This is a genomic window from Corynebacterium sp. HMSC05D03 (assembly GCF_001807205.1).
In the GTDB taxonomy this organism is placed as follows: domain Bacteria; phylum Actinomycetota; class Actinomycetes; order Mycobacteriales; family Mycobacteriaceae; genus Corynebacterium; species Corynebacterium aurimucosum.
The window spans coordinates 1-57,671 of sequence record NZ_KV788196.1 but is presented as its reverse complement, the minus strand read 5'-3'; the positions used below and the strand labels follow the sequence as shown (position 1 = coordinate 57,671).

General features: G+C 62.0%; 46 protein-coding genes (1 of these 46 running past the window's edge). 28 read left to right on the top strand and 18 right to left on the bottom strand.

Going from position 1 to position 57,671, the window contains the following annotated elements:
* Nucleotides 1-1,104 carry the 5' portion of a YibE/F family protein gene (locus HMPREF3147_RS12295; RefSeq protein WP_070448147.1) on the bottom strand. 123 nt of this gene lie to the left of the window's left edge, so 1,104 of the gene's 1,227 nt are visible here — the first part of the coding sequence; it begins with the start codon at nucleotides 1,102-1,104; its stop codon lies beyond the left edge, outside the window.
* Nucleotides 1,105-1,225: 121 nt separating this feature from the next.
* Between HMPREF3147_RS12295 and HMPREF3147_RS12290 the strand changes: the two genes are divergently transcribed.
* On the top strand, nucleotides 1,226-2,605 hold the full coding sequence (locus HMPREF3147_RS12290; RefSeq protein WP_070448125.1) for an HNH endonuclease signature motif containing protein: 1,380 nt from the start codon (nucleotides 1,226-1,228) through the stop codon (nucleotides 2,603-2,605).
* Between the two features lie 78 nt (nucleotides 2,606-2,683).
* On the opposite strand, the gene HMPREF3147_RS12285 is transcribed toward HMPREF3147_RS12290, so the two are convergent.
* The 4 genes from HMPREF3147_RS12285 to HMPREF3147_RS12270 form a co-directional block, all read right to left on the bottom strand.
* On the bottom strand, nucleotides 2,684-3,907 hold the full coding sequence (locus HMPREF3147_RS12285) for a pyridoxal phosphate-dependent aminotransferase (RefSeq protein ID WP_070448124.1): 1,224 nt from the start codon (nucleotides 3,905-3,907) through the stop codon (nucleotides 2,684-2,686).
* A gap of 10 nt (nucleotides 3,908-3,917) precedes the next feature.
* Nucleotides 3,918-4,529: a DUF1707 SHOCT-like domain-containing protein gene (locus tag HMPREF3147_RS12280; protein WP_236659372.1), complete on the bottom strand. Its 612-nt coding sequence runs from the start codon at nucleotides 4,527-4,529 to the stop codon at nucleotides 3,918-3,920.
* A 19-nt stretch (nucleotides 4,530-4,548) separates the two neighbouring features.
* The gene (locus tag HMPREF3147_RS12275; protein ID WP_070448120.1) at nucleotides 4,549-5,778 is read right to left on the bottom strand and encodes a cation:proton antiporter; all 1,230 of its coding nucleotides are present in this window, start codon (nucleotides 5,776-5,778) and stop codon (nucleotides 4,549-4,551) included.
* Between the two features lie 69 nt (nucleotides 5,779-5,847).
* Complete coding sequence (locus HMPREF3147_RS12270) at nucleotides 5,848-8,691, bottom strand: (Fe-S)-binding protein (RefSeq protein WP_070448118.1); 2,844 nt, start codon at nucleotides 8,689-8,691, stop codon at nucleotides 5,848-5,850.
* A gap of 112 nt (nucleotides 8,692-8,803) precedes the next feature.
* Here HMPREF3147_RS12270 and HMPREF3147_RS12265 point away from each other — a divergent pair, with 112 nt between their 5' ends.
* From HMPREF3147_RS12265 to HMPREF3147_RS12255, 3 genes are read left to right on the top strand one after another with little or no spacing between them, the layout of a single operon-like run.
* A complete protein-coding gene (locus tag HMPREF3147_RS12265) occupies nucleotides 8,804-9,376 on the top strand; it encodes a DUF6230 family protein (protein ID WP_070448116.1) in 573 nt (190 codons plus the stop codon).
* The gene (locus HMPREF3147_RS12260; protein ID WP_246815786.1) at nucleotides 9,366-9,830 is read left to right on the top strand and encodes a DUF6114 domain-containing protein; all 465 of its coding nucleotides are present in this window, start codon (nucleotides 9,366-9,368) and stop codon (nucleotides 9,828-9,830) included. Before HMPREF3147_RS12265 ends, HMPREF3147_RS12260 begins: the two co-directional genes overlap by 11 nt.
* A complete protein-coding gene (locus HMPREF3147_RS12255) occupies nucleotides 9,823-10,434 on the top strand; it encodes a hypothetical protein (RefSeq protein ID WP_070448114.1) in 612 nt (203 codons plus the stop codon). The genes HMPREF3147_RS12260 and HMPREF3147_RS12255 overlap by 8 nt, the downstream gene beginning before the upstream one ends.
* Before the next feature lie 57 nt (nucleotides 10,435-10,491).
* Here HMPREF3147_RS12255 and HMPREF3147_RS12250 read toward each other — a convergent pair whose 3' ends face one another.
* The 3 genes from HMPREF3147_RS12250 to HMPREF3147_RS12240 form a co-directional block, all read right to left on the bottom strand.
* The gene (locus HMPREF3147_RS12250) at nucleotides 10,492-12,429 is read right to left on the bottom strand and encodes an ABC transporter ATP-binding protein (RefSeq protein ID WP_070448112.1); all 1,938 of its coding nucleotides are present in this window, start codon (nucleotides 12,427-12,429) and stop codon (nucleotides 10,492-10,494) included.
* On the bottom strand, nucleotides 12,430-14,148 hold the full coding sequence (locus HMPREF3147_RS12245) for an ABC transporter ATP-binding protein (RefSeq protein ID WP_070448110.1): 1,719 nt from the start codon (nucleotides 14,146-14,148) through the stop codon (nucleotides 12,430-12,432).
* A 203-nt stretch (nucleotides 14,149-14,351) separates the two neighbouring features.
* The gene (locus tag HMPREF3147_RS12240; protein ID WP_070448108.1) at nucleotides 14,352-14,768 is read right to left on the bottom strand and encodes a methylenetetrahydrofolate--tRNA-(uracil-5-)-methyltransferase; all 417 of its coding nucleotides are present in this window, start codon (nucleotides 14,766-14,768) and stop codon (nucleotides 14,352-14,354) included.
* Between the two features lie 162 nt (nucleotides 14,769-14,930).
* Here HMPREF3147_RS12240 and HMPREF3147_RS12235 point away from each other — a divergent pair, with 162 nt between their 5' ends.
* The 3 genes from HMPREF3147_RS12235 to HMPREF3147_RS12225 are packed head-to-tail and all read left to right on the top strand — an operon-like array spanning nucleotide 14,931 to nucleotide 17,901.
* Nucleotides 14,931-15,713 (top strand): phosphoadenylyl-sulfate reductase, encoded by a 783-nt coding sequence (locus tag HMPREF3147_RS12235; protein WP_070448105.1) that lies wholly within the window; start codon nucleotides 14,931-14,933, stop codon nucleotides 15,711-15,713.
* Entirely contained in the window at nucleotides 15,713-16,609 is an 897-nt protein-coding gene (gene cysD, locus HMPREF3147_RS12230; RefSeq protein ID WP_070448102.1) for a sulfate adenylyltransferase subunit CysD, read from the top strand. Before HMPREF3147_RS12235 ends, cysD begins: the two co-directional genes overlap by 1 nt.
* On the top strand, nucleotides 16,609-17,901 hold the full coding sequence (locus tag HMPREF3147_RS12225; RefSeq protein WP_070448100.1) for a sulfate adenylyltransferase subunit 1: 1,293 nt from the start codon (nucleotides 16,609-16,611) through the stop codon (nucleotides 17,899-17,901). The genes cysD and HMPREF3147_RS12225 overlap by 1 nt, the downstream gene beginning before the upstream one ends.
* Before the next feature lie 43 nt (nucleotides 17,902-17,944).
* On the opposite strand, the gene HMPREF3147_RS12220 is transcribed toward HMPREF3147_RS12225, so the two are convergent.
* Both HMPREF3147_RS12220 and HMPREF3147_RS12215 read right to left on the bottom strand, forming a co-directional pair.
* Complete coding sequence (locus HMPREF3147_RS12220) at nucleotides 17,945-18,568, bottom strand: hypothetical protein (RefSeq protein ID WP_070448097.1); 624 nt, start codon at nucleotides 18,566-18,568, stop codon at nucleotides 17,945-17,947.
* Between the two features lie 35 nt (nucleotides 18,569-18,603).
* Nucleotides 18,604-19,488: a hypothetical protein gene (locus tag HMPREF3147_RS12215; protein ID WP_070448094.1), complete on the bottom strand. Its 885-nt coding sequence runs from the start codon at nucleotides 19,486-19,488 to the stop codon at nucleotides 18,604-18,606.
* Nucleotides 19,489-19,841: 353 nt separating this feature from the next.
* On the opposite strand from HMPREF3147_RS12215, the gene HMPREF3147_RS12210 reads away from it, so the two are divergent.
* Nucleotides 19,842-20,822: a hypothetical protein gene (locus HMPREF3147_RS12210; protein ID WP_246815785.1), complete on the top strand. Its 981-nt coding sequence runs from the start codon at nucleotides 19,842-19,844 to the stop codon at nucleotides 20,820-20,822.
* On the opposite strand, the gene HMPREF3147_RS12205 is transcribed toward HMPREF3147_RS12210, so the two are convergent.
* Nucleotides 20,819-21,436 (bottom strand): LppP/LprE family lipoprotein, encoded by a 618-nt coding sequence (locus tag HMPREF3147_RS12205; RefSeq protein ID WP_070448090.1) that lies wholly within the window; start codon nucleotides 21,434-21,436, stop codon nucleotides 20,819-20,821. The two genes, HMPREF3147_RS12210 and HMPREF3147_RS12205, sit on opposite strands and share 4 nt — an antisense overlap.
* A 51-nt stretch (nucleotides 21,437-21,487) precedes the next feature.
* Nucleotides 21,488-21,976, bottom strand: coding sequence for an LppP/LprE family lipoprotein (locus tag HMPREF3147_RS12200; RefSeq protein ID WP_070448088.1), 489 nt, complete (start codon nucleotides 21,974-21,976; stop codon nucleotides 21,488-21,490).
* A gap of 111 nt (nucleotides 21,977-22,087) precedes the next feature.
* On the opposite strand from HMPREF3147_RS12200, the gene HMPREF3147_RS12195 reads away from it, so the two are divergent.
* Nucleotides 22,088-22,666, top strand: coding sequence for a nucleosidase (locus HMPREF3147_RS12195; protein WP_070448086.1), 579 nt, complete (start codon nucleotides 22,088-22,090; stop codon nucleotides 22,664-22,666).
* A gap of 123 nt (nucleotides 22,667-22,789) precedes the next feature.
* Here the strand turns inward: HMPREF3147_RS12195 and HMPREF3147_RS12190 are convergent, their stop codons facing one another.
* Together HMPREF3147_RS12190 and HMPREF3147_RS12185 are read right to left on the bottom strand one after the other, a co-directional pair.
* Nucleotides 22,790-24,064, bottom strand: coding sequence for an AI-2E family transporter (locus tag HMPREF3147_RS12190; protein ID WP_210384605.1), 1,275 nt, complete (start codon nucleotides 24,062-24,064; stop codon nucleotides 22,790-22,792).
* 35 nt (nucleotides 24,065-24,099) lie between these two features.
* Entirely contained in the window at nucleotides 24,100-27,543 is a 3,444-nt protein-coding gene (locus tag HMPREF3147_RS12185) for a bifunctional proline dehydrogenase/L-glutamate gamma-semialdehyde dehydrogenase (protein ID WP_070448084.1), read from the bottom strand.
* Between the two features lie 509 nt (nucleotides 27,544-28,052).
* Here HMPREF3147_RS12185 and dnaK point away from each other — a divergent pair.
* The 5 genes from dnaK (at nucleotide 28,053) to HMPREF3147_RS12160 (ending at nucleotide 34,222) form a co-directional block, all read left to right on the top strand.
* Entirely contained in the window at nucleotides 28,053-29,897 is a 1,845-nt protein-coding gene (dnaK, locus tag HMPREF3147_RS12180) for a molecular chaperone DnaK (RefSeq protein ID WP_070448082.1), read from the top strand.
* 3 nt (nucleotides 29,898-29,900) lie between these two features.
* On the top strand, nucleotides 29,901-30,590 hold the full coding sequence (grpE, locus tag HMPREF3147_RS12175) for a nucleotide exchange factor GrpE (protein WP_070448080.1): 690 nt from the start codon (nucleotides 29,901-29,903) through the stop codon (nucleotides 30,588-30,590).
* 134 nt (nucleotides 30,591-30,724) lie between these two features.
* A complete protein-coding gene (gene dnaJ, locus HMPREF3147_RS12170; protein ID WP_070448078.1) occupies nucleotides 30,725-31,930 on the top strand; it encodes a molecular chaperone DnaJ in 1,206 nt (401 codons plus the stop codon).
* Nucleotides 31,931-31,942: 12 nt separating this feature from the next.
* Entirely contained in the window at nucleotides 31,943-32,365 is a 423-nt protein-coding gene (locus HMPREF3147_RS12165) for a heat shock protein transcriptional repressor HspR (RefSeq protein WP_070448076.1), read from the top strand.
* Nucleotides 32,366-32,701: 336 nt separating this feature from the next.
* The gene (locus tag HMPREF3147_RS12160) at nucleotides 32,702-34,222 is read left to right on the top strand and encodes an acetaldehyde dehydrogenase ExaC (protein ID WP_070448141.1); all 1,521 of its coding nucleotides are present in this window, start codon (nucleotides 32,702-32,704) and stop codon (nucleotides 34,220-34,222) included.
* Here the strand turns inward: HMPREF3147_RS12160 and HMPREF3147_RS12155 are convergent.
* Nucleotides 34,219-35,370, bottom strand: coding sequence for an alpha/beta hydrolase (locus tag HMPREF3147_RS12155; protein WP_070448074.1), 1,152 nt, complete (start codon nucleotides 35,368-35,370; stop codon nucleotides 34,219-34,221). The two genes, HMPREF3147_RS12160 and HMPREF3147_RS12155, sit on opposite strands and share 4 nt — an antisense overlap.
* Nucleotides 35,367-35,627 (bottom strand): hypothetical protein, encoded by a 261-nt coding sequence (locus tag HMPREF3147_RS12150; RefSeq protein WP_070448072.1) that lies wholly within the window; start codon nucleotides 35,625-35,627, stop codon nucleotides 35,367-35,369. Before HMPREF3147_RS12150 ends, HMPREF3147_RS12155 begins: the two co-directional genes overlap by 4 nt.
* Nucleotides 35,628-35,729: 102 nt before the next feature.
* Between HMPREF3147_RS12150 and HMPREF3147_RS12145 the strand changes: the two genes are divergently transcribed.
* Nucleotides 35,730-36,539 (top strand): carbon-nitrogen hydrolase family protein, encoded by an 810-nt coding sequence (locus HMPREF3147_RS12145; protein WP_070448070.1) that lies wholly within the window; start codon nucleotides 35,730-35,732, stop codon nucleotides 36,537-36,539.
* 51 nt (nucleotides 36,540-36,590) lie between these two features.
* Here HMPREF3147_RS12145 and HMPREF3147_RS12140 read toward each other — a convergent pair whose 3' ends face one another.
* Nucleotides 36,591-37,790, bottom strand: a complete 1,200-nt coding sequence (locus HMPREF3147_RS12140; protein WP_070448068.1) for an FAD-binding oxidoreductase — start codon at nucleotides 37,788-37,790, stop codon at nucleotides 36,591-36,593.
* 168 nt (nucleotides 37,791-37,958) lie between these two features.
* Here HMPREF3147_RS12140 and HMPREF3147_RS12135 point away from each other — a divergent pair, with 168 nt between their 5' ends.
* From HMPREF3147_RS12135 to HMPREF3147_RS12090, 10 genes are all read left to right on the top strand, one after another.
* Nucleotides 37,959-39,329 (top strand): sodium/glutamate symporter, encoded by a 1,371-nt coding sequence (locus HMPREF3147_RS12135; protein WP_070448066.1) that lies wholly within the window; start codon nucleotides 37,959-37,961, stop codon nucleotides 39,327-39,329.
* Nucleotides 39,330-39,534: 205 nt separating this feature from the next.
* Nucleotides 39,535-40,938, top strand: a complete 1,404-nt coding sequence (locus HMPREF3147_RS12130; protein ID WP_070448064.1) for a TetR/AcrR family transcriptional regulator — start codon at nucleotides 39,535-39,537, stop codon at nucleotides 40,936-40,938.
* Between the two features lie 260 nt (nucleotides 40,939-41,198).
* Nucleotides 41,199-43,760 carry an ATP-dependent chaperone ClpB gene (gene clpB, locus HMPREF3147_RS12125; protein WP_070448062.1) on the top strand — a complete coding sequence of 854 codons (2,562 nt, stop codon included), beginning with the start codon at nucleotides 41,199-41,201 and terminating at the stop codon, nucleotides 43,758-43,760.
* Nucleotides 43,761-43,845: 85 nt separating this feature from the next.
* Nucleotides 43,846-44,697 carry a sulfurtransferase gene (locus tag HMPREF3147_RS12120; RefSeq protein ID WP_070448060.1) on the top strand — a complete coding sequence of 284 codons (852 nt, stop codon included), beginning with the start codon at nucleotides 43,846-43,848 and terminating at the stop codon, nucleotides 44,695-44,697.
* A gap of 64 nt (nucleotides 44,698-44,761) precedes the next feature.
* Nucleotides 44,762-46,009, top strand: coding sequence for a type III secretion system chaperone family protein (locus HMPREF3147_RS12115; RefSeq protein ID WP_070448057.1), 1,248 nt, complete (start codon nucleotides 44,762-44,764; stop codon nucleotides 46,007-46,009).
* A gap of 148 nt (nucleotides 46,010-46,157) precedes the next feature.
* Entirely contained in the window at nucleotides 46,158-46,703 is a 546-nt protein-coding gene (gene pyrE / locus HMPREF3147_RS12110) for an orotate phosphoribosyltransferase (RefSeq protein ID WP_010188690.1), read from the top strand.
* Entirely contained in the window at nucleotides 46,690-47,370 is a 681-nt protein-coding gene (locus HMPREF3147_RS12105; RefSeq protein ID WP_371325751.1) for a TrmH family RNA methyltransferase, read from the top strand. The genes pyrE and HMPREF3147_RS12105 overlap by 14 nt, the downstream gene beginning before the upstream one ends.
* 63 nt (nucleotides 47,371-47,433) lie before the next feature.
* Complete coding sequence (locus HMPREF3147_RS12100; protein WP_010188694.1) at nucleotides 47,434-48,633, top strand: glycoside hydrolase family 76 protein; 1,200 nt, start codon at nucleotides 47,434-47,436, stop codon at nucleotides 48,631-48,633.
* Nucleotides 48,634-48,815: 182 nt separating this feature from the next.
* Nucleotides 48,816-49,850 carry a class II fructose-bisphosphate aldolase gene (gene fbaA / locus HMPREF3147_RS12095; RefSeq protein WP_010188696.1) on the top strand — a complete coding sequence of 345 codons (1,035 nt, stop codon included), beginning with the start codon at nucleotides 48,816-48,818 and terminating at the stop codon, nucleotides 49,848-49,850.
* A 140-nt stretch (nucleotides 49,851-49,990) separates the two neighbouring features.
* Nucleotides 49,991-51,211, top strand: a complete 1,221-nt coding sequence (locus HMPREF3147_RS12090) for an FUSC family protein (protein WP_070448053.1) — start codon at nucleotides 49,991-49,993, stop codon at nucleotides 51,209-51,211.
* Nucleotides 51,212-51,239: 28 nt separating this feature from the next.
* On the opposite strand, the gene HMPREF3147_RS12085 is transcribed toward HMPREF3147_RS12090, so the two are convergent.
* The gene (locus HMPREF3147_RS12085; RefSeq protein WP_070448051.1) at nucleotides 51,240-52,160 is read right to left on the bottom strand and encodes a hypothetical protein; all 921 of its coding nucleotides are present in this window, start codon (nucleotides 52,158-52,160) and stop codon (nucleotides 51,240-51,242) included.
* A 189-nt stretch (nucleotides 52,161-52,349) separates the two neighbouring features.
* Between HMPREF3147_RS12085 and HMPREF3147_RS12080 the strand changes: the two genes are divergently transcribed.
* The 3 genes from HMPREF3147_RS12080 to HMPREF3147_RS12070 form a co-directional block, all read left to right on the top strand.
* A complete protein-coding gene (locus HMPREF3147_RS12080; protein WP_070448049.1) occupies nucleotides 52,350-53,441 on the top strand; it encodes a hypothetical protein in 1,092 nt (363 codons plus the stop codon).
* A 149-nt stretch (nucleotides 53,442-53,590) separates the two neighbouring features.
* The gene (locus tag HMPREF3147_RS12075; protein WP_070448047.1) at nucleotides 53,591-54,883 is read left to right on the top strand and encodes an adenylosuccinate synthase; all 1,293 of its coding nucleotides are present in this window, start codon (nucleotides 53,591-53,593) and stop codon (nucleotides 54,881-54,883) included.
* A gap of 607 nt (nucleotides 54,884-55,490) precedes the next feature.
* Nucleotides 55,491-57,671, top strand: a 2,181-nt coding sequence (locus HMPREF3147_RS12070; RefSeq protein WP_210384604.1) for a Rib/alpha-like domain-containing protein, incomplete at its 3' end; no start/stop codon positions are given.

Sequence of the window (57,671 nt, the reverse complement as noted above, 5' to 3'; positions counted from 1 at the left end):
CAGCAGGGAGCGCAGAACCTCCGTGGCGACGAGGTCACTGGAGAGGATCTGCAGGGCTGGGCGCTGCGCCGCCGTGATGAGCATGAGCAGCGGCAGGGCCGCGCCGGTATAGGTCAGCACGATGGTATACACCATGGAAGCGATATGGTCGCGGCCCACCTTCATGGCTGACAGGAAAAGCGCGCCGGGTCCGGCTGTGGGGTCGGCGGCGTGGAGCTCGCGCACGGTGGAGGCCTGCGCCACCGCGATGTCGTTGAGGCTGCCGAGCGCACCGATGATGAACCCGCACAGCAGCACGCCCACGACGGAAACGCCTGGCATGTAGAGCAGTAACTTGAGGTTATCTTCCGAGCTCGAGCCTGTTAGCGCCGTGCTGCTTATCGACGCCCACCCCAATGCCCCCGACAACGCTAGCGCCACCAATGCGCCTCCCAGGGCGGAGGCTGATTTCCAGTTCACGCCGTGCACGAGAGGAACGGCGAGGAAAAGGATGGCCGCGCAGGTCACGAGGGCTAGTGGCAGCGCCGAATGGCCCTCAATGAGAGAGGGGATGAGGTAGAAGAAGACGATTGCCAAGCTGATTACAAGGCCCACCAGCGCGCGCAGTCCGTGCCAGGCAGCGAAGCCAATGATGACAAGGGCCGCGATAATAGCCCACAACGCAAGGTTTCCACTGCGCTGAAAATCAGCGAAGGCATAGGTGCCGTCGCTGGAAACTGTCAGTATTACCTCGTCACCGGGGTGGAGGGTCGGGTCGCTGGCCAGGCCGTGGAAGATGAGTTGGGTTTTGCGCCCTGTATCGTCGCCGGAGGTCAAATCTATCAGTGCACGGGTGCAGCCGGTGTCCTCGCTCGCAGCGGGAATCAGCGGGGCTTCGTCGAAGGCCTGGCCGGCGTGGGGGTCGCTGCAAAGATGGTGATCTACGCGGTCGACGGTTCCGGTGACCTGTGGCTGATTGAGCGCATAGGTAGCGGAGAAATCGGCGCTGGTGTGCTCGGATGTTGGGGTGGTGGGGCGCAGTAGAAACAAACCCGCAAGCGTTATCAGGGCGGTGAGCGCAAGAAAGCTGATGAGCCCCATACGCCACGGATTTAGGTTAGTCATGCCCATCATTGTGAATGAGTTTCATTAAAAAGAAAACTATTGATGACGCGATCAACAAGTTATCCACAGGCTGGCGGCGGTGCCGTTGTGTGAGGCGGGTGGGGCGTTTAGCGTTGCTGGCATGAACCTCGTGGAAGCGCATCTTCGCAGCCAGGCGGCGGGCATCGAGCTCGTCGCCGGCGTTGCGGGGCTCAGCTTCGAGCAGCTGCGGGCGTGGGGTCCCGAGTCTGTGGCACGCGCCTTGCTGGCGCTTTTCGACGTCTACTTTGCCCCCACCTCCTTTAAGCGCAAACAAGCGCGCGCTATTGCAGCGGCTCGCGATAATGGCCACGCCCTGCCCACGCTGCTGCTCATTGAGCGCTTCGCAGGAAGGCTGAAGAAGCAGCGTGAGGCGTGGGATTTGCGCATTGAGTTGTGCGGCATAGCTGGTGATGAAAAGGCCGTGGCCCACTATGCACGCAAGCGCATCCGTGAGCTCAACCCGCCGCCCGCGCCAAAGCCTGGCGTGACAATTCGCCGTGGAAAGGAGCTATCCAAACTTACGCTCACGGCCCCGGCCGCGCTCATCGAGGACCTGCGTCCCAACATCGACGAAGACGATCCCGTCGGCTCGTTTACGGCTGCGTTTCGAGAAGGCCGCCTCGCCCGCCCCGTACCCCAGACCCTCGCCGTCATGGAGCTTCCCGAGTACGCCACAATCTTGGGCCGCTTGGGCGACCCGTCCACCCCGCGCCCCGACTCCGCAGAATCGAATGCGCCTTCCTCGGCACCTCTTTCCTGCACAACAGCGTCCTCTGCAGCCGCAACTCCTGCTTCCAGCCAGCCAGATACACCCACTGCTGATGCCGGCCACGATGCACGTGCTGGCAGCAGCGATGTGACGCCCGGCCACGACACCACAGCATCTGCCTCCAGTGCAGCGCCTGACCTCGGGGATATCGTGGTCCAGCTATCCAACGGCGCCAAGATTACGGGCAAAGAACTTATCGAGCGGGAGTTCGCCGAAGAAGGACTCGTCATGCTCGTCGACCGTGTCAAAGGCCCCGTGGAACTTCACCGCACCCAGCGGGTTGCCTCGGAGAAGCAGCGCATCATGGCAAGTGGGGAACAACCAACCTGTGCTTGGGGCCGTTGCTTGTGTGGGGCTGACTATTGCCAGATACACCACATCCAAGAATGGAGACACGGCGGCGAAACGAATCCTGAAAACCTCACCCCGCTGTGCAAATACCACAACGCTATTAACGGACTGCCGGGTCGTGGCCGCATCGTGCGGGAAAACGGCAAGGTTAAGTGGGTGCCGGCTGGTCCCCGCGATCCGCGGGAACCGGTACATCCGCACCGCGCACCACGCGCCCAGCGGATTCACGAAAACCGTCAAGACACAGTAAGCACCGTTGCGGTGCCTAGCACAAGCCGTCGCGCCCAGACCGCAAAGCCGGCCGAATCACCGACATCCACACGTTCTGAGCCGGGAAGTCCCGCCCCACCCGACTGCTAGCGTTTGAGCCAAGAGGCGCCTGAATGCTTCTGGCAGCGAGGGCGCCTCTTTACGCCTGCCCGATCGTGGGAAGCAGGGCTACTGGCGGTAGCTCACCAGGAAGTTGCCGAGCCGCTCAATCGCGTTCTCCAGCTGCGATGCCCACGGCAGCGTAACCACGCGGAAGTGATCCGGCGTAGGCCAATTGAAGCCGGTGCCTTGCACCATGAGGATCTTCTCGGCGCGCAGAATGTCGAGCATGAGCTTCGAGTCATCGTGGATCTCATAGACCTCTGGATCCAAGCGCGGGAAGCAGTACAGCGCGCCCATCGGCTTTACCACGGACACGCCGGGAATCTCATTGAGCTTCTCGTAGGCAATATTCCGCTGCTTGAGCAAGCGCCCGCCCTCACCGGTGAGCTCATAAATGGACTGCCGCCCACCCAGCGCGACCTGGATCGCGTGCTGTGCCGGCACATTTGGGCATAGGCGCGTGCCCGCCAGCAAGTCCAAGCCCTCGATGAAGCCACGCGCATGGGACTTCGGGCCCGTCAGCACCATCCAGCCAGCGCGGTAGCCGGCCACGCGGTAGGCCTTGGACAAGCCATTAAACGTGATCGTCAGCAAATCCGGGGCCAGGGAGGCGATCGAAATGTGCTTCGCACCGTCGTACAGAATCCGGTCATAAATCTCATCCGCCAGAATCAGCAGGTTATATTCGCGCGCTACGTCCACGATTTTCTGCAGCGTTTCACGCGAGTACACGGCACCCGTCGGGTTATTCGGATTAATGACCACAATGGCCTTGGTCTTCTCCGTTACTTTTGCGCGAATATCTTCAATGGAGGGATTCCAATCGTCCTCCTCATCGCACAAATAGTGCACAGGCGTGCCACCCGCCAGCGACGTCGCCGCCGTCCACAGGGGGTAGTCAGGGGCGGGTATGAGAACCTCATCGCCGTCGTCAAGCAGCGCCTGCGTCACCATCGAAATCAGCTCGGACACGCCGTTGCCCAAGTACACGTCATTGACGTCGAAGCTGGGGAAATCCTCCAGCTCATAGCGGGTTACAATCGCGCGCCGTGCCGGGATAATACCCTTCGACGTGGAGTAGCCCTGCGAGGTCGGCAGCGCCGCAATCATGTCGCGCATAATGACATCCGGCGCATCGAAACCAAACACCGCCGGGTTGCCGGTGTTGAGCTTCAGAATGCTGTGCCCGTCGAGCTCCATGCGCTCGGCCTCCGTAGAAACCTCGCCGCGAATATCGTAGGCAACGCCCTGTAGTTTGGTGGATTGATCAAAAATCCGGTTCTGAGTCATGCCGGATATGTTACTTCTGGTTCCACTGTTCCAGCTTGCGTTTGGCCAGATTCATCGCATCCCCAGTAATTTCACTTGCTTGGCGACGCCTCTCCGCCCACTGCGCCTGCTCCAACGCCCGCATCTGCGCGCGTTCTTCAGCGCCGGCGGCTTTCAGCTCGCGCATGCGCTGGCGCTCGATCTGTCGCGGCGACGGACGGTGCCAGGACTCCGGCCCCACCTTGGCCACGTAGAGCATGATCCACAACGCGGGGATGAGGAAGAGCAATCCGGTGCCGGTGAGTGCGGCGGTGACGCCGGACAGAGCAGCGAAGGATGCAATCGAGCCGAAAAAGAGCCCTAGCGAGCCAACCAACGCGGTGGCCAAGCGGGGTTTCCGGGTTGATTGGTAGGCGCGGGCGACCTCACCTTGGGAGTAGATCTTGAGCTCGCTGCTGGCCTTGGTGGGGATATCCATGAAGACATCTGCCAGTTCGCGGCGGGTCGTTGCCTGCATCACCGCGTCGGTGCGCTCCTCAAACTCATCCATGGTGAGGCGACCTTCACCCAACGCCTGGGCGAGGTCATTGACGGCGTCGGTCCGTTCGGCGTCGGAAAGCCGCATGCTGAAAGGATTAGTCACATTGGCTATTTTAACAGCCTTAATCCTCTGCCTTTGCGGGTTCCTTTTCGCGCACAAGGCCGGAGAGGAACGGGAAGATTGCAACGGTGAGCGCGCCGCCGGCGATGAAGATCGAGGCGATCTCAGAATCGACGATGCCCGAATCCACCGCTAGCGTCATCACCGCCACGATAATGGGCAGGCCGGTCGCCGCGTAGAGGGCAACCTGGATGCGTTCGCGGGTGGTTTCGACGTTGGAGCCGGTTTGGTGAAGGTTTTCGCGTAGGAACACCGGCAGGCCGCGGGTCACCAGGATGAGCAGCGGGATGCCGAGGACCTTGATGGGTTCGTCCAGGATGACGTTCCAGTCGATTGCCATGCCGGAAACCACGAAGAAGACGGGGATGAGCATGGAATAAAAAACCACGTCGAGGCGGTTTTCCAAGCCTTTATGGAACTCATCGGGAATGATGCGGTTGAGGATGATGCCCGTTGCAAAGGCGCCCAGGACGATGTCGAGTTCGAATACCGCCGTCACTGCCATGAGGATGGCCAACATCAGGATGATGAGACGCATGATGGTTTGGTTGGTGGAGCCCGCCCCGGAGATGAAGGCGTCCTTGAACCACGGCATGAGGGTGGTAATGGCGAAGGGCATGACGGCCACGGTGACCGCGATTGCGATGAAGGCGAGAAGAATCAGCATCGTTGTCCACGTGGAGCGCGTTCCCAAGAGGAGCGCCATTGCAGTAATTGGCGCGACCTCACCGATCGCGCCGTGGATGACCACGGAATCGCCCACTCGAGTGCCCAGGAGTTTGTCCTGTTTGAGCATCGGTGTGATGGTGCCCAGAGCAGTCGAGGTCAAAGCGATGGCCATGACGATGGCGCTGGGGATGTCATCCATGAGGAAGTAGGCGCCGACGCCACACGCCACCACGCAGATGAGCCACGTGGATAGCCCTGTGGCGGCTTCCCTCGATTTCAGGGCGGCGAGGTCAATTTCGAAACCCGCAAGGAGGAACAGCGCGCCCACGCCGAGCTCCTTGAGCATGCCAATGCCGGGGTCTTCGTGCGCCAAGCCCAACATCGAAGGGCCGATGAGCATGCCGAAGAAAATAAGCAGCGCCACGGCCGGCATCTTCTTGCCTAGGGCATGGGATACCAACGGTGCTAGCAGCGCTACCACCATGATCCATGCGAAGGACACCAGCGAGTCGGTGTAATTGCTTTCGCCCGAGGCGAGGACGTAGGTCACGTCAGTGTGCATGGAGTAGAGCGTACCTGTGGGGTATCAGGCACGCCTACCTTGCGCGGCGTTGATGTGGCCGACGTCGCACTAGTCCTTGCTTTCCGACGCCCCTTCCTCCGGAGCCTGCGGCGCAGCCGGAGCCTTCGGCGGGGGAATCGGCGCGGACGGAGCGGCGGGTGCTGCTGGCGCAGTCGGAGCTTTCGGCACCGAAGGAGTATCCGCGGGTGCTTGCGGTGCCGCGGGCGCCGCCGGAGCTGCGGGTGCTTGCGGTGTGTTTGGCGTTGTTGCAGCCTTGGGCGCCGCCGGGGGAATTGCTGGCGCTGCCGGAGCGCCGGGAACGTTTGGTGTTGTCGTAGCTTTGGGCGCCGCCGGGGCAGTCGGTACAGCGGCCGCGTTTGGCGTCGATGGTGCACCGGGTGCCTGGGGTGCGGCAGGTGCTGCGGGGGCGTTCGCTGGTGCCTGGGGCGCGGCGGGTGTGTTCACTGGTGCCTGCGGTACAGCGGTTGCGTTCGGTGCCGGAGTGTTTGCAGATGGAGCCCCGGGCGCGTTCGGTGCGGGCGGTGCTGCAGGTGCTTTGGTAGCACTTGGTGCCGTAGGAGCAGTTGGAGCTCCTGCCACCTGAGGCGTAGTTGGGGCCTGCGGGGCACTGGGAGCCGTTGGCGAAGCCGCGCTGGGTGCAGTCGGCGTTGATGGCGCCTGCGGTGCGCTCGGCGCGGCGGGTGCTTGCGGTGCGCTCGGCGTGCTGGGGGCAGATGGCGCTGCGGGCGTGCTCGGCGCGTTGGGCGCGGATGATGACGCGGGCGTGCTTGGCGCGGCGGGTGCTTGCGGCGCGGTGGACGGGATGCTGGAAGCCTCCTCCGAGGCGGGCTTTTCTGGGACGGGTTCGCGGCGGGGAGTATCGAGGAAGGCCTTCTCGCGCGCGGCGGGAAGTTCGCCAGTGGGGGCAATGGCGTCGCGCAGCATGAGCGCCACATCGCTGACCTGTGTCTGCGGCGCGATGGACTTCACGCCACCGGTGAGCATGACATTGCAGAACGGGCAGCCCGTCGCAATCTGCTCCGCGCCCGTCGCCACGGCCTGCTCCGAGCGGAACTCATTAACCCGATTTCCCAAGTTTTCTTCCATGAACATGCGCGCGCCACCGGCACCGCAGCAGAAGGCCGCATCGCGGTTGTGGTCCATCTCCGCAAGCGATGCACCGGTCGCCTCCACGAGCTCACGCGGCGGGTCGAAGACCTTGTTGTGGCGGCCCAGGAAGCACGGGTCGTGATACGTGACGGGTCGGCGGTTCTCCGGCGACCGCGGCACGGGCACGAGCAGCTTCTCCCGCACCAAACGGTTGAGCAGCTGCGTGTGGTGCAGCACATCGAAATGGCCGTCGAAGTCCGGGTACTCGTTGCGAATCGTGTTGAAGCAGTGCGGGCACGTCGTGATGATTTTGCGCTGGCCCTTCGGGACGCCGGCGAAGGCGTCGTTAAGCGTGGCAACGTTCTGCTCCGCCATCACCTGGAACAGGAACTCATTGCCGGCACGGCGCGCCGGGTCACCGGTACAGGCCTCGCCCGTGGCCAGCACACCGAACTTCACGCCGGCGGTGTGCAGCATGTCCACCACCGCGCGCGTCGTGGCGCGGCCCTTGTCGTCGTAAGCACCCGCGCAACCGACCCAGAACAGGTACTCCAGGTCCGAAAAGTCGGCGGCGTCCTCGCCGATGATCGGCACCTCGATGCCGTCGGCACGCGCCTCATCAATCCACGCGCGGCGCTCCGAAGCGTTGCGGCCCCACGGGTTGCCCTTCGTCTCCATGTTCTTAAACAGCCCGGTCAGCTCCGACGGGAAGTCGGATTCCGCCAGCACCTTGAAGCGACGCAGGTCCGCCACGTGGTCGATGTGCTCGATATCCACCGGGCACTGGTCCACGCACGCACCGCAGTTGGTACAGGACCACAGGACGTCATCATCAATCGTGCCCGCCATCGCCAGCACGTTGAGCCCCTCGTGTGGGTTGTAATTATCCAGCGCGCTCTGGCGCAGGTCCATCATGAGCTTCTTCGGGCTCAGCGGTTTGTTGGTGTTCCATGCGGGGCACAGGTCCTGGCAGCGGCCGCATTCGGTGCAGGAGGAGGCGTCGAGAAGCATCTTCCAGCTCCCTGGCTCGAGGTCCTCCAAGTCCGGCGTGGGGAGAGCACCCAGCGCCTTCTCGCCGTCGGCGTTGCGTTGGAAGAAGATGTTGAAGAACGCCATGAAGCGGTGCCACATCACGCCCCATTGGAAGTAGTGGGCGATGCACGCGATGAACACCAGGCCCGTCAGCAGCTTCACCAGGGCAAAGAATTGCACCATGCTTGGCGACGCCTGCATAACCCCCGCCACACGCATCGTCAAGAAATCAGCCCACGGGGAGCCACCGCCGTACGTGGCGATGGCGGCGGCCTTGACGGCGAGCATGCCGAGGCCTTCGAGGAAGACGATGGCCTCCACCAGGCGTGCGGGGAAGACCTGCGAATTGTAGAAGCGGCTGCCGCGATCGGTGTGGCCGAGCTTCAGGCGCACGCCGATGAGGAAACAGATACCGAGCACGGTGCCGATGGCGAGGACCTCTTCGATGAAGTGGTACACCGGCCAGTCGCTGAGCCACGGCCAGCCCTTATCGGGCGCGAAGGTTTGGATATAGGCCTCGAACCACACGATGGCGCCGAAGAGGAATCCCACCATCACGAGCCAGTGCGCGGCGTTGACCAGCGGCCGGCCTTTGAAGTGGGTATGGCCGAAGACTTCGATGAGCACGCGGCCGAGGCGCGCCATGGGGCGGTCGGTACGGTTCAGCTGTGTGGGCCCGCCGGAGCGGATGAACCGAAACAGCACCGTGAGGCGGTAGAAAAAGTACAGCCACACCGGGACCGATGCGGCGATGACAATCCAGCCGAACATGAGCGCTCCTTTGATTGCTGCTGTGCGTGCCTCCTACCTTAAATCCTCGCCGTCTAAATCAGTGAGTCAGGATTCAGCTATCATCTTGAGGGCTAAGAATTCAGGAGGCGTTGTGGGCAGAATCAATGTTCCGAAGGCCGCAGTGGGCCTCGTTGCGGGCTTCGCAGCATTCGGAGTGGCCGGAGTTGCGGTTGCGCAGGGCGGTCTGACGGCGAATCTGGCGCTCTCGGGTACGTTCTTCAACGTCAACATTCGTCACTTGGAAGGCGATGGCTTTTCCTTGTTTGTGGATAGCGACAAGAAGGGCGAGGAGGATGTTCCCACCGCGCGGCTGAAGATGGAACACGCCGTGGCCTCGGATTTGTGTCTTTATGTCACCACTGACCTGCCTGTGGTTGGGGAGTCCACGCTCGCGCTCAAGGCGAAGGGCGATAACAGTGTGGAGGCCACTGGTCTCCTCGTTGGTGCGTCGAATATCGAGGGCTCGCTGGTCATGCAGGACGCGAACGTGGGCATCGACGCCAGCCAGCTGTCCCAGTCCGCCGACCCGGGGACGTGGGGCCTCTATGCCAAGCAGGTTTCGCTGACTGCCGACGACGTCCGTGCCACCTCCCTCGGCGCGAAGACCTTGTCAGCGAAGAACGTGGGCGTCTCTGTGGAGCGGGGCCGCGGCAATGTCTGCTGATCACGCTGGGGATTCCGACGCAGCACTGCATGGAGCGGAAGCGCCGGATTCTCTCGATGTCGACCAGGCTGTAGCTCCCGCGGCAGCCACAGGCGGGGTGTGGGCGCGGTTTAAGGCGTGGCGTGACCGGCGGCCGTTCTTTCCGGGGTTGCTGCTCATACTTTCGGGAATCGTCATCGCTATGCCCGCCTATTTCACGGTGCAGATTTCGGATTTACTCGTGATGATTTCCACGGTATCGGGTGTGTCCACGCTGCTCATCGGGGCGCTGCTCGTCATGTTTGGTCTCGGTGCGTGGTTCCGTCCCACCACTGCGACGTACCTGGGCGTGCTGGGCATCATCGTGGCCGTAATCGCGCTTCCCACCTCCAACCTGGGTGGCTTCCTCATCGGCTCAGTGCTCGGCATCGTTGGTGGCGCGCTGACCTTGGCCTGGGAGCCTAGCGATGGTTAATCGCCGTCGTTTGCGTTGGCATCAGAGCGTGGTTCGCCCTGCGCGCGTGAAGGCCGGGGCAGCCGTGCTCAGCGCGCTAATCCTGGGGAGTAGTGCGGGACTAGTTGGGGCGCAAGTTGCGCCCGCACAACCTTATTTCTCCACCGTGACGGCTGATGAGGTGACGCTGACGGGGAACGTGAAAGCCTCGCTGGGCACGATGCCCACCCGCGACGGGGAGGTGCGCGTCCTCGAGCTCACCGGGGACCGCCTCGTCGTGCGCGATTTGGCTATCACGCTGCCGGGCAACGCCGGCGATGGCCTGCTCACCACGGACGACGCCTTGACCGAAGTGGAGGGGTCAGTGCGTATCGTGGCGACGTCCCTGACCTCCACGCCCACCGTCGAAGGCGTGCGCACCGTGCCCGTCACGGCGGATCTCACCAGCGACGATATCAATGCCGTCCTCGATCAGCTCGGTATACCCCAGCCGAATCCTGTCCCTGATACTGAGCTTCCCGACGCCCTCATGGAGCACCTTTCCTTAAGCGACGTCACCCTTGAGTTGGCGAACCTCACGGGTGACACGTTCTCGGCCCCGACAGTGTCCATTACCGTCGAGTAACGGCGATGCGCCGGGGGCGTGGCGTCCTAGCTCTGCGTTATGCGCAACTGCGGCGCGTTAGTCTTCGCGGAACTGGTTCAGGCGCCAGTAGGCGCCGTGGGCGTCGAGAAGCTCGGCGTGGGTGCCCTGTTCGACGATGCGTCCTTCTTCCATGACGATGATGAGGTCGGCGTCGCGAATCGTGGACAGGCGGTGCGCGATGATGAAGGAGGTGCGGTCCGCGCGCAGCGCGTTCATGGCTTGCTGAACGAGCACCTCGGTCCGGGTATCCACTGACGAGGTGGCCTCGTCGAGGATGAGCAGCGCCGGCTGCGCCAGGAAAGCGCGCGCGATGGTGATGAGCTGGCGCTCACCGGCAGAAATCGCGCCGCCATCCTGGTCAATCTTGGTGTCATAACCGTCGGGGAGAGAATGGACGAAGCGGTCCACGTAGGTGGCCTTCGCGGCGGCGATGACCTCCTCGTCGGTGGCGTCGAGGCGGCCGTAGCGGATGTTGTCCATGATGGTGCCCTCGAAAACCACGGCGTCCTGCAGCACCATGCCCACCTGGGAGCGCAGCTCGTGGCGGGACATCTGCGCGGTGTCGACGCCATCGAGGCGGATGGTGCCCGAATCGATGTCGTAGAAACGCATGATGAGGTTGACCAGCGTGGTCTTGCCAGCCCCCGTGGGGCCGACGATCGCCGCGGTCTGCCCCGGCTCCACGCGCAGGCTGAGGTCCTGGATCAGCGGCTTGTCGGGGGTGTAGGAGAAGTCGACGTCCGTGAATTCCACGAGCCCTTTCGCGCGCCCACCCAGGCGGGAGGTGGGCTCTTCGGCCGGCTCTTCCTCGGCGTCGAGGAACTCGAAGACGCGCTCGGCCGACGCCACGCCCGACTGCACCTGCTGCATCATTCCGCCGAGCTGGCCCAGCGGCTGGTTGAATTCGCGGGAGTACTGGATGAAGGCCTGCGCGCCGCCCAGCGTGAGGTTGCCGGAGGCCACCTTGAGCGCGCCGAGCACTGCGATGACAACGTAGGACAGGTAGGAGATGAACTGCATGATCGGCATCATCATTCCGGCCAGGAACTGCGCCAGCGACGCGGAGCGGAAGAGCTCATCGTTGCGCTTATCAAAGTCCTCCGTCATGGAATCGATGCGCCCGAAGACGGTTGCTAGGTCGTGCCCGGAGAAGGCTTCCTCGACCTGCCCGTTGAGGTCACCGGTGGCCTTCCACTGCGCCTTGAACTGCTTTTGCGCGCGCGAGCCAATCACCGCGATGACCACCGCGGTTAGCGGCAGCGCCAGCAGCGCCACAAGGGCCAGCTGCCAGGACACAGTGAACATCATGACCGTGATCCCGATGACCATGAGCAGGTTATAAAACAGCTGCGAAATGGCCTGCTGCAGGGCGGACTGGATGTTGTCGGCATCGTTGGTGGTGCGCGACAGAAGGTCGCCGCGCGACTGCGTATCGAAGTAGTTCAGCGGCAGCGCGTTGAGCTTGGCCTCGATGTTCTCGCGTAGGTCGAAGACCACCTTCATCACCAGAGAGTTGAGCAAAAAGCCCTGCCACCACTGGAAGAGAGAGGACACCACGTACATCGCAATCACGATGCCAATAATCGTGCCCAGCTTGGAAAAATCAATGCCGAAGCCGGGGTGCAAGTCCATTGCTGAGGCCATGTCGGCGAACTTTTCCTGCCCACCCGCGCGCAGCGCCGCGATCGCCTGGTCCTTGGTTACACCAGCGGGCAGCTGGCGGGAGATGACGCCGGAAAAAATAACGTCGGTGGCCATGCCCATGACCTTCGGCGCGGCCACGGCGAGGAACACGCAGATGATATTCATCGCCGCAATTGCCCAAAGCTGCGCCTTGAACGGCGCGAGGAGACCAAAGAGGCGCTTGGCGGAGGGCCAGAAGTTCTTGGCTTTGCGCGGGGCGTTCTCGCCGGTCTTCTCCTCGATCTCGGCAGTGGTGTCTTCACTCAACGTAGCGTTGTCCTGCTCAGTCATTTATGCCACCTCCGAGGTCTTCTGGGATTCCACAATTTCGCGGTACGTCTCGGAGGACTCGAGCAACTCCCCGTGCGTGCCGCGGGCGACGACGCGTCCGGCGTCCATGACCAGAATCTGGTCGGCATCCACAATCGAGCTCACGCGCTGCGCCACGATGATGGTTGTGGCTTCGGCGGTGTACTCGCGCATTCCGGAGCGCACGGCGGCATCCGTGAGCACGTCCAGCGCGGAGAAGGAATCATCAAAGAGATACACCAACGGGCGGGCGACGAGCATGCGGGCGATGGACAGGCGTTGGCGCTGGCCGCCGGAGACGTTGGTGCCGCCCTGGGAGATGTGCATGTCGAGGTCCTCAACAAAGTCCGCCTGGGCCACGCGCAGCGCGTTCCACAGCTCCTCATCGGTGGCCTCCGGCGCACCCAGGCGCAGGTTGGAGGCCACGGTGCCGCTGAACAGGTAAGGCTTCTGCGGCACGAGGCCCACACGCTTGACGACGTCTTTACGAGCCATCTCGGCGATATCGGTGCCGTCGAGAAGCACGCGGCCCTTCGTCGGGAGATAGAGGCGCGGGATGAGGGAGAGCGCGGTGGTCTTGCCGGAACCGGTCGCGCCGATAAGCGCGGTGGTGGTGCCGGGGAAGGCGGTGAAGGAGACGTCGTGAAGCACGGGCGCTTCGGCGCCGGCGTATTGGAAGGAGACGTTGTCGAATTCGACGACGCCCTCGGAGTGCTCCGGGGTACGGGGCTGAGCCGGCTCGGTGATGGAGGGTTCGTGTTCGAGGACATCGGTGATGCGGCGCGCGCAAATGATGGCGCGGGGGAGGATCATCGCCATGAAGGTGCCCATCATGACCGCGGCGAGGATCTGCAGCAGGTACTGCAGGAAAGCGGTCAGCGAGCCGACCTCCACGAGCCCCTCGTCCACACGGTGGCCACCGAACCAGAGGACTGCGCCGGTGGCCACGTTGAGAATGACGGTGATGATGGGGAACATGAGAATGAACAGCTGGCCGACCTTGAGGGAGAGGTTGGTCAGGTCGCGGTTGGCGGTGCGGAAGCGCTCGGCTTCGTGCTCCTCGCGAGTGAAGGCGCGGACGACGCGGATGCCGGCGATTTGCTCGCGCAGGGTGCCGTTCATGACGTCGAGCTTGCCTTGCCAGGCGCGAAAGAGCGGCATGAGTCGGACGATGATGAGGGAGATGGCGGCCAGCAGCACGATGACGGACACCGCGACGAGCCAGGACATGCCGGCGTCTTCGCGGATGGCCATGATGATGCCGCCGATGGACATGATGGGGGCAGTGACCATGAAGTTGAGGATCATCATGTAGACCATCTGGATCTGCTGGACGTCGTTGGTGCCGCGGGTGATGAGGGTGGCGGTGCCGAAGTTGCTCATGTCTTCGGCGGAGTAGCGGGTGACGCGGCGGAAGATATCGGAGCGCAGGTCGCGGCCGAGGCCCATGGCGGTGCGGGAGCCGAACCAGATGGCGGCGATGGCGGCGATGACTTGGGCGAAGGCCACGATGAGCATGATGCCGCCGGTGTGCCAGATATAATCGATGTCTACTTGGGCCACGCCCCTGTCGATGATCTTCGCGTTGAGCGAAGGCAGGTAGAGCGTTGCCGCGGTGGATAGTGCCTGGAGGAGCAGTACCGCGATGACGTAGCCGGTATAGGGCTTGGAGCGGGATAAAAGGATGCGAGCGAGTTCCATGTGCCAGCGTTTCGTGCATGTTGGCGGCCGCGCGGTTGCTGCGCTGGGCCGCTGAAGGGCATTGACCGCAAAAGTCTATCCGTTATGGTTGCGCGGGTGCTAGCCCGCGCGTCTAGCGAGTGCGGTGGTGCGAGGACTGGCAGCAGGCTTCCGTATGTCTGCGCGAGCGTTAAGCTTGCGCGTTTAGCTCGCGCGCTCGCGCGCTAGAAGCACACCGGTGCGCGCTGGGCCTGTTCCGTGACGGTGGCCCAATCTTCTACGTCGGCGGTGGGGTGGCAGAGGCCTTCCCATGTCGTGATAGCTACGCCGCGGGCCAGGAGCTCCAGCAAGACCAAGTGGCGGTCGCCGGAGGCGGAGAGCTGGTTGAGATCTGAGTGGTTGATGTCAGCGTCTGGGTCATTGCCCACGCGCACGTTGCCGATAAGCCGCAGGCGCGGCGTGGTCCCCTTCGGGCATGGCGCGGCGATAGATTCTGCGCCGGAGAGCCCAGCGAAGCGTCGCAGCAAACCGAAGGGCGCAGGGCGCTGGCAGTACAGGTCCACGCACAGCCCGGCCCCGATGAGTCGCTCGGCGGTGGAGAGCGCTGCGGGGCCGTCCCCGACGATGGCTACACGCTGCATAAGAACCCCTTCAGTTCGGTAAAAATAGACTGTCTAGTCTGTAAATCTAGTCCGCTCGGTTCAGTCTGGCTAATTTTTATTCTCCCTACTACCCAAGCTCACAGCCCTCGCACCCCTTAGTGGGGCTGCACACAAGCACAGCTGCCTTTAATGTGAGGAGTCATGACCGAACCGATTAACCTGCTGGACCGCGGCGACTACCGCGACCCCAGCATTAGCCCCGAAGGCACCCGCGACACCGCGCGGCTCGAGCCTGCCGTGGCCCAGCGCAACCAGGAACTCGTCGAGGAGTGGGCCGACAAGCTTTATGACGCCTCTGCCGAGACCATCACCGAATGGGCCGCCGAGCACGCGCCCGGCCGGCTTGCCGTCACGATGTCCATGGAAAACACCGTGCTGGCCGAGCTCGCGCACCGCGCCCACTTAGACGCCGACCTGCTCTTCATCGACACCGGCTGGCACTTTCCGGAGACGCTCAAGGTAGCGGGGGACGTCGCCAAGCGCTATGCGGATCTGCCCCTGGTGACGGTGCGCCCGCTGCTCAGCCCCGAGGAGCAGGACAAGATTTATGGCCCACGCCTGTATGCGCGCGACGTTGCGGCCTATAACCGCATGCGCAAGGTGGAGCCGCTCAACATGGCTATGGACCCTTACGTCGGGTGGGTCACCGGCCTGCGCCGTGCCGATTCCGAGCACCGCGCTACCACCCCGGCGCTGAGCCTGGACCGCACGGGACGGCTGAAGATTTCCCCGATTATTACCTGGGACCTCGACGACACCGACGCCTACATCAAGGAACACGACCTCATCATCCACCCTCTCACCCTGCAGGGCTATCGCTCCATCGGCTGCGCGCCGTTGACCTTCCCGGTAGGCGAGGGCGAGGATGCGCGCTCCGGGCGCGTTTTCGCTGACGGCAAGACAGAATGCGGGTTACACGAATAATGACTCTTTCACCACACCTTAAAGATTTAGAGAACGAATCCCTCCACATCCTGCGCGAAGTCGCCGGGCAATTCGACAAGGTAGGCCTGCTCTTTTCCGGCGGCAAGGACTCCGTCGTCGTCTTCGAGCTCGCCCGCCGCGCCTTTGCGCCGGCCACAGTGCCCTTCGAGCTCATCCACGTGGATACCGGCCACAACTTCCCGGAGGTCATTGACTTCCGCGATCAGCTCGTCGCCGAGACCGGCGCCCGCCTGCACGTGGCGCTGGTCCAAGACTGGATCGACCGCGGCGACATCCAGGAGCGCCCCGACGGTACCCGCAACCCGCTGCAGTCCGTGCCGCTGGTGGAGACCATCGCTGAGCGCGGCTATGACGCCGTCCTGGGTGGTGCGCGCCGCGACGAAGAACGCGCCCGCGCCAAAGAGCGCATCTTCTCCATCCGCGATTCCTTCGGTGGCTGGGACCCGCGCCGCCAGCGCCCTGAGTTGTGGGACCTGTACAACGGCGGCAAGATGGCCGGCGAAAACGTTCGCGTCTTCCCCATTTCTAACTGGACTGAGTCCGATATTTGGGAATACATCGGCGCGCGCAACCTGCAGCTTCCCTCCATCTACTACTCCCACCAGCGCGAGGTGTTTAACCGCAACGGCATGTGGCTGACACCAGGTGAATGGGGCGGACCGCGCGAGGATGAGCCGTTGGAGACCCGCACCGTGCGCTACCGCACCGTGGGGGATATGTCCTGTACCGGTGCCGTGGAATCCACCGCCGCCTCGCCGGATGAAGTGCTCGCGGAAATCTCCATTTCCACCCTGTCCGAGCGCGGAGCCACCCGCGCCGATGACAAATTGTCCGAGTCCGCCATGGAGGACCGCAAGAAGGAAGGCTACTTCTGATGACGACTACCCTCGCGCCGAATGTCGGCGCCCTCAAACAGCGCGATACTCTGCGTCTGTGCACCGCCGGCTCCGTCGATGACGGCAAGTCCACCTTCGTGGGCCGTCTGCTTTATGACACCAAGTCCGTGCTCGCGGACCAGGTGGAGTCCATGGAGCGTTCCTCCGCCGACCGCGGTTTTGACGGCATGGATCTCTCTTTGCTGGTGGACGGCCTGCGTGCCGAGCGCGAGCAGGGCATCACCATCGACGTGGCCTACCGTTACTTCGCCACCGAGAAGCGCACCTTCATTCTCGCCGATACCCCGGGCCACGTGCAGTACACGCGCAATACGGTGACCGGCATGTCCACGTCCCAGGTGGTGGTGCTGCTTGTCGACGCCCGCAATGGCGTCGTCGAACAAACCCGCCGCCACCTCAACGTCGCAGCACTCTTGGGCGTGCGCCACGTCATCCTGGGCGTGAACAAGATCGATCTGGTGGACTATGACGAAGCAACCTTCCGCGCGATTGAGACTGAGTTCTCCGAACTCGCCGCGCGCTTGGGTATCACCGATTCGGTGGCCATCCCGATTTCTGCGCTCAAGGGCGATAACGTGGTGGAGCGCTCCACCACCATGGATTGGTACGAGGGGCCGACCGTCCTCGACACCCTGGAGACGGTCCCCGTGGCCACCGGCCGCGCCGATGACTTGGACTTCCGTTTCCCCATCCAATACGTCATTCGCGAACACGCCTCTGACTACCGCGGATATGCCGGCCGCGTGAAGGCCGGGCACGTGGCGGTGGGGGATGAGGTAACGCTCCCGGGCGGGCGCACCTCGACCGTCACCGCGATTGACACCACCGATGGTCCGCTTGACTCAGGTGAGGCCGCGCGCGCCGGCGACTCCGTGGTTCTGCGGCTGGCCGATGACATCGATTTGGCTCGCGGCGATCTCATCGCCGGCACGCAGCGCCCGGAGGAGGTGCGCGAATTCGCCGCCACCGCGGTGGTCCTCACGGACAAGGAGCTGCGCGCGGGACAGATGGTGAAGCTGCGCTATGGTGCGGCGCTGGTCAAGGCCCGCGTGGCGTCGGTGGAGCGCATCCTCGACCTTGATGGCGTGGCCGATGTTGAGGCGCCGGAATCAGCAGCCCTCAATGACATTGCGTTCATCACCGTCCAAACGCAAGCGGAGCTTCCCGTGGAGGATTATGCCGCTCGCGGCGCGGTGGGCAATTTCTTGCTCATTGATCAGTCCAGCGGCAACACCCTTGCCGTCGGCTTTGTAGGCCAGCGCCTGCGCTAGTCCCCCCTTAACCCGCGGCTTTATGGCCGCGGGTTTCGGCGTTTTAGGCGGTCTTTTCGGCCTGCTTGCGGCCCAAGGTCTTGCGCAGGGACCAGATGAATTCCGCAATCATCAGGTAGACCGGGGTACCGCCGGCGACCATAAAGAAGAAGGCGCCGGCGGAGCTAGCCTCGTCGACGTAGTCATCAGCGCCGTACAGAAGCTCGATACTGCTGGCGTTGCCGACCTCCGCGAGGGCGCCGAGGCCGCGAATGGTGGAAATGATCCACATGAAGGCCAGCAGACCCCACACGATGCACCACTGAATCGACTGGGCACGCTGACGGGAGGGCTCCACGGGGAAGGAGAAATCAACGTTGAAGCTGGAGGAGCCGGAAGCCTGGGCGCTCGAAGGCTGCGGCATGAGCTGCACGCCCGATCCGGAGTTGGCGATCTCGCGGATGCGGGCGACGTCCACCTCGGGGCCGAAGGGATCCGCGAGTGCTCGGTCATACTGCTCGCGGCGGTCCTGACGGGAGAAGATGCTGTGGGCGGTGGAGAGTTCGTCGTAAAGCGCGGCGTTGGACGGGTCCGTCGCGGAAAGGCGGCGTTCGATCTCCGAGGCCAAAGTCGCAGAATCAGCGGAAGGGTCTAGGTTGAGGGAGCTATAGAGGTTGTAGTGTGCCACGAGGCGAAAAATCCTTTCCAAACTAAGTTGTTGCCCTAGCAGGGGTCGCTGAAGTCTGCATCGTTATTGAGCGAACGGGCGTTGCCACCGTACCGCGCCTTGAGTTTACAGACCTCATCCACGCTGTGGCCGGCGTCGTAGTAAATGGCAAAGACCTCCTTACCATCGACTTCAGAGCGCAAGGAATTGCAGGCCAGTCCCGGCATCGACTTAGCACCAGGATGTTGGGCGAGTGCCTGGTCGACGTACGGTGTTCTGAGTTCGCCGTAGGGCACAAGCACACTGTCAACAATGAGGATGTAGCTTCCGTCACAGAGGTCGCCCAAGTAGCCTGGTTTTAGCTCTTTCTCTTGGTCAGCTGCGGCCAACTCTTCAGAGGAGCAGAGGGGAACATCATCGACATATTGCTCTGGAAGGCCATCCTCAATCAATTCCTTTCGGTCATAGCAGTCCATGTGTGAGTCTGAAAATTCGCCGTCGGCCTCGTGCGGGATCCATGAGTTGCCTGCCCAGGAATGGAGGTAATACAGCGAGCTGTTTTCTTGGGCGAGGAGCAGCCAGTCATCGTCGCAGAAGACGGTCATTGGGTTATCAATCTTGTCCCGGAAAGCGTCAGCCATTTCGCCACATTTTTGTTCTCGGGTGTATTCGGGGTCGTCGACGAACGTGTAATTCTTTTTGGTGGTTTCAGTAGTTTCCTCCGAACTCGGTATCTGTTCGCTTGGGGCAGCTTCGGGTGAAGACGCCGCGGCCGAGTCGGAGGAAGGGGTCGAGTTGGTGTTTGCGGCTATAGCCCACGTGATGCCCGCAGTCAGCGCAATGATGCCGACAATTGCGGCGATGATGACAGCGATGCGCTTCGGGGCGGTCGCCGGTGAGGGCGAGGAAGGGGGAGCGCCCCAGCTGTTGTTGTCAGTCATGTGATGGACTCCTTTGCATCTGGAAGAGAGAAAGCCTTGAGAGGAAACTGCAAGGTTACAATGAGAAACTGTGTCATACTATATCCGTACGGCTGTCAGAAATAGCTGCAGAAAGCAGGTAAGACAGGGTAGGGGTAGAGATCAATTGTCATGCTTAATCCAAACGCGGTATATAAGTTGCTACTATTTGAAGTAATTCACTGTGGATGGACCTCACGTGAGGGGTCGTGGAGGTATCGATTAGTCTTTCGGCGCCCCGCAGGCAACCAATGCAGAACCGGCTGTGCCTGGCTTAGTCCCACGCGTGACTCAGTGCGATTCCCCTGAACGGGGGAGAAGGGATAGAAGACTTGGTGCTTGATCGCCCCCTCAATGCAGCGGAACTGTATGCCACGCACAACCGAGTGAGCGTCTCACCAGATCTGGTGAGAAGGTTAGGCACTGCGTTGGGTTATGAGGCCATCGAGGCGTTTGGTGAGAACACCACCAAACGGCTCGCCACTGTCTTCGACCTCGGGGACATCATTGATCTGCTGCTATTGGGTCAGCTTCCCGATCTAGAGGTAGCCCCGGCTATGGAACAGCAAGTGGAGGCGGACGTAGCCCGGAAGTTGGTGCGCCGCATCAGCGCGGGTGACTACCTCACCCGGCAACAGGTGCATGACCTTCTCCCGCGCGAGACTGTGACGCTTTTTCGCATGGGGCATCCCCGGCTATGGGCTTTTGCAGTGCGCCAGCGCCTGCCGAGAAACGCCGAGAAAGCCATTCCAGAGTCCTTCCACCGCGACATCACAGGCCCCTACACCACTCCGGAGGAGGCCTGGTTGGGCATGTACGTGGCCGATGCCACGCACTTAGGAGAGCTGGACGCGCGAGTGGAGGGGGCAGGGCTTGACGAAGACAGGCAGCAGCGCCTCCGCCTAGGCATGAGCCTGGCTGATACCTACCGTCAAGTGTGGAGCTCCGCCCGCGGGCATTGGCGGGTCAGCCCCAACACCACCTACATCGTGCCCTCCCGCCTGGGCTATTGCCCCTTCGTCTTCCGCGTGGCTGAGGGCGGGTGGCGCTGCGATTCTTTCGACGGCGGGCAGGATAGGTACATGGCCACCGAGGGCTATTGGATCGATGTGGAGCGCGAGCGCCTCATTCACCTCGGTGCGCCGGACCCGGAGGATAGTTGGCTACCCACGGTGAGCGTTGCCGCAGAGCCGCCCAGTGAGACCGACCTGCAAGTAGCCCGGGCGTTGTCCGGGAAGCTGATCGCCCTCGGGGCGGCGCAAAAGAACATTACGATCCGGCTGCGGCAGAAGAACCGGACGCTGAGTTTTGACTAGTAAGTGCTGGGAGGGACATCACCGCTCATGATCACCTTCTGCTGGCCTTCATCCCAGCGGAAGCCTGCGTGCGTCTCGCCGGTGCGCCCGGCGGTGGTTTCGCCCTCGCGCGCCCAGTGGTAGGTTACGGCGATCTCGGCGTCATTTACGCGTTCGATGGTGGGGAAGAAACCATAAGGCTCGGCGGTCGCGGTGCCGAGATATTCGCCCTTGTGGAACAGCATGATGTGGTGCGGTGAGGAGGCCGTAGCCCCCTCGATGGCAATGATTAGCCAGCTCAAATCCGCGCAAGGGTCGAACTCTGAGGAGAAAGGCCGCCCCCAACCGAAGCCATTCCACGGTGCGATGGTGCCAATGCCTGATTGATAGGCCTCTTCAGCGTCAATATCCTCGCAGGACTCTGGTTCTTCGGTCTTCGGGGCAGGTGCCTGGTTGCTCGTTGGCTCCGGGCTTGCGGCCTCTTCCGTGGGGCTTGCGGCAGCAACGCTCGTTGGGTTGTTGCGGACCGCGCTAAACATTGGGGTTTCCACCTCGCCCTGCTGGCCCTGGGAACAGGCGGCGAGGGGGAGGCACATGAGTGCAGCGCCCACGAAGGCAGAAGCAGACCGGAGCATGGGTGTTCCTTCCATAGAATGTGCGCCTCATCTTGAGACGCACGGTTTATCTTAGCTAGGCGGAACGTCGCCGCTCATGATGACTTTGTTCTGGGCTTCATCCCAGCGGAAGTTGGCCTTTGACGTACCCGTCGGTGCGGCATTGGCGTCGCCATCTTGTGGCCAGTGGTAGGTCACGGAAATCTCGTTGTGATTGACCTGCTCGACGTCGGGGAAGAAACCATAAGGCTCAGCAGTGGCGGTGCCGAGGTACTCGCCATAGCGGAAGAGCATGATGTGGTGCGGCGAGGAGGCCGTGGCTCCCTTGATAGAGATGGTCTGCCAGCTTAAGGCCGCGCAAGGATCGAAGTGGGAAGAATCAACCAGCGCCCACTCGTGGCCATGCCATTGAGGAACGTGGGCAACGTTGTCATCGAAAGCCGCCTGGGGGTTGCCGGCCTCGCAGACTACGGGGCTGGCCTGGGCTTCTTCAGGGATGGCGCAGGCGATGAGCGGCATGCACAGGAGTGCCGCTCCGGCGAAAACTCGTGGTGTGAACATGGTGTTCTCCTTTCTGAGGTCTCGGTGTGGTTCCGAACCCTACAAGCGGCCGCTCCGCTCAGAACAGAGTTGTGGAGAGCATTCCTCGAGACAGCGGGTAGTCTCGCAGGCATGGAGAATCTGTCTGGTCGTACACTGTTCGTCGCCGCCGTGGATGCTGAAGCCACACACGTTCCCGAAGGAGCGCCGCTGCTCATCACCGGTATTGGTACGGTTCCCGCCGCCATCGAGCTGACCACGGTGCTGGCCTCGGCACAGCAACTGCCGGAGCGGGTTATCAACATCGGTACTGCGGGCGCGCTTCGCGACGATCTTTCAGGCGTCTTCGAGGTCTCCCACGTGCGCAAGCATGACTTCCACCTCGAGGTGCTCAGCGATGTTTCCCGCTATCTCCTTCCCGAGGTGATCGAGCTTGAAACCTCCGGAAAGCTTCCCACCGCGGCCCTTGCGACGGGCGACTCTTTTATTTCAGATACCCCCACCCGCACGCGTCTGGCCCAGGATTCCGAGCTGTGTGACATGGAGGGCTACGCCATCGCCGCGGTCTGTCGAAAGTTCGGCGTGCCGTGCACGCTGCTCAAGCAGGTTTCGGACACCGCTAATGAGGAATCCTATGGCTCGTGGGCCTCGGTGCTCGACCGCGCGGCGGAGGAACTGGCCGCCGCCTTCGGCACGGTGTCCGCGGACTAGGCCCTCCATACGGAAAGTGCCCTAGTTGCCAAAACCATCGCTCCCGCCGTGGGTGGTGGGGGAGAAGTTTGGCAACTAGGGCAGTTGCACGGCCAGGGCTAGAGCCATGCACCGGTTGTGTGGCTAGCGGGCGCCGCTGGCCTCTAGGTTCTCGTAGAGCTCCATGACGTCCTCATGGCCCTCCGCCGTGGAAATCTTAATGTTTTTAGCTTCGATTTCGCCGGCACGCAGGCTGGCCATCTCCTGGTGGTAGCGGAAGACCACGGCAATGGTGGCAGCCACCGGCACAGCCAGGAAGGCGCCGATGATGCCGGCCAAGGCGGAGCCGACCGTGACGGAGAGCAGCACCATCGCCGCGTGCAGGCCCATGGCCTTGGATTGCAGCATCGGCTGGAGGACGTTGCCCTCCACCTGCTGGACGATGATGATGAGAGCCAAGGCGAGCAAGGCCTTCGTCAGCCCATCGGAGACCAGCGCGATGATGACGGCCAAAGCGCCCGCAGTGACAGCGCCAATGACCGGGATGAAGCTGGCGAAGAACGTAACTACGCCGATGACAAGGGCCAGCGGTACCTGGAGAACCCAGAGGCCGAGGCCGATGAGGATGCCGTCGACGGCCGCGACGGCTGCTTGCGCCTGAATGAAGCCAGATAACGTGTTCCACACGCGAGTCAGCAGCTCGGTGGCGTGCCAGCCGGCGGAGTAGCCGGTGTAGGTGCGCAGCCACGGCAGGAATTTATCGCCGTCCTTGAGGATGAAGAAGGCTACGAAGAGCATGATGGCGAGCGCCATGGCGATGGAGCTGGCCATCGATACACCGGAAATCACCCCGGTGGCGATGTTGGAAGCTTGGCCCTTGATGAAGGTCATGGCGTCATCAAGTACTTCCTGGACTTTCGCGGCATCAATATCGAAAGGTAGGTCCTTGGCCATATCGACGAGCTTGTTCAAGCCGCCTTCAGCCTGATTGACCAAGGACGCGCCCTGAGAGGAGACGACCGGGGCCATCCCCGCGAAGACGCCGCCGATGATGGCCAAAAAGCCCAGCAGCGTGGTGATGGAGGCCAGCGCGCGGGGGAATTTGTGCGCGCGCAACCAGTTGGTCACGGGGAAGAGCACCGTGCACACCAAAATGGCCAGGATGACCGGCAGCAGGCCCACCCAGATGAACTTCAGCAGGTAGCCGGCCAGGCCGACGCCCGCCACCACGATGATGAAGATCAAGCACACCTTGGCCAAGGAGATGGCATCGCGCCCGAGGACGCGAGACTTGTCATCGGTCTTCGACACCGGGAGGGTAGCTTCTTCATTAATGGGCTCCGCGGCGGCAGAAGCCGCCGCATCAGAGGCCGTGGAGGACGTGCCCGAGCGGGCACCGTCATCATTGTTGTTTGTCATGCGCTCCATCTTCTCATATGAGCGCAGAAAACGAACTATGCGCGGATGCTGCTTACCTGGCGGATGATGCCGAAGCGGTGCATCGTTACCGAGACTGCCTGCTCGAGGAGGAAGGGCAGAAGCTCGCGGCGGCCATCAGCCAGCACTGGCTGATCCAAGACCACGGAGTTGGATTCCACCGCCGCCTCAAAGACGCCCGGCTCGACAGAGCCCACTGCACGCACGCGGCCGGACTCTAGACGAGCGACCTCCCGGGCGAAGGCATCCGCCGACACGCTGTCAACCTTAAAGCCCAGACCACGCAGCTCCGCGGCCTTTTCCGGGGCGGCACTGAAGCGCACCGGGGAGTCGGTGCGGGTGGCGGCGAGGGCGAGACGGGAGACGTCGCGAAGCTCGGCATCGGAACCAATGCGTACCTGCAGCGGCGTGAGCACTGGGCGGTAGCGGAAGACGTTGGCCTCGCTGACCAGACCTGCGCGGTCGTGCTGGCGGCCGAACTCCTGCTGCCAAGCCAACTCGTCGAGCTCTGCTGCGCGCCACAGCCAAGCGGTATCCTCCTCCGAGAAGCCCAGCTCGCCGAAGGCACGCAGCTGGGCCGCCACCGGCTGGGAGATATCCACGTCGAAGGGGCGCAGCGGCCCCTCGGACCAGGTGCCGAACTGGGCCACGTAGTTCGGGCCACCGGCCTTGGCGCCCGGGCCCATGACGGACTGCTTCCAGCCACCGAAGGACTGCCGCTGCACAATCGCGCCGGTAATGCCGCGGTTGACGTAGGCGTTGCCCACTTCGACGCGCTCGAGCCAGTAGTCAATCTCCTCATTATCCAGCGTGTGGATGCCGCCGGTCAGGCCATAACCGGTGGAGTTCTGCCACTCGATGGCCTCCTCCAGGGTCTCCGCATGCATGATGCCGAGCACTGGGCCGAAGCACTCGTTGACGTGGAACCAGGAACCGGGGCGCACGTTATCGCGGATACCCGGCGACCACAGGGTGCCTTCCTCGTTGAGCTTCTCCGGCTTCACCAGCCACTTTTCACCCGGCTCCAGCTGGGTCAGGCCGCGCAGCAGCTTCTCGCTGGGGGCTTCGGCGAGACCGTTCATCGTTGTGGTGATTTCGTAGCCGGGGCCAGGGATGAGGGTCTTGACGGCGTCGACAAGCTGGGAGCGCAGGCGCTGCGACTCGCCGGCCGCACCGACGAAGATAACCAGGGAGGACGCCGAGCACTTCTGTCCAGAGTGGCCGAAGGCGGAGAGGTAGAGGTCCTGGATGGCCAGGTCCGGGTCCGCGGACGGGGTGATGATGAGCGCGTTCTTGCCGGAGGTCTCCGCCATGATGTTGAGCTCCGGCTTCCAGGAGCGGAAGAGCTTGCCGGTATCGGAAGCACCCGTGAGGATGACGGCGTCGACATCGGCGTGCGAGACCAGCGCGCGGCCGGCGTCACCCTCGTCGGTGAAGACGAGCTGGACCAGATCCGGGTCGAGGCCCTGTGCCTCCAAGCCGGCGCGGAAAGCCTCCACGACGAGCTTCGCGCAGTGCACGACCTGCGGCGCGGGCTTGATGATGACGGCGGAACCCGCAGCAAGAGCCGCCGCAATGCCGCCGGTGGGGATGGCCACCGGGAAGTTCCACGGCGGGGTCACCACGGTCACGCGGTAGGGCGTGAACTCGGCGGAGTAGCGCTCCAGCAGGCGCGCGGACTGCGCGTAGTAGGTGCAGAAGTCGATGGCCTCGGAGATTTCCGGGTCTGTCTGCGTGACGGTCTTGTTGGCCTCGTAGGCGGCGACGGAAATGAACTCGCCGCGGCGGTTGGCCAGCTCATCGGCCACGGCCTCGAGCGCGCGGGCGCGGTCCTCGGCAGCGCGGGCACCCCACTCGGCGCCGAGCTCGGCGGCGCGGGCCACGTGCTTGTCGACGACCCCAGTCTCCGTCACTTCCTCCACCCCGTGCTCACCCGGGTCGGTGGCCAGAGCCTTAAGCGCCCACTCGCGGTTGGCTTCCAGAGCTGGGTCGGTGTCCGGCTCGTTGGCGAAGCGCCCGGTGCGCGGTGCCTGGCGGCCGGCTGCCTGCTCGGCCTCCTCCAAGCGGTTCTGGGTGCGGCGCGGGCCGGCGAAGGTATCCCAGCGCTGCTCGACGGCCTCGCGGAAGACCTCCTCTTGGTCCTTCAGCGCCTGCTCCTCCGGGGCGAAGAGAGCGTAGAGGAAGTTTTGCGGCGCAGAGTTCTCCTCCAAACGGCGCACCAGGTAGGAGACCGCGACATCGAAGTCCTCCATGTGCACCACCGGGGTGTAGAGGATTTGGCGGCCCTCGAAGGCCTTGCGTACCGCGGTCTGCTGGGCCGGGGACATGCCCTGGAGCATCTCGGAATCCATCATGCGCATGACGCCGCGCTTGGTGCCTAGCTTGTAGGCAAAGGCCGCGGTGTAGAGGTTGTGTGTGGCCACGCCGATGCGCACGCAGTCGGCGAACTCGGGGCGCAGGATGTAATCGAGCAGGCGGTAGTAGTTGGCGTCCACCTCATCCTTGGTGGCATAGGGCGCTGCCGGCCAGCCGTGGATTTCACCCTGGACGTGCTCCATGGACAGGTTCGCGCCTTTGACGATGCGAATCTTGATGTGGGAGCCGCCCTCGGCCACGCGCTGTTTGGCGAATTCGGCGAGGTGCGCCAAGGCGTCGAAGGTATCCGGCAGGTAGGCCTGCAGGACGATGCCAGCCTCGAGGTTGGTGAACTCCGGCTCGCTGAGAAGCTCGGTGAACAGGCGCACCGTGAGGTGGAGGTCGTGGTATTCCTCCATGTCGAGGTTGATGAAGACCTTATCGGGGCGGCGCGCGGCGGCCTCATAGAGCGGGCGCAGGCGCTCCTTGAGGCGGACCAGGGAGCCCTCGATATCCCACGGGTTGAGCTGGGCCACCATGGAGGAGGCCTTAACGGAGACGTAGGTCACGCGCGGGTTCTTGATGAGCTTGAGGGTGCGCTCGGCGCGGGAGCGCGCTTCGTCGTCGCCCAGCACCGCCTCACCGAGGAGGTTGAGGTTGAGCTGCTCGCCGGACTCGGCAGCCTTGTCCAGGGTCTTGTTCAGGGCATCGCTCTCGGCGTCGAGGACCAGGTGGCCCACCATCTGGCGCATGCGCATGCGTGCCAGCGGCATGACCAGGTTGGGCAGGATGGGCCCGAAGAACCCACCCAGGCCTACGAGGGAACCGTTGATGAGGCCGAGGAAGGAGGCGTCATAGGTGGTGGTGACGGACTTCAGTGCGTGGGCGGCTACCTTGTCATCTTCGGGGCGCATGACGCGGTCGACGAAGTCCATGGTGAAGGCTACTCCGTCCGGGTTGCGCAATAAGTCTGCGAGTTGTTCTGTGGCCGGGTCCTGCTCGTCGGCGGTAGAGGCGAGCCAGGAGTGGGCTTGGGCCGCGGCGGCGTCGATCAGCGCGGCGTCGATGTCGGTGGATTCGGGCACGGGGGTGTGAGCGTTTGTCATGGGGATTCCTTCTGTGTTGGTGGTGGATAGGACAGGTGGCTAAGCCGGGTGGACCGGCGGGCGGTCACCAGCACGACGGGTGCGCAGCACAGGAGAAATCATCGAATCCGTGTCCCTTTTTTCACTGGGTACTTCAAGCGCGACGGTGAGGGTCTGAAGGATGTGTCGCGTCGAATGTGCGGACAGTATATGAAATCCTTATCACTCATTCCAGAACGGGGGCGGCTATGTCACGTTTGGCTAGCCCCGTTTCCTGAGAGCTGTGAGTTGCATGACATTTCCGGTTGGTGGGGTGCTGTTGAGCTGGGGAAATGGAGGGGCGAAAAAGAAAGTTGAGTCAGATGGGAACAACTTTGCCATTGGTTCCGTTGTGTAGGTTGAGTGACCAACGCTCAGGTTTGGATGACTTTGAGTGTTGCTTCTGTTAGAGTCGCTGACTGGACGCGGCAGAAGTTGAGTCGCGCATTATCAACTTAAGAACAAACCCAACCAAGCAAGGAGAAAAGATCATGGGACGCGCAGTAGGAATTGACCTTGGTACCACCAACTCGGTCGTATCCGTACTGGAAGGTGGCGAAGCCACCGTTATCGCTAACTCCGAGGGCTCTCGCACCACCCCGTCCGTCGTGGCTTTCGCTAAGAACGGCGAAATCCTCGTCGGCCAGTCCGCGAAGAACCAGGCGGTCACCAACGTTGACCGCACCATCCGCTCCGTCAAGCGCCACATCGGCACCGACTGGACCATCGATATCGATGACAAGAAGTACACCCCGCAGGAGATTTCGGCCCGCACGCTCATGAAGCTGAAGCGCGACGCCGAGGCTTACCTGGGTGAGGACGTTACCGACGCTGTTATTACCGTCCCGGCTTACTTCGAGGACTCCCAGCGTCAGGCCACCAAGGAGGCCGGCCAGATTGCAGGCCTCAACGTCCTGCGTATCGTGAACGAGCCGACTGCCGCTGCACTGGCCTACGGCCTGGAGAAGGGTGAGCAGGAGCAGACCATCCTGGTCTTCGACCTGGGTGGTGGTACCTTCGACGTCTCCCTGCTGGAGATCGGTGACGGCGTGGTCGAGGTTATGGCTACCGCTGGTGATAACGCGTTGGGTGGCGATGACTGGGATCAGCGCATCGTCGACTGGCTCGTAGATAAGTTCAAGGCTTCCCAGGGCGTTGACCTGACCAAGGATAAGCGCGCTGTCCAGCGTCTGCGTGAGGCTGCTGAGAAGGCCAAGATTGAGCTGTCCTCCTCCCAGTCCGCCAACATCAACCTGCCGTACATCACGGTGGACTCTGAGAAGAACCCGCTCTTCCTGGATGAGACCCTGTCTCGCACCGAGTTCCAGAAGATCACCCAGGACCTGCTGGACCGCACCAAGACCCCGTTCAACCAGGTCATCAAGGATGCTGGCCTGTCCCTGTCCGAGGTTGACCACGTGGTGCTCGTCGGTGGTTCCACCCGTATGCCGGCCGTGTCCGACCTGGTCAAGGAAATGACCGGCAAGGACCCGAACAAGGGCGTTAACCCGGATGAGGTCGTGGCAGTCGGCGCTGCTCTGCAGGCAGGTGTGCTGCGCGGTGAGGTCAAGGACGTGCTGCTTCTCGACGTCACCCCGCTCTCCCTCGGCATCGAGACCAAGGGTGGCGTGATGACCAAGCTCATCGAGCGCAACACCACCATCCCGACCAAGAAGTCGGAGACCTTCACCACGGCTGATGACAACCAGCCTTCCGTGCAGATTCAGGTCTACCAGGGCGAGCGCGAGATGGCTTCCGCCAACAAGCTGCTCGGTTCCTTCGAGCTCGGTGGCATTGCTCCGGCACCGCGCGGTGTACCGCAGATTGAGGTCACCTTCGACATCGACGCGAACGGCATCGTCTCCGTCTCCGCTAAGGACAAGGCCACCGGCAAGGAGAACACCATCAAGATTCAGGATGGTTCCGGCCTCTCCCAGGAGGAGATCGACCGCATGGTCAAGGACGCCGAGGCACACGCCGAAGAGGACAAGAAGCGCCGCGAGGAGCAGGAGACCCGCAACCAGGCGGAATCCACCTCCTACCAGACCCGCAAGTTCATGGACGAGAACTCCGACAAGCTGCCGGAGGACCTCAAGACCCGAGTGACTGAGGCCGCCGATGCCGTCGATGAGGCGCTGAAGGGCGATGACATTGAGGCGATTAAGTCGGCCGTCGAGAAGCTTGGCACCGAGTCCCAGGAGCTGGGCAAGGCCCTGTACGAGGCCCAGGCTGCTGAGGCAGGCGCCGAGGGTGCCGCTGCGGGCGAGACCGCTGGTGACCCCAACGTCGTCGACGCCGAGGTTGTCGACGAGGACGACGAGAACAAGGAGAAGTAAACCATGACCTCCCCTCAGGACCCGGGCAACCCGGCCAACACCGACCCCGAGGCAACCTCCGCTGAGGCTGCGGAGGCTGCCGCCGCAGAGGCTGCTTCGGCCGACGGCGCCGTGGATGAGGCTGCTGAGGCACAGGCTGATGCTGCCACCGCGGGCACCGCTGAGGCAGAGGCTGCGGTTGAGGATGCCGCTCACGACATCGCTGATGAGGACGCCAGCGCTGAGAACTCCCTGGAGGCTCAGCTGGCTGAGCGCACCGAGGATCTGCAGCGTCTCAACGCGGAGTACACCAACTACCGCCGTCGCACTGAGCGTGACCGTCAGGCCGTGATCGAGACCACCAAGGCCAAGGTCCTGGCAGATTTCCTGCCTATCCTTGATGACCTGGAGCTCGCACGCCAACACGGTGACCTCAACGAGGGGCCGCTCAAGGCCATTGCGGACAAGCTCACGGGCGTGCTGACTAATAACCAGCTGACCCCCTTCGGCGCCGAGGGCGATGCCTTCGACCCCGAGGTGCACGAAGCAGTCCAGGACCTCTCGACTGGTGACGAGCAGGTCATCGGTACGGTCTTGCGCCGTGGCTACACGGTGGGCGAGCGCGTCGTGCGCACCGCCATGGTGATTATCGCCGACCCTGCCGAGTCAGCCGATACCGCTGATAGTCCGGATAGCTCGGATAGCGCAGAATAGGTATCGCAGGTGGCGTCAGGGCTCAGTGTTCCTTGGCGCCACTCTTCTTTTCACTACTTAATTAGCATTTTTACTTAGCAAAAAATCTTAAAACCTAACCGTTTATCGACTCTCCTGAAAGGAGGAGATGCCCAGTGAACGCTAAGCCAGAATGGGCAGACAAGGATTATTACGCGGATCTGGGGGTCTCCTCGTCCGCAACCGCCGAAGAGATTAAGCAGGCTTATCGCAAGCTGGCCCGCCAGAACCACCCCGACGCCAACCCGGATAACCCCGCGGCGGCGGAAAAATTCAAGCAGGTGGCGGAGGCCTATGATGTGCTCTCTGATAAGGCTACCCGCAAGGACTATGACGAGTTCAAGGCCATGATGCGCGGCGGTGGCTTTGGACGGAGAGGAGGCGCCGGGTTTCCCGGCGGGTTTCGATCCACGCACATGGGTGGACCGGGTGCGCAAGAATTCGACCTCTCCGACATCTTCGGAGGATCCGCTCGAGGAGCGTCTCAAGGCGGCGGTCTTGGGGATATCTTCGGTAGCGTTTTCAACCGCAGCGGTGGTGCTGGCCACACAGCTCGGCCGTCGCGGGGGGCCGACGTCGAAACGCAAATAACCCTCGACTTCCGCGAGGCAGCGAAGGGAACCACCATTCCCTTGCAGCTCAGTGGCGAAGCTCCCTGCACCACCTGCCACGGTTCCGGCTCGAAGAGCGGAAAGCTGACGACGTGCTCGACGTGCGACGGCACCGGTTTTACCTCTGAGCAGCGCGGTACCTTCGGCTTCTCGGCGCCGTGCGCTGACTGCGATGGCACTGGTCAGCGCGCTGAGGATCCCTGCCCGGATTGCTCTGGTTCCGGAACGGTGCATCGCACCCGCTCCATCACGGTGCGTATCCCTGCTGGAGTGATTGATGGCCAGAAGGTGCGCCTCGCTGGTCAGGGTGAAGCTGGTCCGAATGGCACGCCTTCCGGTGACCTCTTTGTGGCGGTCACGGTAAAGCCTGACAAGGTATTCACCAGGGAAGGCGATGATCTGCACGTCACCGTCCCGGTGTCCTTTGCGGAGCTGGCCTTGGGAGACACCATTACGGTGCCGACCCTCGATTCGCCCGTGCGCGTGAAGGTGCCGGCGGGCACACCCGATGGCCGCACGTTGCGCGTGAAGGGCCGCGGCGTGGCCAAGCGCGGGGGCAAGGCCGGTGACCTCATGGTGACCGTGCAGGTCACCGTGCCCTCCACGTTGGATGCGGCGGCCTCCTCGGCGCTGCGCAGCTACGCGCAAGCGGAGAAGGAATCCGGCTTCGATCCGCGTGCCGGTTGGGCCGGTAATACGGTAGCGCGCTAAAGGAGGTGTGAGATGAGCAAGGACAGAACAAGCCGAAGTGATGCGGCGCAGCCCAAGGCGATGTATGTCATCTCCGTGGCTGCAGAACTGTCCGGCATGCATGCTCAAACCCTGCGCACGTATGACCGGATGGGGCTGGTTTCCCCAGCCCGCACCTCCGGGGGCGGGCGCCGTTATTCCGAAAGCGACATTGAGCTCTTGCGGAAGATTCAGGCGCTCTCGCAGGACGATGGCGTGAATCTGGCCGGTATTAAATCCATCATCGAGCTGACTGCGGAGCGTGACCGCCTCGCCGCCGAGCGCGATGAACTGCAGGCAGAAGTTGAGCGCCTGCGCAGCCAGGCCCGCCCATCGCGCGGTGAGCTGGTCCATGTGCCGCGTTCGACCTCCGTGGTGATGTGGACGCCGCGTCGTAATCGACGCCGCGACAGCTAGAAGTTTCCCCCTCCTTCGCGGAGGGGGTTCTTCTGTTTTATGCCCATCTACAGCCTGCTCAGCCGGAATCTCTGTGCCCTTTGCTTAGCACGTGCCCTTGTTGCCAAAGTTCTTGTTCAAAATTGCTCTGGACCGTGAAACTTTGGCAACGAGGGCAGTTTGGGTAGTAACTGTCCAGGGGAGGATAGCTTTCGAAAACGTGAGTTTTGCAAAACTTAACGCTACACTCGCACTCAACGTTGTGCGGCTTGTCACATTCCGAGGTGAATGTGTCTGAGACACCTTAGGTGAAGGCCCGACGGAGACCTATAAGACAACAAGAAAGGTGCGATGACCATGACTTTCTATGCGAACCCCGGAACCCCTGATGCCATCGTGAACTTCCGTGAGCGCTATGACAACTACATCGGCGGCGAGTGGGTACCACCGGTTGATGGTGAGTACATGGACAACATCACCCCGGTTACCGGAGAGGTTTTCTGCCAGGTCGCACGCGGCAAGGCAGCAGACATTAATCTGGCCATCGACGCCGCAGAGAAGGCCTTCGAAACCTTCGGTAAGAGCACCCCGGCCGAGCGTGCGCTCCTGTTGCACCGCATTGCGGACCGCATCGAGGAGAACCTGGAAAAGATCGCCGTCGCGGAAACCTGGGAGAACGGCAAGGCCGTGCGTGAGACCCTCGCTGCTGATATCCCGCTGGCAGTCGATCACTTCCGCTACTTCGCCGGCGCGATTCGTGCTCAGGAGGGCCGCCTGTCCCAGATTGACCAGGACACCGTGGCATACCACTTCCACGAGCCGCTGGGTGTGGTGGGGCAGATCATCCCGTGGAACTTCCCGCTGCTCATGGCGGCGTGGAAGATTGCTCCGGCGCTGGCCGCAGGCAACACCATTGTGATGAAGCCGGCTGAGCAAACCCCGGCCTCCATCCTGCTGCTCATTGAAATTATTGAGGACCTCCTGCCGAAGGGGGTCCTCAACATCGTCAACGGTGTCGGTGAGGAAGCGGGCGTGGCTTTGTCTACCTCGGATCGCATTGCCAAGATTGCCTTCACTGGCTCCACCCCGGTGGGCAAGATCATCAACAAGGCCGCTGCAGACAAGGTCATTCCTGTCACGCTGGAGCTCGGCGGCAAGTCGCCGTCCATCTTCTTCGCGGACATCATGGACAAGGACGATGCCTACCTGGAGAAGTGCGTCGAAGGCTTCGTCATGTTCGCGCTCAACCAGGGTGAGGTCTGCACCTGCCCATCGCGCGCTCTCATCCACGAGGACATCGCGGACAAGTTCCTAGAGCTGGCCATGGAGCGCGTGAAGAAGATCAAGATCGGCCACCCGCTCGACACCGAAACGATGATGGGCGCGCAGGCTTCCCAGGAGCAGATGGACAAGATCATCGAATACCTCGAGATCGGCCCGAAGGAAGGTGCGGAGACCCTCATCGGTGGCCATGTGAACAAGGTGGAGGGCCTAGAAAACGGCTACTACATTGAGCCGACCGTCTTCCGTGGCACCAATGACATGCGCATCTTCCGCGAGGAAATCTTCGGCCCGGTGCTCTCCGTGGCCACGTTCAAGGACTTCGAGGAAGCCATCCAGATTGCTAACGACACCAACTTCGGCCTGGGTGCCGGCGTGTGGTCGCGCCACCAGAACATCTGTTACCGCGCCGGGCGCGAAATCCAGGCCGGCCGCGTGTGGGTCAACCACTATCACGTGTACCCCGCGCACAGCGCCTTCGGCGGATACAAGGAGTCCGGCATCGGCCGCGAGAACCACCTCATGATGCTCGCTCACTACCAGGAGACGAAGAACATGCTGGTGTCCTACTCCGAGGAGCAGGCTGGTCTCTTCTAAAAGCGTTGCGCGATGATGCCCAGACCCCGCAGAAATGCGAGGTCTTTCCAATAGGAACCATGATCCCCCGGCAGGCCGTTCGCGTCGGGCAGAGGGGCGGCGCCAAAAGCAGGGGAGGAGGGATCAGGGCCGTGGATTCCGCCGCGCGGTCCGGTGGCAATCGCGATGGGGTCCTCGGTATTCCGCGCGCTCCACACCCGGCCGTGCAGCTGCGAGGCACTAGCCACGGAAGCGCCCGGGCTGCCGACGAGCACGATGTCATCCGCAACATAGTCCTGCTGCGCCGCCTTGCCCACCACCACAGAGCCATAGGAGTAGCCCAGGAGGATATGCTGCGCGTGCGGAAAGCGCTGCCGCAAAGCGCGCTGGAAGCGGCCCAGCTCAGCAGCCCCGCGGCGCGCCGGGTCCTCGTGTGCAGCGCGGGGCAGCGAGGCCGGGGCGGAATAACCAATCCACGCCACCGTGGGCCCATTGGTGGCGCGCGCGATGGCGCGGGCGCGCTCCACGGCGGTGGGCCAGCTCGCTGTCTCGGAAGAACCTACCCCACCCACAAAGGTGCTTACCTGGGCGGCGTGGGTCCCGATGCCTTCAGGGTCCACGAGTGCCACCAACCGCCCGGGTCCGGCCTCCAGCACGGTGATATCCGGGTTAGCCGCGGCCAGGGAACGAACCTCCTCGCTAGCCATGGTCAGCTGGACCTCATGCAATTCCGCTAGGGGTAGCTCGCTGAAATCCTCCAAGCGGCTCGGTGGCTGGGCCATCTCCGGAGTGCATAAGGCGTTTAATTGGCGGGCGCAGGCCCAATCGAGGACGTCGGCCAACGCATCTAACTGCCCAAGCGCCACGCTGGCGGGCTCGGCAAATGCAGGGATCGCGGCGAGCTGCAGGGCGCGTGCGCGCAGCTGTTCAATTCTCTCCTGTAGGGGCGCATAGAGGCTCAGGATCTGCGCGGCCAGGCGCATCTGTTGCGCGGGTTCTAATAGCGTGTCGGTGGCGCGCTGCAATGCGTGCCGTGCGGCATCGGCAGCAGCTCCGGATAGCGCTAGGCCTGCCCAACGATGGTGTGAGTCAGTGACATAAAGTTCGAGTTCAGAAGCAGAATTTACCATCCAGTCAGCCTCCGCACGTAGTTCTTCCGCCGCGCTCATTCGCTTCCCTCCAGTCGTAAGGAAAGCTCAGAATCAAGACTCTGGGTCACACCCACGAAGCGCTCCAGCTCTCCTAGGCGCGCCCGTCGATCTCCTTCGCTGGCTCTTCGCACCTCCTCCCACCGCGCGCCGAGAAGAGCTAGCGCGCGAGCCGTACGGGGAGGCTCTTTCAAAGAAGGCGTGGCGGCGGGCGAGACGTGGCCGAAGAGGGAACGGATCTGCTGAAGGGCAGCATGGTCGATGTCGAGGTGGTTCATAGCATCGAGAGTGCGCTAACTGTCCAATCGCCGTAAAGAGCAGCAACCGCGAATCCACGAAATCTGTGGATAACTAGTCCGGGCTCGTCTACCGTGGGCCGCATGAAGGTAGCAGCAGTTCAATTGACCAGTACCGGAAACGTCGAGGAGAACCTCGTAGTAGCGCTCGACAAGATCCGGGAAGCCGCGGCCAACGGCGCGCAGCTCATCGTCCTGCCGGAAGCTACCACCCAGAGCTTCGACTCCGGGCGCCTCGATACACACGCAGAAGGGCTTGATGGCCCCACCGCCACTGCCGTGCGCGCGCTGGCAGAAGAACTCGGCGTGTATGTGGTGCTGGGAATGTTTGCCCCAGCGGATACCGTCCAGCGTGGGGAGAAGACCATTAATCGTGTGGCCAACGTTGCGCTCATCGCCGGGCCTGGTGTTCTCGGCGGCTACGAAAAAATCCACACTTACGATGCTTTCAAGTACAAGGAATCCGATACCGTCCGGCCGGGCGAGTCACTCGTTGCCTTCGATGCCGGTGACCTCACCGTGGGTGTCGCCACCTGCTATGACATCCGCTTCCCTGAACAATTCAAGGAGCTCGCCCGCCAGGGTGCTCAGCTCATCGTCGTGCCCACCAGCTGGGCAGATGGCCCGGGCAAGCTGGAGCAATGGCGCCTGCTCAGCGCGGCGCGCGCGCTTGATTCCACGGCTTATATTCTGGCCGCAGGCCAGGCCCGCCCCGGTGGGGAGGCGAAGGCGGGGCAGACTTCCGGCCCCACCGGCATTGGGCACTCCGTCCTCGTGGCGCCGGATGGCACACGTCTTGCCGAAGCCGGCTATGAGCCGGAAATCCTCTACGGCGAGGTGGAGCCAGACTCCGTGGCGAAGGTCCGCGAATCCCTCCCCGTCCTAGACGCCTAAGCCCCGATTGCACGCCTAAGCTCCGTTTGTACGCCTAGGCGCTCAGCGCGCCTAGGCCCACTGGGATTTCTTCCACGCCGCCCAGGCTTCCCAGTCATCGCCCCAGCCGTCGAGCTCCGCGGCGGAGGCCGCCCACTCGTGGCCACGCTGCCAGCTATCCATGGTGATAGCCTTTTCCGCGACGCCACCCGCGAGCAAGGCCGCGCGCGCTAATTCCACGCGGTCGGCCGGACCGATGAGTACAAAGCGGCGGTCAGTCCCTTCGGCGAGCACCGGTTCCATCGGCTCCTTGGCCACCACAGGCTTAAACCCGTGGGCAGCCGGCTGCGCCCCCAGCAACCACGGGTCCTGTCCCTCCCGCACGATGTGGCGCAGCTTCAGCTCCGGAAGCAAGGCCTGCAGGTTAGCCTGAAATTCCGTGTCATAGTGCTCGCCCGGCGAAGGTGCTACAGCATAGACCTGGAGACCGGAGGGGAGGGTGTTCTCTAGGGCGTCGAGAAGCAGCGCCCGGGCACCCGCCCATCCCGTACCGAAGGAAATGAGGGTGGTTCCGGAATCGAGTTGCGGCGGCTCACCGGCGGGCATGCCCAACGTCCACCAATCACCCGGCTGCGCCTTGGCCAGCATGGAGGAAGCCTCACCGGCCAGCGCGAGGTGGAATATCAGTTGCCCGGAATCACCAGCAGGCGCTGCCGGGGTCAACGGACGCCAGGTTCCCGGCGTGAGCTGCGAGGTCACCGGCACGTGCTGGCCCGCGCGGTAGTCCAGCGCCATACCGGACTCCAACCGGACCACAGCGGTGTTCCGGTTGGGCTTTTCCACCGCCACCACCTGGGCGCTATGAGCGGGAGGAAGACCGGCGACATCCGCCTCCTCGGCGGCGGTGCGCATGATGGAGCACACCTGGGAAATGGTGCGCGTGGCGACGTCATGCTGGTACGGCGTGAGCCCCAGAACTCCCAGCCCGTGAACAAGTGATGCCTCAAATTTCGGATAGACCTCAGGCGGGAAACCGAGGCGGCGATGATCACGGCCCATGCGTACCAGGCGCTGGGCCACGTCCCCCTGTACCTCATCGCCCTCCACATTCTCCAGCACCCACGCCAGCGCCGGGGCCATGGAGGGGTGCGTGTCTTTCATCGACAGAGCAAAGACCTGGCGGGACTCGGCCACGGTGGCGAAAAAGTGCCCGTGTACTGCGTCGCGATAGTCTTCCGCGTGCTTGCGTAGGTGCTCACCCAGTTCCCTCATGCCCGCCCATCCTAGCCCCTGGGGGTAGAGCCACATCACCCTCGGGTTATATGCCAGGGGTGGAAAAGCGGGAAGGGGGTTGTAGTGTAATCAACGGTTCATTTCCCGAAAGAGGGTGAGTCTCGTCTCAAGGACGCCGCCGAGTGCGGCATGGAAGGAAGTTTTCGCATGGAAGAATTCTCTGCGTTCACAATCATGACCGACGTGGGCTGGATTTCTTTGCTCATGGTTATCGGCAACGTTCTGCGCCACCAGATCAAGTTCGTGTTCCAGGACTTGCTCTTGCCTGCCCCCATCACGGCAGGCTTACTCGGCTTGCTCTTAGGCCCTAATGTCTTGGGTTGGATCGGTTTCTCCGACAACCTCGGCGATTACACCTCACTGCTCATCGCTGTGGTCTTCGCCTCCATGGCCTTCTCCATGGAGATGGGCGGCAATATGGGCAAGGGTGCCCGCAACATGTGGGGCTATTCCACCATGATGTTCACCGGCCAGTGGGGCCTGTTCATCGTTTTGGGTCTTCTCCTGTTCAAGCCAACCTTTGATACCCCAGACTGGTTCGGCATGATGCTGCCCGTTGGCTTCACGGGTGGCTTCGGTACCGCGGCGGCTGTCGGTAGTGCCTTGGAAGGTGTGGGTGCTGAGGCGGCGTCCTCCTTGGGCTTTACCTCCGCCACCGTGGGTACGCTGGCCGCCATCATTGGCGGTATCGTCGCCGGTAACTGGGGCATCCGTAAGGGCAAGGTTTCGTACGTGCCGAAGAAGCTTCCGGAGGAACTGCGCCGCGGCTACATCTCGCGCCTGGAGGATCGTCCTTCCCTGGGCCGTGCCACGACGAACCCCTCTGCCATCGAGCCCATCACCCTGCACGTTGGCTTTATTGCTTTGACCGTGATGACCGCTTATGGCATCAACAAGGGAATCTCCTCCATCTGGGAGAATGTTTCTATCCCGCTGTTCGCCATGTCCATGGTGGTGGGCCTGCTCTTCCGTGCGGTGATGAACATGGTGGGCGCCAAGGACTACCTGGATAAGGACACGGTGAGCTCGGTGTCCGGTGCGGCAACCGACTACCTCATTGCCTTCGGCGTGGCGGCCATCGTCCCGGCTGCCGTCGCGGCCTACTGGAAGGCTCTTCTCCTGCTCTTCGTTCTGGGCACCATCTACTGCATCTTCTTCCTCATGTGGTTTCCTGCCGAGTTCTTCGGCGAGCGCTGGATTGAGCGCGGCATCTTTGGCTGGGGCTGGGCCACGGCTACCGTGGCCACCGGTATTGCGGTCCTCAAGATCGTCGATCCGAAGCTCAAGTCCGGCACCCTGTCGGAGTACGGCATGGCCTACATTGGCTTCGGACCCTTTGAGATTTCTTGGACCATCATCGCGCCGCTGGCCGTTATGTACGGCTTTACCGCCGGCTTCGGCTGGAGCTCCCTGGGCATCGCGGTGGTCATTTACCTCGTCTTCAAGTTCACGGGAATGATGCCGCCGCGCGGCACCATCTTCAAGGAAGGCATCGGACACGTCGGCTCAGAGAAGTAGACGCTGACCTTTCCCGCGTGAAACCCCCAGGCCACGGCCTGGGGTTTCTTCGTTCACAGGGTGGCCCGCATTACGGGAGTCAGTGCCTAGTGAACACATTGCTCTTTAACCAAGAATGGGGATAAAATTCAGGAAGTTGTTAGCGTGGCGCTCTCCCATTCTTTCTTTTTATTCTTTCGTCGGCAGCGCAATCTTAGGAATCCATATGCATATTCTTTATGAAGGCTCACCTCGTGAGGTCATCCTCGAGTCTGCGCTTCATATCGGAGCAGCCGAGGGCGATGAGGCTATTACCGTGGAATCCGTGGCCAAGCAGGCGGAGCTTCCCGTCGCTGAGGTACGCGCGGAATTTCCTGATCGCGAGGCAATCGTGCACGCGCTTCCTGATTACGTAACTGAGCGGAAAGTTAAGTTCCTCGAGGAAACGCTCGACGCTGCTCCTGGTTACGCCGATCTTTTTACTAAGCTGACCACTTTTACTGAGGCCTACTACGAGTACGCCGAACGTGAGCCGGAGCTGTTCCGCTACCTCTTTGAGAAGAAGGCCTATGTCTCCGAGGATGAATGGCGTGCTCTTTTGCAGGGAAACTTATCCCACAATCGCACCTTGGACCTGATCTATGAAAACATCTCGCTCATCGCGGCCGAGGAGAAGCTTAAGGTAGGAAGCGATGTGTGCTTTCAAACGGTGGCGCGGCTGAGCGCGGCCACCTTGGCTACCGTCCACGGTATGGCGCACCTGAGTGTTTTGGGTGTGCTGCGGCACCAGCACTCGGTGGTGCGACGCTTCAACCTCCGTGAAGTATGTAAAGCACTCATTGGAACCCTGTTCAAGGCTGCAGAGTTCTTGGAGATGCCGGATCTGCGTAGTCCGATGCAGGAGTACCGCGCGTTGCTCGCCGGGTTTGTTCCGGACCGCGATATTGCGTTGGACATCTCCGCGATTGAGGACTTGCAGGAACTTTCCACAGAGCGGGCACGCATGGCTGTTAAGGAACGTGCCATCCAGCTGGCAGCGTGGGAAGGGCTGCAGTACGTGACCATTGAGAACGTGGCCGAGTATTTCGGTGTCTCCGATGTTGTCGTTGCTTCGCTGGTGGACAATGACTTCGTGTTGCGTGAATCCGTTGAGCGGGAAACCGACCGCGAGCTTGAAGCCCACAGTCTCTACCTGCTGGAGCGGCTGCCGGAGGGTGCATCGGCCGTCGACAAGCTCCTGTGCGTTGCGGTGGCCTATTTCCACTATGCGGTGACCTTCCCCGAACGCTATAGCGCCTGCATTGCTGCTGCCTCCGGCTCCGTGGTGCCGTTGAGTGAGGACGGTGAGGAGCAAACCCAGATGGGTGAGTCCTTCGCGCTGCTGATGCAGTTTGCCCGTGAGGCGCTGCGAGAGGCCGGCTATGCGCCGGAGGACCGCTTGGTCTACATCAAGAACCTCACCCTGTGGGCTGGCGCTGACGGCATGTGCCACTTGGCGTCGATGGGTGAGTTTCGAGATATCGACCTCGAACAGAAGTGGTCCCTCTATTACTTTGTCACGGCCGTGGTTCTCGCTTCCTTTTCCTACGACCTTCCAGAGGAGCAACCACAAGCCTCTCAGTCGGCTTAAGCATTTACCGCACCGGTCCCTCCGCACCGTTGCACCCAGCAGGGCGGTGGGGCTGGTTTTCTTATGCCTATGGCCTGCCAAGCGGGCAGAAGAAAAACTTGAGTGAAGCCCTATCAACCCGGTCGGGGGTGGTTGGTTTAAAAAACTTCTAGTTGAGTGGAACAGACTCAAGTTCTGTAGCGTTATAGACAGTGAAGCTTCCTTCCCTGCTGTAGCCGCAGGGAAGTTTGAATAAACAGTAGAAACGGAGAAACACAACAATGAGTTCTTTTAACCCCACCACTAAAACTCAGGAGGCCCTGCAGCAAGCACTGCAGACGGCTTCCGCCAACGGTAACCCGGACATCCGCCCGGCGCACCTCTTAGCAGCCATCCTTGAGCAGAAGGACGGCATTGCCGCCCCAGTGCTCAAGGCCACCGGTGTGGATCCGGAGACGGTGCTCAAGGAGGCACGCCAGCTTATCGGCGCCCTCCCGAAGGCCGAGGGCGCCAACATGGCGAACCCGAACTTTAACCGCGACGCCCTCAACGTCCTCACCCGCGCCCAGGAGCTGGCCTGCGAGCTTGGTGATGAGTACGTCTCCACCGAGGTTTTGCTTGCAGCTATTGCGGGCTCGAAGACGGATGCCGCCGAGCTGCTGACCTCCCGGGGTGCCACTTACGACGCGCTCAAGGGCGCTTTCCCCTCCGTGCGTGGCGCAGCCAAGGTGACTTCGGAGAACCCGGAAGAACAGTTCCAGGCTCTGGAGAAGTACGCCACGGACCTCACCGCCCGTGCCCGCGAAGGCAAGATTGACCCGGTCATCGGCCGTGATCAGGAGATCCGCCGCGTGGTCCAGGTTCTTAGCCGCCGCACGAAGAATAACCCGGTGCTCATCGGTGAGCCCGGCGTGGGTAAGACCGCCATCGTGGAGGGCCTGGCCCGCCGCATCGTGGCGGGTGACGTACCGGAATCCCTCAAGGGCAAGACGCTGCTGAGCCTGGATCTCGGTTCCATGGTCGCCGGCGCGAAGTACCGCGGTGAGTTCGAGGAGCGCCTCAAGGCCGTGCTCGATGAGATCAAGGCTTCCGATGGACAGATCATCACCTTCATCGATGAGCTGCACACCATCGTGGGCGCCGGTGCCACCGGTGAGGGTTCCATGGATGCCGGCAACATGATTAAGCCCATGCTGGCCCGCGGCGAGCTGCGCCTGGTCGGTGCCACCACCCTCGATGAATACCGCAAGTACATCGAGAAGGACGCCGCCCTGGAGCGCCGCTTCCAGCAGGTCTACGCCGCTGAGCCCTCCGTGGAGGACACCATCGGTATCCTCCGTGGCCTCAAGGAGCGCTACGAGGTGCACCACGGTGTGCGTATCCAGGACTCGGCCTTGGTCTCTGCCGCTGAGCTCTCGCACCGTTACATCACCAACCGCTTCCTGCCGGATAAGGCCATCGACTTGGTCGATGAGGCAGGCTCTCGCCTGCGCATGGAGATTGACTCCTCCCCGCAGGAGATTGATGAGCTGGAGCGCATCGTGCGCCGCCTCGAGATTGAGGAGCTGGCTCTGAAGAAGGAATCGGACGCCGCCTCGAAGGACCGCCTGACTGCCCTTCAGCAGGAGCTGGCGGATGAGCGCGAGAAGCTCGGTGAACTCAAGGCCCGCTGGGCCAATGAGAAGAAGGCCATCGATGATGTGCAGACCATCAAGGAACAGCTGGAGGACCTGCGCCGCCAGGCCGAGATTGCGGAGCGCGATGGTGACCTAGCACTGGCCTCCGAGATCAACTACGGCAAGATGCCGCCGCTGGAGAAGGACCTGGCTGCCGCCGAGGAGAAGGCTCAGCAGCAGCACAACACCATGCTCAGCGAGGAGGTCACTCCGGATACCATCGCGGAGGTTGTCTCCGCCTGGACCGGCATCCCAGCCGGCAAGATGCTGCAGGGAGAGACCGAGAAGCTGCTCAACATGGAATCCGTGCTGGGACAGCGCGTGGTGGGCCAGAAGGAGGCCGTCACCGCGGTCTCTGATGCCGTGCGCCGCGCGCGTGCCGGTGTGGCTGACCCGAATCGCCCGACCGGTTCCTTCCTCTTCCTAGGCCCGACCGGCGTGGGTAAGACGGAGCTGGCGAAGGCTCTGGCGGACTTCCTCTTTGACGATGAATCCGCCATGGTTCGCATCGATATGTCCGAGTTCGGTGAGAAACACTCCGTCGCCCGCCTCGTCGGTGCCCCTCCGGGATACGTGGGCTATGACGCCGGTGGCCAGCTCACGGAGGCGGTGCGTCGCCGCCCCTACACGCTGGTGCTTTTCGACGAAGTTGAGAAGGCCCACCCGGATGTCTTTGACGTGCTGCTCCAGGTTCTCGATGAAGGCCGTCTGACCGATGGCCAGGGCCGCACCGTGGACTTCCGTAACGCGGTCATCATCCTGACCTCGAACCTGGGTGCCGGCGGCACCAAGGAGGAGGTCATGGAGGCAGTCAAGCGCAGCTTCAAACCGGAGTTCATCAACCGTCTTGATGATGTGGTGATGTTTGAGCCGCTGACCTCGGATCTGCTCTCCGGCATCGTGGACATCCAGCTCAAGGGCTTGGCCGAGCGCCTGTCCGGCCGCCGCCTGACGCTGCAGGTCTCCGACGCGGCCAAGCTGTGGCTGGCGGAGCGCGGTTATGACCCGGCCTATGGTGCCCGCCCGTTGCGCCGCCTGATTCAGCAGGCCATCGGCGACCAGCTGGCCAAGAAGTTGCTGGCCGGTGACATCGTGGACGGCGATACCGTGCACGTGGACGTTGCCGACGGTGGCGAGCGCCTCGAGCTGGCCGCCCGCACCGCCTAAACCGCCGACTAACCGGTGAGCACGATTAGTACTTACCGCGCTCACCGGTCGCCACCAACCGCTCATGCCCCTATGATCTGGGGGCATGAGCATTTTGATCTCCCCTCACGAGTTGAGTGAGAAGATTTACCGCGGTGATAAGACAACCATCCTCGCCTCCCTCTGGGCACCAGGGGAAGGCGAGGCCTTCAATCAGTTTTCCTCCCTCCACATTCCAACCGCCCAGTACGCTGACGCCGCCTCAGCCTTCGTGGGCCTGCCCGGCTCCAAGGAGGGACGCAACCCACTCCCGCAGACCGAGAAGATTCAAGAGTGGATCGACCTCTGGGGTCTAGAGGAGGACAGCGAAGTCGTTGTCTACGACGAAGGCCGCGGACTCTTCGCTGGCCGTGCGTGGTGGACGCTGCGCTGGGCGGGCATCCACAACGTCCGCATCCTCGACGGCGGCCTGTCAAACTGGCGTGCCCAGTCCCTGCCCACCCTTACCGGCCCGGGTAACTTGGGCATGCCCTCGGACTTTGAAGTGACCACGGGGTCGATGCCCACGGCCACCATCGACGAGGTCAAGGAGCATAAGGGCCTGCTTCTCGACGTTCGCACGCGCAACCGCTTCGCCGGCCGCCGCGAGAACCTCGACTTGAAGGCCGGCCACATCCCGGGTGCAGTCAACCTTCCGGAGCGCCTCTTTCACACGCAGGACGTCACCGTGTGGAAGTCCAAGGAAGAAATCCTCGAAATCCTTGAGCAGCACGGCGTGACCAAGGAAAACGTGGACGGCGCCATCATCTACTCCGGCTCCGGTAACCACTCCGCGCTTACCATCGCCGTGCTGGAACACGTGGGCTTTACCGGCTTGCGCCACTTCGTGGGTGGATGGTCGCAGTGGTCAGCCAACCCGAAGAATCCGGTGGAGCGTGGCGACCGCGAGCACGTCTAGAATCCGCGCGTGACCAGCGCGTCAGCGCAGATCGAGCGCGCTGGGCGATTAGAGTCAGGCAGTGATGCCTTTCGTACTCTTATCCCTCGCCGCCGTCGCGCTCGTGGCTGGTCTCATCGTGCTCTGGTTGGATCACCGCCAGCGCGCCGCGCTCTCCGCCGACGAAACCACCACAGCGGCCGATACCGCTGCGCCTGAACTCACCCCTGACTCCCCCTCAGAGCCCGCGCTCGCCGAGGAACCCGCGCTCGCCGAGGAACCTGAGCCTGCTCCAGAGCCCGACATCATTACCGAGCCGGAGCCAGAACCCGTGGCTGAGCCAGACCCCGTGGCTGAGCCGGCAACCGAGCCAACTGCGGATGCCGCTGAAGAACCGGCCGCCGCTGAGCCCAGTGAGGAACCGGCCGCCGAACCGCAGGCTGCCGCACCCAGCTTTGCGGAGCGCGCAGAGCGCGCCAAGTACCTCGTGCCGGGCAGTGCCCGCCGTGAGCGCAAGGCCTTTGGCCAGCAGCGCGGCTGGGAATACCTCAAGCATGATTCCTACCTGGCGGATGAGTGGACCCGCGGCGCTGCCGCCCGCGGCCACGAACCCCGCGACATCGTCGCCGGAACTGTCCGGGGGCACGAGACGCTGCTCTTCGATATGGGTGCTATCCCCGTCATGGCTATGCGCACCGGCGCGGCCTCCGATATCGTGGTGGATTTCCGCCGCGCAGGCGAGGAGATCGAAAACCTCTCCGAGGATCTGTTGTACGTGCGTGAGGAGGAAGGCTTCGAGGTTTTCGCCTCCGATGCTGGCGTGGGCCAGCGCTTCATCGATACCCGAGTGAGTACGGCGTTGAATCATCTACCCGCCGCGGTGACTGCCGTGTGGCTGGAAGGGGAGTGGGTGCTGGCCCAAACTACCCGGCAGGCCCGCAGCGCTGAGTGGGAAGAGCTGCTCGAACCGCTGTCGCTGCTCGCCGATGCTGCTCGCGTTCTTCCACCGCGCTCCGAAGCCGCTCAGGTCCTGCGCGTCGATGAGCTGGACCCCAGCCGCGACATCCCGGAACCTCCGCAGCCGGAACCCACCGGGCCCACGGCGGTTCCGGACCGCGATGATTCCCTCGACGCCCCCACCATCCAGCGCCCCACCGAGCCGGTGGTCATGCCGAGCCGCACCACCAGCGAGGCCCGCGGCACCATTGACCACTCCAGCCTGGGTGCGGATGAAGTCGACGCGATTGCCGATGGCCACGAGCGCCCCACCCACGAAAACAATCAGGCCCGCCTGCCGCGCCGCTTCGATGGCGGCTCCTCCATCTTCGACTAGACCCGCCAGCCTGCCGCCGCGGCGAGGCGCCGCAGCCAGGTGGCACAGCCGAGCACCAGCACTAGTCGCGGGCAACCGTGCGGGAAGAGGGTAAACTACAGAGCGGATTTTTCACGGCCGAACAGCCACAGACTTTAAGGAGCGAGCGATGAGCCTGGATCAGCAGAAGAAGCAACGCCTAGCAGAACTGGTGAAGGAGCTGGCCGTCGTCCACGGCAAGGTCACGCTGTCCTCTGGCAAGGAGGCTGACTACTACGTGGACCTGCGCCGCGCCACCCTGCAACACGAGGCCTCGCGCCTTATCGGCTCGCTGCTGCGTGAGCTCACCGCTGACTGGGATTATGCTGCCGCCGGTGGCCTGACCATGGGCGCGGACCCGGTCGCGCTGTCCATCATGCATGCCGATGGCCGCGATATCGACGCCTTCGTTGTTCGCAAGGAAGCCAAGAAGCACGGCATGCAGCGTCAGATTGAGGGCTTCAACGTCGAGGGCCAGAAGGTGCTCGTTGTCGAGGACACCACCACGACCGGCAACTCGCCGCTGACCGCCGTGAAGGCTCTTCGTAAGGCAGGCGCCGAGGTCGTCGGAGTGGCCACCGTGGTGGACCGCAACACCGATGCCGGCGCAGCCATTGCCGCCGAGGGCCTGGAATACCGCTACCTGCTGGGCCTTGAGGATCTTGACCTTGCCTAAGCCCGAGGAAGAGGCGGCAGCCAAAGGCCCCACCGAGTGGAACGAGGGCCGCCACGGTGTTGGCCCGTGGGAAGGCCCGCTGCCCGAAGGCCCCGAAGCGGAGAAATACGATCCCGAACTGCTCGCGGAGGGGGATCGCCGCAATGTCGTCGATGCCTACCGTTACTGGACACGCGAGGCGATCCGGGAGGATATCGATAAGCGCCGGCATGCGCTGCACATCGCCATCGAGAACTTCGAAAACGATTCCAACATCGGCACCGTGGTGCGCACTGCCAACGCCTTTGCCGTCGACACCGTCCACATTGTGGGACGCCGCCGCTGGAACCGGCGCGGCGCCATGGTCACCGACAGGTACCAGCACCTCATGCACCACGCGGATGTTACTGAGCTGATGGCCTGGGCGGCGGACCAGGAACTGACCGTCGTGGCCATCGATAACACCCCCGGGTGTGTCCCCCTAGAAACCGCTGAGCTGCCTGAGCGCTGTCTGCTCCTCTTCGGACAGGAAGGCCCAGGCGTCAGCCCGGAAGCCCAGGACGCAGCAGTAATGACCTGCTCAATCGCGCAATTTGGTTCTACTCGCTCCATCAACGCGGGCGTGGCCGCAGGCATTGCCATGCATGCATGGATTCGGCAGCACGCCGATTTATCAAAAGCTTGGTGAGATCCCGCGCACTGTGTTTACATCTAGGTAACGAATTCACATTGTGAGAATGATGAGACAAAAGTGTTAGAGAAATGGTCCCACCGCGCCGACCTTGCGGAAACAGCCATCAATGAGCGTCACGCGCAGGCCGTGTGGGGCTTGCCCCGTACCAACCTTGCCGTGGTGAGTTGGCCACCCACCACCAAGGAATCACTCTTTGTGCATTGGCATTATTGGTGGCAGGCGCATTATCTGGACTGTCTTGTTGATGCGGCCCTGCGCAAAAACACCAAAGCCCGCCGCGCGCGCATCGCTGACACCATCCGCGGCATCCATGTGCGCAATCTCCGTGCGCTGACGAAGAACCGCTACTACGACGACAAAGCATGGCTCGCCCTAGCCATCGCCCGGGCCGGTGAGCTCAAGAAGCAGCGCCCCTACAAGAAGTTGGGCACCCTGCAGCACAACATCCGCGATGGCATCGACACCCAGGTCGGCGTGCTGCCCTGGCGCGAAGGCGAGACCTTCCTCAACGTCCCCTCGAACGGGCCGGGCGCCATCATGCTGGCCCGCATGGGGCGCGTGGACGAGGCCCGCCACATCGTGGACTGGATCTACGATCACTTGATTGACGACGATGGCTTCGTCATGGACGGCATCCGCATGCGTATGGATGGGCAGGAGATCGTCCGCAACATCCACCCCTACTGCCAAGGCGTGGTGCTCGGTGCCTGCTTGGAAATCGTGCTGGCGCTGCGGGAGAAGACCGGCCTGCGCTCCGTGGAGGATATCGACTCCGTCCACGAGGCAGAACTCGCCGCGGACATGATGGATTACACCACTCGCATCCGTGGCCTAGTCCAAGCGGTGGCCACGGGCATGGCGACGTACACGGGCGTCATCGACTGGCAGACTGGCGACGGCGACGGCGGCCTCTTCAAGGGCATCCTTGCTCGCTACCTCGCGGACGTGGCGGTCCGCCTGCCGGGCGATTCTCCGGCCAACCGCGCGACGAAGAAGCTGGCCGCTCGCCTCGTGACGGCCTCGGCGGAATCCGTGTGGGAACACCGCCTAGAGGTAGACGGCTTGCCCATCTTCGGTTCCGATTGGACCGCGGATGCGAAGCTTCCCCATAACTACGGTTTCGGCCCCTCGTCATTGAGCCAGAAGATGGGCATTATCCGCGTGGCTGAGCGCGATTTGTCCGTTCAATTGTCCGGTTGGATGTTGTTGGAGGCCTGCACCCGGATTGTGAAGTACAAGTCAGAATCCAAGAAATAGCAGCGTTTCCCCAGGTGGTCGGGGGATTCCTGCCCATGCGGAGCGGTGTTTAAGTGAGGTCACATCGCATCTCGCGGCGGAAAACCACAATAACAGGCATACTTGGGTGTTGGAACGTGTTGTTTCGCTGGTTTGTGAGACGGCACGGCTTACTGCACAGCAACTCCAAAGGATGGAATTTCATGCCTATTGCAACCCCTGAGGTTTATAACCAGATGCTGGATACCGCCAAGAAGGGCGGCTTCGCATTCCCGGCAATCAACTGCACCTCCTCCGAAACCATCAACGCCGCTCTCCGCGGCTTCGCCGAGGCTGAGTCCGACGGCATCATCCAGTTCTCCACCGGCGGCGCGGAGTTCGGTTCCGGCCTGTCCGTGAAGAACAAGGTTGCCGGCGCCAAGGCACTGGCTGCCTTCGCTCACGAGGCTGCTCAGCACTACGGCATTAACGTTGCGCTGCACACTGACCACTGCCAGAAGGAAGTCCTGGATGAGTACGTGCGTCCGCTGATCGCCTTCTCCCAGGAGCGCGTTGACCGCGGCGAGCTGCCGCTCTTCCAGTCCCACATGTGGGATGGCTCCGCTATCCCGATCGATGAGAACCTTGTGATCGCTCAGGAGCTCCTCGAGAAGGCCCACAACGCCAACATCATCCTTGAGGTTGAGATCGGCGTCGTTGGCGGCGAAGAGGACGGCGTTGAGGCCAAGGCCGGCGCGAACCTCTACACCTCTCCGGAGGACTTTGAGAAGACCGTTGATGCCCTCGGTACCGGTGAGAAGGGTCGCTACCTGCTGGCCGCTACCTTCGGCAACGTCCACGGCGTGTACAAGCCGGGCAACGTGAAGCTGCGCCCGGAGGTTCTGGATGAGGGCCAGAAGGTTGCTGTGAAGAAGCTCGGCCTGGAGGAAGGCTCCCAGCCCTTCGACTTCGTCTTCCACGGTGGCTCCGGCTCCGAGAAGGAAAAGATCGAGGAGGCCCTGCGTTACGGCGTCATCAAGATGAACGTTGACACCGATACCCAGTACGCCTTCACCAACCCGGTTGCACGCCACATGTTCGCTAACTACGACGGCGTCTTCAAGATCGACGGCGAGGTGGGCAACAAGAAGGTCTACGACCCGCGCTCCTACCTCAAGAAGGCTGAGCAGGGCATGGCTGACCGCGTGGTTGAGGCCTGCCAGGACCTGCACTCCGTGGGCAAGACCGTTTCTAAGTAAACCCACACCAACTGGATGACGCTGCTGAGCAGCCGCCGGCGCTGAGCGGCGTCATCACATGCCAACAAGCCATCCCTCACCCACGAGGGGTGGCTTTGTTCATCCAAACCCGCCGCCAGAACGCGTAAAATACCGGAGTCATGGAAGCGCAAGAGTCATCGTCGAGTTCGTCAAGTACCGTCAAGCGCGTTCGCAAAACTACCCGCGAGCAGCTGCGGTTGGTGGATAAATCCCTCAAGGCGCGTCTCACGCGTATCCGCAACCGGCTCGTGTTTATGCTTCAGTGCACCCTCGGTGCGGGCTTGGCCTTTTACGTGGCACACGACTTCTTCGGCCACGATCAGCCTTTCTTTGCCCCGATGGCAGTCATTATCATTCTTGGGCTATCCGGCAGCGATCGCCTCAAACGCGCGGTGGACATGTCCATCGGCGGCATCGTGGGGGTTCTGGTGGGCACGCTGCTTGTCGACGCCCTCGGCACCGGCCCCATCCACATGACCATCATCATCGGCCTTGCCCTGGTGATCGGCTCCTTTGTCACGGGCTCGCAGATGGTGAGCAACCAAATCGTCATCGCCGCCATCCTTATCGCCACCATCCTTCCCCCGGAAGAAATGGGCGGCATCTCCCGTGCCATTGACGCCATCATCGGCGCGGTCATTGGCCTCACAATGATCGTGCTGATTCCCTCCTCGCCCTTGCGCGCGGGCCGCTCGGAAGTCTCGAAGGTCTTAGGCATTACCTCCCTGGTCCTTTCCGACGTTGCCAAGGGGCTGGAAGAAAATGATCCCGAAACCATCACTGAGGCCCGCGACGCCGTGCGCGGCACGCAGGATGACATCAACAACATGCTCAACGCCACCAAGGGCGGCGCGGAAACCGCACGTTTGTCGCCCTTCCTGTGGAGCACGCAGCGCACCGTGCGCTCCCTGGAGCGCATCCTCACTCCTGTTGACAACATGGTCCGCGGCACCCGCGTGCTCTCCCGCCGTGCGCTTGTTCTCGCCGAGGACGGTGACCAAGCCACCGCCGAGCAAGTTGAGATCATCGACGAACTTGCTGAAATCACGATGGAGCTCTCTGACCTCTATACCCACCAAACAGCGCATGAGCGCCGCGTGGATGAAGCCCAAGCAATTCCGGAAATAGTCAACCGCTTACGCCAGCTGGGCGCCCGCTGCTCGATGGACATCGCCGGCGAGGAAGCAGTGCTCTCCGCCTATGCCGTACTGGCCCAGACGCGCTCCATCATCGTGGACCTGCTCATGGTGTGCGGCATGTCCCGCGAGTCAGCCGTGGCGCAGCTCGTGCCCACCTCCAAGCACCCGGCCTATCCGCCGGAGGTGTGGGAAGAGAACTAGGGCTAAAACTAAGGCTCAGACGTGCCGTCTAGGGCCGCACTATCTGTAGGTCTCGCAGGTGACGGTAAAACGTCACTCGCTTGACCGGCCGCTTGGCGCGGACTCCATCGACGCTGACGCTTAGCGACGGCCCCCCGGCCTGCACCGCCCTGCCCTGCACGACACTAGCTGGGTCGAGCTGCCCCGGCTGGGCAGGCTTGCGCAGTCGGGCGAAGAGCCCGCGGCGCGGCGCTGCGTCCGCCTCAAAACTCGTTACCGACTTCGCCGCCACGATGCCTGGCGCGTCAGTCATGGGTACTAGCTTTGCCCCGAAGACCTCCTTCTCACGGTCTGCGCGCAGTAGTATGGCATCGTCGACGATAATTTCCCCGGTGATTTCCTCATTCGACCATTCCGCAATCGTTGCCGAACCGGCCACGGCAAGGCCCGCATCATTGCGGATGAGCGGCACCGGCTTGGCCGGGGCGGTCAGGGCAAAGGAGAGCGCCTCTTCGACAACCGCGACCTGGTCGGCGAGACTCTGGTCGGTTTCGTGTGTTTTCAGGCCCCAGTTCATCGCAGCGGTGGAGTACTCGCTGGTGGGGACGAAGCCCACCTCGGCCCACAGGTAATCCGCTCGCATCATGCGGGTCAGTACAGCGCTAAGCGCAGCATCGTTGCCGATCACCACGATGCGCAGCGACTCGTGCAGGAATGGGGCTTGCGGTGCTGGCCCCGGTGCGCCGAGATGGCTCACATCTGGCTGCGCGGCAATCTCATCCAGCGATGGGGTGGGGTCCTCCGGCAGGATTTCCTTGGCCAGTGCATCAATAGCCTTCAGCTCTTGCCGACTGGGAACCTCCGCGACGCAGAAGTGCTCGATACGTATTCCGTGCCGGGCAGTCTCAGTGAGTGCAGTGGTATGAGCGTCGGCGAGGTGGCCGCCGCAGTCTAAAAGCGCACAGATCATACAAGAAGCATAGAAGCGTTGGCAGAGCTTGGCTAAAAAGCTCCTTCAGCGACGTACAAGCAGCGGAGCTTTCCCCGGAAAAGTAGTGCACATCACATTCTGTCAGTAGGCTCCAAGGCAACGCCAAACTTCTTAATACTCAACTCTTCCACTCAATTCTTCTTTGTCTAACAGCTGGAGGTAATCACCATGTCCGCCCGTATGACAACCCTTGCGCTTGTTTCCACCGCTGGTCTCTTGATGAGCTCGTGCAGCTTCATCGGCGGCTCCCTGACAGAACCCGAGGAGCCGGCATTCACCGAGGCCGCCGCTGAGTCGACGACGAGTTCTGCGGCGACTACTTCTTCTAAGGCCACCTCGACGTCCAGCAGTGCATCCTCCTCAAGCGCCAACGCTGACTGCGACGAGAAGCAAGAACTCGAGGACACCAAACTCAGTAAGGTCCTAGAGAATGAAGAAGCCTACGTGAAGGGATCCACTGAGAAATTTGAAGACGTGAGCATCGGTGAGGATGAATATGATCCCTGTAAGTTCCTCAGCTACGTGGTGCTGGAAGGTGAGTTTGATGGGGAGGATGTCAAGGTTCCCGTCTTCTTTTCCAAGGGCGATCTCAGAGACGAGGATGCCCTCTTCATCACGTCCTCTTCTTTAGAGGTGAAGGAGGATGGTGAGGGGTATACCTATGAGTCCAAGACCGAAGGTGACATCGTCGGCGTCGAGGGCAAAGTAAACAAGCGTCCGGGCACCGAAGCCACGTCCATGGAAAATTCCTTCGACGGCGTGAACTCGGACATCTTCTTTATTGACGTCAAGTCAGAGCCCACCGACTCGGCGGATCTAGCCCAGGATGAGGAGGATCTCCGCGGCGAAACGCTCTTCGATATTTCCGCTGATGGCTGGAACTTGGTGTGCGGTATTGATGCGTCTGAAAAATCCATTGACTGTGCACATGGCGATGGCGGAGCCTGGGTCGTCAAAAGCGATAAGACTAACCTGCCGGAAGATATGGAATTCGATGTGGTGAGCCTCCGTCCGCTGGAGGGAGAAACCAGTTTCAACCAGGGCGGTGTCGACAACCTCCCAACTGATGGCAAGAAGATCGAAAGCAACGGTCTCTACCGAATTGGCGTCGATGACATCGAAGCCCAAATTGCCGTTGTTGACGATGGCGTCATTATCAGCACCCCAAACAATTCGAGGTTGATGTTCACCAATGACACTATCTTCATCGAAGAGAAAGACAAGGGCGACGGTGCTAATTCAAACACCGAAACCGCTTAGGAGGGCTTAAAGGAGATTCGAGACGAACCTCTCCCCGGTGTGACGGCGCATCATTTCCTGACGAGCTTGTCACAAACTCAACACTGCACCAATATGGCGGGTAAAGTAGGTGCGTATTTGACTTCAATAAATAGGAAGTGACACCAAACATGGCAGCGATCGTCATCGTCGGCGCCCAGTGGGGCGATGAAGGCAAGGGCAAGGCTACTGACATTCTCGGCGGCAAAGTCGATTACGTAGTGAAGCCCAACGGCGGTAACAATGCCGGCCACACCGTCGTGGTCGGCGGCGAGAAGTACGAGCTGAAGCTCCTTCCCGCCGGCATTCTTTCTGAAAACGCCACCCCGGTCCTGGGTAACGGCGTGGTGATTAACCTGGAGGCCCTTTTCGATGAAATCGATGGTCTCGAAGCCCGCGGCGCTAACGCTTCGCGCCTGAAGATTTCCGCCAACGCGCACCTCGTGGCGCCCTACCACCAGACCTTGGACCGTGTGCAGGAGCGCTTCCTGGGCAAGCGCGCCATCGGCACCACCGGCCGTGGTATTGGCCCGGCCTATGCCGATAAGGTCGCGCGCATCGGCATCCGCGTGCAGGACATCTTTGATGAGTCTATCCTGCGCCAGAAGGTTGAATCCGCCCTGGACATTAAGAACCAGATGCTGGTGAAGATGTACAACCGCAAGGCAATTGATCCGGAGCAGGTAGTGGAGTACTTCCTGAGCTACCGCGACCGCCTGCGCCCGATGGTTATTGAGGCTGAGCTGGAACTGAACCAGGCACTGGATGAAGGCAAGAACGTCCTCATGGAGGGCGGCCAAGCTACCATGCTGGACGTTGACCACGGCACCTACCCGTTCGTGACCTCCTCGAACCCGACTGCTGGCGGCGCCGCTGTGGGCTCCGGCATTGGTCCGACGCGCATTACTACCTCCCTGGGCATCATCAAGGCCTACACCACCCGCGTGGGCGCTGGTCCTTTCCCCACGGAGCTTTTCGATAAGTGGGGCGAGTACCTGCAGACCACCGGCGGCGAAATCGGCGTCAATACCGGCCGCAAGCGCCGCTGCGGCTGGTACGACTCTGTGATCGCCCGCTACGCCACCCGCGTCAACGGCTTCACGGATTACTTCCTGACCAAGCTGGACGTGCTCACCGGCATCGGTGAGATCCCCATCTGCGTGGCCTATGACGTCGACGGCAAGCGCTACGACGAGATGCCGCTGACCCAGTCTGAGTTCCATCACGCCGAGCCCATCTTTGAGACCATGCCGGCCTGGGATGAGGACATTACTAATTGTCAGACGTTTGAGGATCTTCCGCAGAAGGCTCAGGATTACGTCCTGCGCCTGGAGGAGCTCTCCGGCTGCCGCATCTCCTACATCGGTGTAGGCCCCGGCCGTGACCAGACCATCGTGCGCCACGACGTCATGCAAGACCAGTAAGGCGCAGGCCGGTCCAAGATAAACCAACCTAGGAACTGCCTAACGGCGACGGCGTTCCGTAGAAACAGCGCAACAACCACCGCCCCGTTTCTCCCACAGCATCGTGGACACAATTGTCGATATGCACGATGCGGGGAGAGCGGGGCGGTTTGTGTTTCTGTGGCTCCATTTGTGCGCTCAATATGCCCTGCTTGGTGCCCTGCTTGGCGACGCCTCCCGCAATCCCACCTGACACAGCCCTCTATAAAACACCCCCGTTAGGAGTGCATTCCTGGGGCAAATGTTGCCAAAGTGACGACGTGATTTATTTAACAATCCAGCCGCGTGTCGCAGTCGTTCGAAAAGAGCAGGTCAAACATGTGCCTTTTCTGGTCGACGACAGAAAACTCCGTTTATGAAATTTTCAGGATGCCGTACGGTTTCTTTAATTCGTAAACGGGGCTAACATTAGGGGCGAGTTTGTTCATAGACCTTTGGAACCTCTGACCTTCTTCCAAGGTGACTGAAATGAGCTGCTCTCGGTTGCGTAAGCCGGTTTTATCCCTTGCGCGGTCACGTATCCCTAACGTGATCACTCTTTCAAGACTTAAGGAAAGGACTTCTTGCTATGAACAAGAAGGAAATAAAGCGTACTGCTGTACGCCGCCGCGGCACTACTCTTGCTGCCGCTGCGCTCTCTATTGCTATGGTGGGCCCTTTCGTCCACGCAGTAACTCCGGCATCCCCCTTCGCTGCGGTTGCCAATGCACAGGAAAACCAGCCGGATGCTGAGGCTCCGGCAGCTGGTGGTGATAAGGATAAGGCCATCTACTCGCCAGGCCAGGCTGATCAGAAGGGCACCATCTCCGGTTCCGTGAAGGAGATTGTTGAGGCCAAGGTTGGTTTCGGTGATGTCCAGGATTCCGGTAACCCGCTGGAAGGTGTGAAGGTCTACGCCCAGTGGTACGAGGGTGAAAACACTCAGCACTCCTCGCCGGTGTACTACACCGAGTCTGATGCCAACGGTAACTTCACCATCAAGATGGGGCCGTACACCGATGCTCTCGGTAAGACCCGTCACTTTGATGCGGATGCATCTGCCGGCCTGACCACTGGTGATGACCGGGGCAAGCGCGATCAAAAGCGCGAGAAGATCCGTGTCTGGACGGAGCTTCCGGAGAACATGACGGATAAGTACCGTCTGGTGCACCAGCCGGCGGCTGGTATCTTCCCGGGCATCGGCGCAAACACGACGCCGACCACCCAGGGCGATGGCGTATGGGGCGGCCACAAGATCACGGGCATGACCATCCAGTACGCCCAGAAGGACAAACTGCCGCAGCATCTCCCAGAGAATAAATGGGCAGAAAGCACCGGCGCCGGTGGTAACGGTGGTACCTACGCGGGTCGAGCTTTCTGGAACCTTGACGTGCTGCAGGGCGCTAAGAACCATAACACTGTGAGCGCCTTTGGCGGAAAGGACCTTCCTGCACCTGGCATGAAGGTTGTCGGTTCCTACCTCACCGATGACGCGGTGAACAAGATCGAGGCGTACGCGAAGAATAACTTCGCGGGCAAGACGCTGCGCGGCAAGGGCTGGACCCCTGCTGATGAGCAGGGGCTGCAGAAGTGGATCAATGAACAGATTGCTGCTGATCCAGAAGGCTGGATCGCAGAGACCATGACGACCACTACTGGCGCTGACGGCACGTTCGAGCTGCGGTGGAAGGGCCTCTATGGCTATGACCACAAGACGCGTGGATTGGTGCCTGAAGATAAGTTCGGCAAGCTTGCCGGCTCGCATGGCGAAGGCAAGTGGGCTTTACCTTGGAAAGACTCCAAGCACGTCAATATGCATTGGAGCTACGTCAGCATTCTTGGCAAGGACGGTAAGCCGCTGCCGAACAACATTGGTGTGCTGTACCCGTGGTCGCTTGGCCAGTGGGCTGGTCCGGGCTTCGGTAGTGATTTGAAGGCTGGTGCTAACGCGCAGCTCTTCGGTGGTGATGGTGCTTTCATTGGTAACACTACTAGTGGCTACACTGGCTGGAACATCGCGCTTGCTCCGCAGGCCCTGAAGTTCGACGTTGTTGATAAGAACACTACGGACAACTGGGCCAAGCTCGGTGACAAGGTCCAGACCTATACTGCTGGCCTTCCGATCTCGGATGACCTGAACTACTACATTGAGTGGTTTGACAAGGGCGGCAATTCTGTCAAGAAGTGTGATGCTGTCAAGGCTGACTCCGCAACCGAGATCCCGAGCTGTGAGTTCGAGGTTCCGGCGGATGCTCAGACGGGTGATACGTTTACGGCTCGTCTGAAGGTTGCTGACGGCGAGCCAGATCCGAAGAACGATCTGGTTCTCGCATTGGACGCTTTTGCAGTCTCCCGTGACTACCTCGAGTACAAGCCAGTTGATGCGAAGGCCGACGAAAAGGCTACCTCTGAACCGAAGTTCGACAACCCAGAAACCGAGCCTGAGGAAACCAAGCCTGAGAAGGCTAAGTTTGAGCTCGGCAAGCTGCCTGAGGGCGTCAAGGAGGATCAGGTCAAGGTTGACCCGGAGACCGGTGTGGTGACCTTCAAGCCGACCGCTGACCAAGCTGGCAAGGCCTTCAAGTTCCCAGTCATCATGCGTAACGAGGAACTGAAGGTTCCGGTTCTTGATGAGAACGGCGACCCTGTAAAGGACGACGAGGGCAACCCGAAGACCCAGGGCCGCATTGTTGCTCGCGCTGATGCTACCTTCGACGTTGAAGCTGCAAAGACCTCGGTTGATGATTCCGATGTGAAGACTGTTGATCCG

Coding starts and splice junctions, on each gene's coding strand:
- HMPREF3147_RS12120 (WP_070448060.1), top strand. CDS start 43,846: ATGAGCATTTTGATCTCCCCTCACGAGTTGAGTGAGAAGATTTACCGC.
- pyrE (WP_010188690.1), top strand. CDS start 46,158: ATGAGCCTGGATCAGCAGAAGAAGCAACGCCTAGCAGAACTGGTGAAG.
- HMPREF3147_RS12250 (WP_070448112.1), bottom strand. CDS start 12,429: ATGACTGAGCAGGACAACGCTACGTTGAGTGAAGACACCACTGCCGAG.
- HMPREF3147_RS12090 (WP_070448053.1), top strand. CDS start 49,991: ATGGAAGCGCAAGAGTCATCGTCGAGTTCGTCAAGTACCGTCAAGCGC.
- clpB (WP_070448062.1), top strand. CDS start 41,199: ATGAGTTCTTTTAACCCCACCACTAAAACTCAGGAGGCCCTGCAGCAA.
- HMPREF3147_RS12240 (WP_070448108.1), bottom strand. CDS start 14,768: ATGCAGCGTGTAGCCATCGTCGGGGACGGCCCCGCAGCGCTCTCCACC.
- HMPREF3147_RS12205 (WP_070448090.1), bottom strand. CDS start 21,436: ATGCTCCGGTCTGCTTCTGCCTTCGTGGGCGCTGCACTCATGTGCCTC.
- HMPREF3147_RS12270 (WP_070448118.1), bottom strand. CDS start 8,691: ATGTTCGGCTGGATTGTCATCGCCGCATCGGTCCCGGTGTGGCTGTAC.
- HMPREF3147_RS12195 (WP_070448086.1), top strand. CDS start 22,088: ATGGAGAATCTGTCTGGTCGTACACTGTTCGTCGCCGCCGTGGATGCT.
- HMPREF3147_RS12185 (WP_070448084.1), bottom strand. CDS start 27,543: ATGACAAACGCTCACACCCCCGTGCCCGAATCCACCGACATCGACGCC.
- HMPREF3147_RS12225 (WP_070448100.1), top strand. CDS start 16,609: ATGACGACTACCCTCGCGCCGAATGTCGGCGCCCTCAAACAGCGCGAT.
- grpE (WP_070448080.1), top strand. CDS start 29,901: ATGACCTCCCCTCAGGACCCGGGCAACCCGGCCAACACCGACCCCGAG.
- HMPREF3147_RS12190 (WP_210384605.1), bottom strand. CDS start 24,064: ATGACAAACAACAATGATGACGGTGCCCGCTCGGGCACGTCCTCCACG.
- HMPREF3147_RS12235 (WP_070448105.1), top strand. CDS start 14,931: ATGACCGAACCGATTAACCTGCTGGACCGCGGCGACTACCGCGACCCC.
- HMPREF3147_RS12135 (WP_070448066.1), top strand. CDS start 37,959: ATGGAAGAATTCTCTGCGTTCACAATCATGACCGACGTGGGCTGGATT.
- HMPREF3147_RS12245 (WP_070448110.1), bottom strand. CDS start 14,148: ATGGAACTCGCTCGCATCCTTTTATCCCGCTCCAAGCCCTATACCGGC.
- HMPREF3147_RS12080 (WP_070448049.1), top strand. CDS start 52,350: ATGTCCGCCCGTATGACAACCCTTGCGCTTGTTTCCACCGCTGGTCTC.
- HMPREF3147_RS12145 (WP_070448070.1), top strand. CDS start 35,730: ATGAAGGTAGCAGCAGTTCAATTGACCAGTACCGGAAACGTCGAGGAG.
- HMPREF3147_RS12155 (WP_070448074.1), bottom strand. CDS start 35,370: ATGAGCGCGGCGGAAGAACTACGTGCGGAGGCTGACTGGATGGTAAAT.
- HMPREF3147_RS12290 (WP_070448125.1), top strand. CDS start 1,226: ATGAACCTCGTGGAAGCGCATCTTCGCAGCCAGGCGGCGGGCATCGAG.
- HMPREF3147_RS12160 (WP_070448141.1), top strand. CDS start 32,702: ATGACTTTCTATGCGAACCCCGGAACCCCTGATGCCATCGTGAACTTC.
- HMPREF3147_RS12275 (WP_070448120.1), bottom strand. CDS start 5,778: ATGCACACTGACGTGACCTACGTCCTCGCCTCGGGCGAAAGCAATTAC.
- HMPREF3147_RS12150 (WP_070448072.1), bottom strand. CDS start 35,627: ATGAACCACCTCGACATCGACCATGCTGCCCTTCAGCAGATCCGTTCC.
- HMPREF3147_RS12285 (WP_070448124.1), bottom strand. CDS start 3,907: ATGACTCAGAACCGGATTTTTGATCAATCCACCAAACTACAGGGCGTT.
- dnaK (WP_070448082.1), top strand. CDS start 28,053: ATGGGACGCGCAGTAGGAATTGACCTTGGTACCACCAACTCGGTCGTA.
- cysD (WP_070448102.1), top strand. CDS start 15,713: ATGACTCTTTCACCACACCTTAAAGATTTAGAGAACGAATCCCTCCAC.
- HMPREF3147_RS12165 (WP_070448076.1), top strand. CDS start 31,943: ATGAGCAAGGACAGAACAAGCCGAAGTGATGCGGCGCAGCCCAAGGCG.
- HMPREF3147_RS12075 (WP_070448047.1), top strand. CDS start 53,591: ATGGCAGCGATCGTCATCGTCGGCGCCCAGTGGGGCGATGAAGGCAAG.
- HMPREF3147_RS12260 (WP_246815786.1), top strand. CDS start 9,366: ATGTCTGCTGATCACGCTGGGGATTCCGACGCAGCACTGCATGGAGCG.
- HMPREF3147_RS12200 (WP_070448088.1), bottom strand. CDS start 21,976: ATGTTCACACCACGAGTTTTCGCCGGAGCGGCACTCCTGTGCATGCCG.
- HMPREF3147_RS12255 (WP_070448114.1), top strand. CDS start 9,823: ATGGTTAATCGCCGTCGTTTGCGTTGGCATCAGAGCGTGGTTCGCCCT.
- HMPREF3147_RS12130 (WP_070448064.1), top strand. CDS start 39,535: ATGCATATTCTTTATGAAGGCTCACCTCGTGAGGTCATCCTCGAGTCT.
- HMPREF3147_RS12140 (WP_070448068.1), bottom strand. CDS start 37,790: ATGAGGGAACTGGGTGAGCACCTACGCAAGCACGCGGAAGACTATCGC.
- HMPREF3147_RS12115 (WP_070448057.1), top strand. CDS start 44,762: ATGCCTTTCGTACTCTTATCCCTCGCCGCCGTCGCGCTCGTGGCTGGT.
- HMPREF3147_RS12085 (WP_070448051.1), bottom strand. CDS start 52,160: ATGATCTGTGCGCTTTTAGACTGCGGCGGCCACCTCGCCGACGCTCAT.
- HMPREF3147_RS12215 (WP_070448094.1), bottom strand. CDS start 19,488: ATGACTGACAACAACAGCTGGGGCGCTCCCCCTTCCTCGCCCTCACCG.
- fbaA (WP_010188696.1), top strand. CDS start 48,816: ATGCCTATTGCAACCCCTGAGGTTTATAACCAGATGCTGGATACCGCC.